Origin of the sequence: Arthrobacter cavernae (assembly GCF_017368795.1) — a bacterium.
Lineage (GTDB): Bacteria > Actinomycetota > Actinomycetes > Actinomycetales > Micrococcaceae > Arthrobacter > Arthrobacter cavernae.
This window is the reverse complement of sequence record NZ_JAFNLL010000031.1, coordinates 56,521-97,611: the sequence shown is the minus strand read 5'-3', so window position 1 is coordinate 97,611 and position 41,091 is coordinate 56,521. Positions and strand designations below refer to the sequence as shown.

The 41,091-nt window shown below is 66.5% G+C and carries 38 protein-coding genes (1 of these 38 only partly in view); 19 read left to right on the top strand and 19 right to left on the bottom strand.

Features of this window, described 5'->3' with window-relative positions; translation table 11 throughout:
• Positions 1 to 94: 94 nt before the first annotated feature.
• A complete protein-coding gene (locus J1902_RS13335; protein ID WP_207616797.1) occupies positions 95 to 847 on the bottom strand; it encodes a hypothetical protein in 753 nt (250 codons plus the stop codon).
• A gap of 971 nt (positions 848 to 1,818) precedes the next feature.
• Here J1902_RS13335 and J1902_RS13330 point away from each other — a divergent pair.
• From J1902_RS13330 to bcp, 7 genes are all read left to right on the top strand, one after another.
• Positions 1,819 to 2,619, top strand: a complete 801-nt coding sequence (locus tag J1902_RS13330; RefSeq protein ID WP_207616796.1) for a hydroxypyruvate isomerase family protein — start codon at positions 1,819 to 1,821, stop codon at positions 2,617 to 2,619.
• A gap of 56 nt (positions 2,620 to 2,675) precedes the next feature.
• Positions 2,676 to 3,554, top strand: a complete 879-nt coding sequence (locus tag J1902_RS13325) for a 2-hydroxy-3-oxopropionate reductase (protein ID WP_207616795.1) — start codon at positions 2,676 to 2,678, stop codon at positions 3,552 to 3,554.
• 153 nt (positions 3,555 to 3,707) lie between these two features.
• A complete protein-coding gene (gcl, locus tag J1902_RS13320) occupies positions 3,708 to 5,486 on the top strand; it encodes a glyoxylate carboligase (protein ID WP_207616794.1) in 1,779 nt (592 codons plus the stop codon).
• A 26-nt stretch (positions 5,487 to 5,512) separates the two neighbouring features.
• Entirely contained in the window at positions 5,513 to 6,712 is a 1,200-nt protein-coding gene (locus J1902_RS13315; RefSeq protein WP_207616793.1) for a glycerate kinase, read from the top strand.
• Complete coding sequence (gene allB, locus J1902_RS13310) at positions 6,705 to 8,054, top strand: allantoinase AllB (protein WP_207616792.1); 1,350 nt, start codon at positions 6,705 to 6,707, stop codon at positions 8,052 to 8,054. Before J1902_RS13315 ends, allB begins: the two co-directional genes overlap by 8 nt.
• Positions 8,055 to 8,065: 11 nt before the next feature.
• A complete protein-coding gene (locus J1902_RS13305; protein ID WP_207616791.1) occupies positions 8,066 to 8,764 on the top strand; it encodes a winged helix-turn-helix domain-containing protein in 699 nt (232 codons plus the stop codon).
• A gap of 83 nt (positions 8,765 to 8,847) precedes the next feature.
• Complete coding sequence (bcp, locus tag J1902_RS13300; protein ID WP_207616789.1) at positions 8,848 to 9,315, top strand: thioredoxin-dependent thiol peroxidase; 468 nt, start codon at positions 8,848 to 8,850, stop codon at positions 9,313 to 9,315.
• 231 nt (positions 9,316 to 9,546) lie between these two features.
• Here the strand turns inward: bcp and J1902_RS13295 are convergent, their stop codons facing one another.
• From J1902_RS13295 to J1902_RS13270, 6 genes are read right to left on the bottom strand one after another with little or no spacing between them, the layout of a single operon-like run.
• Positions 9,547 to 11,160 carry a zinc-binding metallopeptidase family protein gene (locus J1902_RS13295; RefSeq protein ID WP_242701983.1) on the bottom strand — a complete coding sequence of 538 codons (1,614 nt, stop codon included), beginning with the start codon at positions 11,158 to 11,160 and terminating at the stop codon, positions 9,547 to 9,549.
• A 17-nt stretch (positions 11,161 to 11,177) separates the two neighbouring features.
• Positions 11,178 to 12,554 carry an NAD-dependent succinate-semialdehyde dehydrogenase gene (locus J1902_RS13290; protein WP_207616787.1) on the bottom strand — a complete coding sequence of 459 codons (1,377 nt, stop codon included), beginning with the start codon at positions 12,552 to 12,554 and terminating at the stop codon, positions 11,178 to 11,180.
• Positions 12,554 to 14,149: a thiamine pyrophosphate-binding protein gene (locus J1902_RS13285; RefSeq protein ID WP_307794453.1), complete on the bottom strand. Its 1,596-nt coding sequence runs from the start codon at positions 14,147 to 14,149 to the stop codon at positions 12,554 to 12,556. Before J1902_RS13285 ends, J1902_RS13290 begins: the two co-directional genes overlap by 1 nt.
• A 31-nt stretch (positions 14,150 to 14,180) precedes the next feature.
• Positions 14,181 to 14,939 carry an amino acid ABC transporter ATP-binding protein gene (locus tag J1902_RS13280; protein WP_207616785.1) on the bottom strand — a complete coding sequence of 253 codons (759 nt, stop codon included), beginning with the start codon at positions 14,937 to 14,939 and terminating at the stop codon, positions 14,181 to 14,183.
• Positions 14,940 to 14,944: 5 nt separating this feature from the next.
• On the bottom strand, positions 14,945 to 15,841 hold the full coding sequence (locus J1902_RS13275) for an amino acid ABC transporter permease (RefSeq protein ID WP_207616783.1): 897 nt from the start codon (positions 15,839 to 15,841) through the stop codon (positions 14,945 to 14,947).
• Positions 15,838 to 16,773 (bottom strand): ABC transporter substrate-binding protein, encoded by a 936-nt coding sequence (locus J1902_RS13270; protein ID WP_207616781.1) that lies wholly within the window; start codon positions 16,771 to 16,773, stop codon positions 15,838 to 15,840. Before J1902_RS13270 ends, J1902_RS13275 begins: the two co-directional genes overlap by 4 nt.
• A gap of 194 nt (positions 16,774 to 16,967) precedes the next feature.
• Between J1902_RS13270 and J1902_RS13265 the strand changes: the two genes are divergently transcribed.
• From J1902_RS13265 to J1902_RS13250, 4 genes are all read left to right on the top strand, one after another.
• A complete protein-coding gene (locus J1902_RS13265) occupies positions 16,968 to 17,648 on the top strand; it encodes a TetR/AcrR family transcriptional regulator (protein ID WP_207616779.1) in 681 nt (226 codons plus the stop codon).
• Between the two features lie 13 nt (positions 17,649 to 17,661).
• Positions 17,662 to 18,975, top strand: coding sequence for a M20/M25/M40 family metallo-hydrolase (locus J1902_RS13260; protein WP_307794452.1), 1,314 nt, complete (start codon positions 17,662 to 17,664; stop codon positions 18,973 to 18,975).
• Between the two features lie 76 nt (positions 18,976 to 19,051).
• The gene (locus tag J1902_RS13255; RefSeq protein WP_207616777.1) at positions 19,052 to 20,263 is read left to right on the top strand and encodes an aminotransferase-like domain-containing protein; all 1,212 of its coding nucleotides are present in this window, start codon (positions 19,052 to 19,054) and stop codon (positions 20,261 to 20,263) included.
• Positions 20,264 to 20,379: 116 nt separating this feature from the next.
• Positions 20,380 to 21,321, top strand: coding sequence for an Ig domain-containing protein (locus tag J1902_RS13250; RefSeq protein ID WP_207616775.1), 942 nt, complete (start codon positions 20,380 to 20,382; stop codon positions 21,319 to 21,321).
• Positions 21,322 to 21,412: 91 nt separating this feature from the next.
• On the opposite strand, the gene J1902_RS13245 is transcribed toward J1902_RS13250, so the two are convergent.
• The 5 genes from J1902_RS13245 to J1902_RS13225 form a co-directional block, all read right to left on the bottom strand.
• Positions 21,413 to 23,077, bottom strand: coding sequence for an amidohydrolase (locus tag J1902_RS13245; protein WP_207616773.1), 1,665 nt, complete (start codon positions 23,075 to 23,077; stop codon positions 21,413 to 21,415).
• Between the two features lie 70 nt (positions 23,078 to 23,147).
• Positions 23,148 to 24,146, bottom strand: coding sequence for a C-terminal binding protein (locus tag J1902_RS13240; RefSeq protein ID WP_207616771.1), 999 nt, complete (start codon positions 24,144 to 24,146; stop codon positions 23,148 to 23,150).
• Entirely contained in the window at positions 24,136 to 24,942 is an 807-nt protein-coding gene (locus tag J1902_RS13235; RefSeq protein WP_242701982.1) for an amino acid ABC transporter ATP-binding protein, read from the bottom strand. The genes J1902_RS13240 and J1902_RS13235 overlap by 11 nt, the downstream gene beginning before the upstream one ends.
• Complete coding sequence (locus J1902_RS13230) at positions 24,939 to 25,673, bottom strand: amino acid ABC transporter permease (protein ID WP_207616769.1); 735 nt, start codon at positions 25,671 to 25,673, stop codon at positions 24,939 to 24,941. The genes J1902_RS13235 and J1902_RS13230 overlap by 4 nt, the downstream gene beginning before the upstream one ends.
• 58 nt (positions 25,674 to 25,731) lie before the next feature.
• Positions 25,732 to 26,586 carry a transporter substrate-binding domain-containing protein gene (locus J1902_RS13225; protein ID WP_207616767.1) on the bottom strand — a complete coding sequence of 285 codons (855 nt, stop codon included), beginning with the start codon at positions 26,584 to 26,586 and terminating at the stop codon, positions 25,732 to 25,734.
• 288 nt (positions 26,587 to 26,874) lie between these two features.
• Here J1902_RS13225 and J1902_RS13220 point away from each other — a divergent pair, with 288 nt between their 5' ends.
• Positions 26,875 to 27,807, top strand: a complete 933-nt coding sequence (locus J1902_RS13220) for an Lrp/AsnC family transcriptional regulator (RefSeq protein WP_242701991.1) — start codon at positions 26,875 to 26,877, stop codon at positions 27,805 to 27,807.
• Between the two features lie 125 nt (positions 27,808 to 27,932).
• Here the strand turns inward: J1902_RS13220 and J1902_RS13215 are convergent, their stop codons facing one another.
• From J1902_RS13215 to J1902_RS13200, 4 genes are all read right to left on the bottom strand, one after another.
• Entirely contained in the window at positions 27,933 to 28,766 is an 834-nt protein-coding gene (locus tag J1902_RS13215; protein ID WP_307794451.1) for an ABC transporter permease, read from the bottom strand.
• Between the two features lie 9 nt (positions 28,767 to 28,775).
• Positions 28,776 to 29,705 carry an ABC transporter permease gene (locus J1902_RS13210; RefSeq protein WP_207616763.1) on the bottom strand — a complete coding sequence of 310 codons (930 nt, stop codon included), beginning with the start codon at positions 29,703 to 29,705 and terminating at the stop codon, positions 28,776 to 28,778.
• Positions 29,706 to 29,800: 95 nt separating this feature from the next.
• Positions 29,801 to 30,982: an ABC transporter substrate-binding protein gene (locus J1902_RS13205; RefSeq protein ID WP_307794450.1), complete on the bottom strand. Its 1,182-nt coding sequence runs from the start codon at positions 30,980 to 30,982 to the stop codon at positions 29,801 to 29,803.
• A 58-nt stretch (positions 30,983 to 31,040) separates the two neighbouring features.
• Positions 31,041 to 32,108, bottom strand: coding sequence for an ABC transporter ATP-binding protein (locus J1902_RS13200; protein WP_207616761.1), 1,068 nt, complete (start codon positions 32,106 to 32,108; stop codon positions 31,041 to 31,043).
• Positions 32,109 to 32,290: 182 nt separating this feature from the next.
• On the opposite strand from J1902_RS13200, the gene J1902_RS13195 reads away from it, so the two are divergent.
• Positions 32,291 to 33,052 carry a FadR/GntR family transcriptional regulator gene (locus J1902_RS13195; protein ID WP_207616759.1) on the top strand — a complete coding sequence of 254 codons (762 nt, stop codon included), beginning with the start codon at positions 32,291 to 32,293 and terminating at the stop codon, positions 33,050 to 33,052.
• Between the two features lie 13 nt (positions 33,053 to 33,065).
• The gene (locus tag J1902_RS13190) at positions 33,066 to 33,785 is read left to right on the top strand and encodes a cache domain-containing protein (RefSeq protein WP_207616758.1); all 720 of its coding nucleotides are present in this window, start codon (positions 33,066 to 33,068) and stop codon (positions 33,783 to 33,785) included.
• A gap of 36 nt (positions 33,786 to 33,821) precedes the next feature.
• On the opposite strand, the gene J1902_RS13185 is transcribed toward J1902_RS13190, so the two are convergent.
• Positions 33,822 to 34,916 carry a pyridoxal-phosphate-dependent aminotransferase family protein gene (locus J1902_RS13185; RefSeq protein ID WP_207616756.1) on the bottom strand — a complete coding sequence of 365 codons (1,095 nt, stop codon included), beginning with the start codon at positions 34,914 to 34,916 and terminating at the stop codon, positions 33,822 to 33,824.
• A gap of 279 nt (positions 34,917 to 35,195) precedes the next feature.
• Here J1902_RS13185 and uraD point away from each other — a divergent pair, with 279 nt between their 5' ends.
• The 5 genes from uraD (at position 35,196) to purM (ending at position 39,486) form a co-directional block, all read left to right on the top strand.
• A complete protein-coding gene (uraD, locus tag J1902_RS13180) occupies positions 35,196 to 35,708 on the top strand; it encodes a 2-oxo-4-hydroxy-4-carboxy-5-ureidoimidazoline decarboxylase (protein WP_207616754.1) in 513 nt (170 codons plus the stop codon).
• Positions 35,705 to 36,046: a hydroxyisourate hydrolase gene (uraH, locus tag J1902_RS13175; protein ID WP_207616752.1), complete on the top strand. Its 342-nt coding sequence runs from the start codon at positions 35,705 to 35,707 to the stop codon at positions 36,044 to 36,046. The genes uraD and uraH overlap by 4 nt, the downstream gene beginning before the upstream one ends.
• A 104-nt stretch (positions 36,047 to 36,150) precedes the next feature.
• On the top strand, positions 36,151 to 36,525 hold the full coding sequence (locus J1902_RS13170; protein ID WP_242701981.1) for a hypothetical protein: 375 nt from the start codon (positions 36,151 to 36,153) through the stop codon (positions 36,523 to 36,525).
• Positions 36,526 to 36,682: 157 nt separating this feature from the next.
• On the top strand, positions 36,683 to 38,308 hold the full coding sequence (gene purF, locus J1902_RS13165; protein ID WP_207616750.1) for an amidophosphoribosyltransferase: 1,626 nt from the start codon (positions 36,683 to 36,685) through the stop codon (positions 38,306 to 38,308).
• On the top strand, positions 38,305 to 39,486 hold the full coding sequence (purM, locus tag J1902_RS13160; protein WP_207616748.1) for a phosphoribosylformylglycinamidine cyclo-ligase: 1,182 nt from the start codon (positions 38,305 to 38,307) through the stop codon (positions 39,484 to 39,486). Before purF ends, purM begins: the two co-directional genes overlap by 4 nt.
• 72 nt (positions 39,487 to 39,558) lie before the next feature.
• Here the strand turns inward: purM and J1902_RS13155 are convergent, their stop codons facing one another.
• The gene (locus J1902_RS13155; RefSeq protein WP_207616746.1) at positions 39,559 to 40,326 is read right to left on the bottom strand and encodes a VOC family protein; all 768 of its coding nucleotides are present in this window, start codon (positions 40,324 to 40,326) and stop codon (positions 39,559 to 39,561) included.
• A 45-nt stretch (positions 40,327 to 40,371) separates the two neighbouring features.
• Positions 40,372 to 41,091 carry the 3' portion of a TIGR03086 family metal-binding protein gene (locus J1902_RS13150; RefSeq protein ID WP_207616744.1) on the bottom strand. 261 nt of this gene lie beyond the right edge of the window, so only the last 720 of its 981 coding nucleotides appear in the window; its start codon lies beyond the right edge, outside the window; it ends in the stop codon at positions 40,372 to 40,374.

The following is a 41,091-nucleotide window of genomic DNA, read 5'->3' as shown; positions in this document are numbered from 1 at the left end:
AAAGTGGACGCCGCTGTCAAGCAGCTGGCGCATAGTTACGATGGGCATGCCGAGGCTCCTTCCGGCAGGTCATTCATGAAATCGAATGCAACCATCACACGAATCCACTCCCCTTCATCACTATCCAGTCGTCATCCCGGTAGTGACTAGACAACATCCCAGTCTTGGGAGGCGGGCCTGAGGACTCAAAACAGGCTGCGCTTACTGGCCGCCCCACTAGATCGATCACACGATCAATCCATACGGACACCTCAAGAGCGAATCTGTCAATATATTCCTTCTCGACAAAGTCGTATGTGGAATGAAATATCGAAGACATATCCGAATCCCGATCATCCAATTTCAATCCTCGCTTGACAAGGTTCACAATTTGATTACTCGATATCTGGATATCATAGTCACTCATTTGCCAATCAATTCCGGTTCGATACATGACGTCAAACATTCTTCGCAAAGGTCTCTGTTGACTCTCAGGCCACTGTAAAGAAATGCGTGACTCAATTGCATCGAGACATTCATCTTGCGGCGGCTCTCCATGGCTTTTTTGATATAGATTCTTGAGCTCCTGCCGATCGAACGGCATTTCCTTATGGGCTCCCGAGAAGAATCTGACGGAGCTTCCCTTAATACGAACGTCCGCGTCCGTCACACTCTGCCGATCTAGGGCGTCTGCGAGCATACTGAAAAATATCTCGTAGGTCGGAGGATCCATCCCCAAGGGACATTCCTTGACGACAACCAAACGCGCCGAATCGTGAGTTATTCCAAGGAACTCCAGGTCAATGTTGCGCACACGGTAGCCTGAATCATCCTGGATCGCCGGCTCAAACGCTGACATCAAATCCATCAACTCAGTCTCGCACGACGAGTTCAGCTGCACCAGAGCACAAGCCCGCTTGCCAACGCCCTTGGGTTCCGCCCCAGCGTACGTTTCGCAAGGCTGTCGGCCAGATATTCCTACTCGATGTACGGCTCAGCCCCGGTATCGGCTGCTAGCTTGGCATTGGGGGTGGCCGGAACATGCATTCGTTCGAAGGCGTTGAAATACCAGCCAACATTAGGGCATTCATAGCCCCCCGTCGAAGGCCGGTAGTCGGAAGGCCATTGACGCTCTGGCGTCCGATCTGATTGGCCGGTTGCAGGATGACGGGCTTGATATCCAGAGCCCGAATCTCCATAGGATGAATGAGCCTTATTTACTCACGGACGGGGCTGCGGCCTGCTCGACCCGCCGGGTCAATCCTTCAGTGCGCGAACAGATCCCTGCCCTAACTGGGGATAGCCAGCAGCTCTAAGGGTCAGCCGATAACCTCGCCGAAGGGCTCATCGCCCAATTTCATACGATTCGGCGCTCCGAGTGCTGCGGAGAAGGTTCTGCGGGCACTTGGTGGGCAGGCGTGACGGCGGAATCGACCGCGACCGCCCAATCCGCCCCCTACGGCGGTGGCGAACGTGGTCCCACTGGATCTCGCAGCGGCACCGACAAACGATGCACCCATGACACTGAGGTCGTCGCCGAGCGACCCCCTGAGGGACACGCCTTGAGCATCTGCGCGCCGCACCGCACCTTAGCTGACACGCCGTAGCGCGCAGAGTCCACGGAAGCTGCGCACGGACCCATCGACAATCCCTTTCCCCAAGGATGTCCACGCCGGCCGCCACCCGGACCTTTCCTTTGAGTCTCGTCTCCTCTTGACTCCAACCCCCTCCTTCCCTAAACTTTTCATAAAGCAGAATCTAAATTCCACAAAGCGGAAACTCGCGAAGAGCCAAGCGGAACGGAAGATAGATCCCAGCCCCTCCTCGGAAGGACCTACGATGACGTACACAGTGAACTGCTCCATCCTCTTGACGGAGCTTCCCCTGCTCGAGCGCCCCGCAGCCGCGAAGGCTGCCGGTTTTGACGCCGTCGAGTTCTGGTGGCCCTTCGAGATCTCCGTCCCCACCGACGCCCAGGTCACCGAGTTTGAAAACGCCATCAAGGATGCAGGCGTCCAGCTCACGGGCCTGAACTTCAACGCCGGCAACATGCCCGGCGGCGACCGCGGCCTGGTTTCCTGGCCCGCCCGCTCCGCCGAATTCCTGGACAACATCGACGTCGTCGCCGGCATCGGCGAGCGCCTCGGCTGCAAGGCCTTCAACGCCCTCTACGGCAACCGTATTGACGGCGAATCGGCCGAGAAGCAGGACGCCATCGGCGCCGAAAACCTCGCCGCGGCAGCAGCCGGCGTCGCGCGCATCGGCGGCACCGTCCTCCTCGAACCCGTCAGCGGCGCCCCCAAGTACCCGCTCCTCACGGCTGAAGACGCGCTCAAGGTCATCGCCCGCGTCAAGGCGGAGTCCGGCGCAACCAACGTCAAGCTCCTCGCCGACTTCTACCACCTGGCAGTCAACGGGGACGACGTCGAATCCGTCATCCAGAACCACGCCAAGGACTTCGGCCACATCCAGATTGCCGACAACCCCGGCCGCGGGGCTCCCGGAACCGGCGAGCTTCCTCTCGGCGAATGGATCGCCCGCAGCCGCGAACTCGGCTACGACGGCTACATCGGCCTCGAATACAAGGAACCGGCAGAAACCGCCTTCGCCTGGGCCATCCGCGAACGCGCCGCCCGCTAAGCCAGCCAAATAGCCCACCCGCGCTAAAACCACAGACTTTCAGTAAAGGAACCACAATGAGCAACGTTGCAGTCATCGGTCTCGGAATCATGGGCCTCCCCATGGCCATCAACCTGGTCAAGGCCGGCCACACCGTCACCGGCTTCAACCGCAGCCAGGACAAGATCGACAAGCTCGTCTCCGAGGGCGGCAAGGGCGCCACGAGCATCGCCGACGCCGTCAAGGACGCCGACGTCGTCATCACCATGGTGCCGGACTCCCCCGACGTCGAGGGTGTAGTCAGCGGCCCGGAGGGCGTCTTCGCCAACGCCAAGAAGGGCACCATCTGGATCGACGCGTCCAGCATCCGCCCGGACGTTGCCAAGCGCCTCTCCGAGGAAGCCACCGCAGCCGGCATCCGCCCCCTCGACGCCCCGGTCTCCGGTGGCGAACAGGGCGCCATCGACGCCGTTCTGTCCATCATGGTGGGCGGCGAGGCAGCCGACTTCGAGGCAGCACAGCCGGTCCTCACCGCCGTCGGCAAGACCATCGTCCACGTGGGCCCCGCCGGTTCCGGCCAGACCGTCAAGGCAGCCAACCAGCTGATCGTGGCCGTCAACATCCAGGTCCTGGGCGAGGCCATCGCCTTCCTTGAGGCCTATGGCGTGGACACCGACGCAGCCCTCAAGGTCCTCGGCGGCGGCCTGGCCGGCTCCAAGGTCCTCGACCAGAAGGGCCAGAAGATGCTCGACCGCAACTTCGACCCCGGCTTCCGCCTGGCCCTCCACCACAAGGACCTCGGCATCGTCACCTCCGCAGCCCGCGAAGCCAACGTCGCCGTCCCCCTCGGCGCCGTCGTCGCACAGCTCGTCGCCGCAACCGTCAACCAGGGCGACGGCGGCCTCGACCACTCCGGCCTCTTCAAGCAGGTTCTCCAGCTCAGCGGCCGAAAGTAAGCCGGGCCCCGCAAAGGGGCACTTCGACACGAAACACCGGGCCGGCGTCGTACATTTCGACGCCGGCTCCCCCAAACACACCCATTTCGGCCCTGTAAGGGCCACCAAGAGCCCGGAAACCCGGGCCACAATAAAGACTTCAAGGAGTACACCATGGCTAAGATGCGCACCGTAGACGCTGCCGTCGCGATCCTGGTAAAGGAAGGCGCCATCGAGGCGTTCGGCCTGCCAGGCGCAGCAATCAACCCGTTCTACTCGGCAATGCGGAACAACGGCGGCATCCGCCACACGCTGGCCCGCCACGTTGAAGGCGCCAGCCACATGGCGGACGGCTACAGCCGTGCCCAGGATGGCAACATCGGCATCTGCATCGGCACCTCGGGCCCCGCCGGCACGGACATGATCACCGGCCTGTACGCGGCGTGGGCGGATTCCATCCCCATGCTCTGCATCACCGGCCAGGCCCCCGTGGCCAAGCTGCACAAGGAAGACTTCCAGGCCGTGGACATCGAGTCCATCGCCAAGCCCGTCACCAAGATGGCCATGACCATCCTGGAGCCCGGCCAGGTTCCCGGCGCCTTCCAGAAGGCCTTCCAGCTGATGCGCTCCGGCCGCCCGGGCCCGGTCCTGCTGGACCTGCCGTTCGACGTGCAGATGGCCGAGATCGAATTCGACATCGACACCTACGAGCCCATCGCCGTCGAGAAGCCCAAGGCCAGCCGCAAGCAGCTGGAAAAGGCCCTGGACATGCTGACCGCAGCCGAGCGCCCGCTGATCGTTGCCGGTGGCGGCATCATCAACGCCGGCGCCTCGGCGCAGCTGGTTGAACTGGCCGAACTGCTGAACGTTCCGGTCATCCCCACCCTGATGGGCTGGGGCACCATCCCGGACGACCACGTGCTGATGGCCGGCATGGTGGGCCTGCAGACCAGCCACCGCTACGGCAACGAGACCATGCTGGCCTCCGACTTCGTCATCGGCATCGGCAACCGCTGGGCCAACCGCCACACCGGCGGCCTGGACACCTACACGGCCGGCCGCAAGTTCGTGCACATCGACATCGAACCCACCCAGATCGGCCGCGTGTTCTCGCCGGACCTGGGCATCGCCTCCGACGCCGGTGTGGCCCTGGACGGCCTAATCGAACTGGCACGCGAGCGCCAGGCGGCCAAGTCCCTGCCGGACTACTCCGGCTGGGTTGCCGAGTGCACCGCACGCAAGGGTTCCCTGCAGCGCAAGACCCACTTCGAGAACGTACCGATCAAGCCGCAGCGCGTGTACGAAGAGATGAACAAGGCGTTCGGCAAGGACACCACCTACGTGTCCACCATCGGCCTGTCGCAGATCGCCGGCGCACAGCTGCTGCACGTCTTCGGCCCGCGCAAGTGGATCAACGCCGGCCAGGCAGGCCCCCTGGGCTGGACCGCCCCGGCCGCCCTGGGCGTTGTCCGCGGCAAGCCGGACGAGACCGTTGTGGCCCTGTCCGGTGACTACGACTTCCAGTTCATGATCGAAGAACTGGCCGTGGGTGCGCAGTTCAACCTGCCGTACATTCACGTGGTGGTGAACAACTCCTACCTGGGCCTGATCCGCCAGTCGCAGCGCGGCTTCGAGATGGAACAGAACGTGTCCCTGGCGTTCGAGAACATCAACTCCCCGGAGACCAACGGCTACGGCGTGGACCATGTCAAGGTGACCGAAGGCCTGGGCTGCAAGGCCATCCGCGTGGAAAACCCTGCAGACCTGCCGGCCGCGTTCGACAAGGCCAAGGCACTCATGGGCGAATTCAAGGTTCCCGTGGTGGTTGAAGTGATCCTGGAAAAGGTCACCAACATCTCCATGGGCGTTGAAATCAACGGCGTGAACGAGTTCGAAGAGCTGGCCGAGCGCGGCGAGGACGCCCCCACCGCGATCATCGCCCTGCTGGACTAGTAGAGAAACTGAAAGGAGGTACCGGAATGCGTGTGGTCATCGCCCCGGACAAGTTCAAGGGCTCGCTGTCCGCGCCCGACGTCGCTAGGCACCTGGAAGCAGGCCTGCTGGCAGGCTTCGCCGCCAGCCGCCCTGGTGAAGCCTTTGAGGCCACCCGCATTCCGGTGGCCGACGGCGGCGAGGGCACCCTCGACGCCGCCGTCGGCTCCGGCTTCACCCGCCGGACCGCCACCGTCACCGGCCCCACGGGCCGGCCGGTCCAGGCCGACTTCGCGGTCCGCGACCGGGAGGCCGTGATCGAAATGGCCGCAGCCTCCGGGCTCGCGCTGCTTCCGGACGGCCCGCACTCGAAGACGTCCACCACCGCCACGAGCCTGGGCACCGGAGAGCTGATCCGCGCCGCCCTGGACCTGGGCTGCCGCAAGATCATCCTGGGTGTGGGCGGCAGCGCCAGCACCGACGGCGGCGCCGGGGTCCTGCAGGGCCTCGGGGCCGTGTTCCTGGACGCCGAGGGCAACGAGCTCCCCGGCGGCGGTGCCGCCCTGGCCCGCCTGGACCGGATCGACTTCTCCGGCTTGGACACCCGCCTGGAGGAAGCCCGCTTCACCCTGGCGTCCGACGTCGACAATCCCCTCCTCGGGACCAGCGGCGCCGCCGCGGTCTTCGGACCGCAGAAGGGCGCGACGCCGGAAGACGTCATCACCCTGGACCTCGCCCTGGCCACCTTCGTCACGGTCCTCGCCGGCGAACTGGGCACCCGTGCCGAGCACGCCGCCGTCGCACCCGGCGCAGGAGCCGCCGGCGGCGTGGGCTACATTGCCATCGCGGCACTGGCCGCGAACCGCAGGCCCGGCATCGACGTCGTGCTCGAATTCACCGGGCTCGAGGAACGGCTGGACAGTGCGGACCTGGTCATCACCGGCGAAGGCAGCCTGGACGAACAGAGCCTGCTCGGCAAGACGCCCATGGGCGTGGCAAGGGCAGCCCAGCGTGCCGGCGTCCCTGTCATCGCCGTATGCGGCCGCAGTACGCTGAGCGAAGAGCAACTCGTGGGGGCTGGTTTCCAGCAGGTCCACGCGTTGACGGACCTCGAATCCAACGTTGAAAAATGCATTGCTGAAGCAGGACCGCTGCTCGAAAAGCTGGGGAAGAGCATCGGCGCTCACCTGGCGGGGCTTCCCGCAAGCACCACGGCGACAGAAAACAAGGAGTACCTCAATGTCTGAAGAAATCGGCGCCTATGACCTCGTCATCCGCGGCCAGCGCATCCTGACCACCGCCGGCATCACCGCCCGCGAAGTAGGCATCCGCGACGGCGTGATCGTCGCCATCGAGCCGCTCGGCAACGGGCTGTCCGCCCGCGAAGTCATCGAACTCGCAGACGACGAGACCCTCATCCCCGGCCTCGTGGACACCCACGTCCACGTCAACGAGCCCGGCCGCACCGAGTGGGAAGGCTTCGCCTCCGCCACCCGTGCCGCCGCAGCTGGCGGTGTCACCACCATCATCGACATGCCGCTGAACTCCATCCCGCCCACCACCAGCGTGGACGCCCTGGAGCAGAAGCGCGTGGTCGCCAAGGACCAGGCGTTCGTGGACGTCGGATTCTGGGGCGGCGCCATCCCCGGCAACAAGGCGGACCTCCGCCCGCTGCACGACGAGGGCGTCTTCGGCTTCAAGTGCTTCCTGCTGCACTCCGGCGTGGATGAGTTCCCCCACCTGGACGCGGACGAGATGGAAGAGGACATGGCCGAGCTCAAGTCCTTCGACTCGCTCATGATCGTCCACGCCGAGGACTCCCACGCCATCGACCGCGCCCCGCACCCCGGCGGCGACCACTACGAAACCTTCCTGGCCTCCCGCCCCCGCGGCGCCGAGAACAAGGCGATCGCCGAGGTCATCGAACGTGCCCGCTGGACCGGCGCCCGCGCCCACATCCTGCACCTGTCCTCCTCCGACGCACTGCCCATGATCGCCAGTGCAAAGCGCGACGGCGTCCACCTCACCGTGGAGACCTGCCCGCACTACCTCACCCTCATGGCAGAGGAAATCCCCGACGGCGCCACGGCGTACAAGTGCTGCCCGCCCATCCGCGAGGCCTCCAACCGCGAGCTGCTCTGGAAGGGCCTGCAGGACGGCACCATCGACTGCATCGTCTCCGACCACTCCCCCTCCACCCTGGACCTCAAGGACCTGGAAAACGGCGACTTCGCCGTGGCCTGGGGCGGCGTATCCTCGCTGCAGCTGGGGCTCTCCCTGATCTGGTCCGAAGCCCGGCACCGCGGCATCACCCTGGAACAGGTGGTTTCCTGGATGGCCGAGAAGCCCGCCGCACTGGCCCGCCTGCACAACAAGGGCCAGCTGGCCCTCGGCTACGACGCGGACTTCTCCATCTTCGCGCCGGACGAGGCGTTCGTGGTGGACGTCACCAAGCTCAAGCACAAGAATCCGATCACGCCGTACGACGGAAAGGCGCTCTCCGGCGTCGTCCGCAAGACGTTCCTGCGCGGCACCGTGGTCGACGGCCAGAACCCCGGCGGCAAGCTGATCCGCCGCGGTGGCGTCTAAGGCCCACCACCATGGCCGTCAACGCCTATGGTCCGCCGCCGGGCCGCGATTCTGTGGCCCGGCGTCCCGGGCTGAGCGCCCGCGGGCTGGCCCTGTGGGTCCAGCCCGGCGAGGACCAGGACATCGATCCCGCAGTGTGGGCCCGGGCAGCTGAACTGGTGCTGGCCCGCGCCCTGAAACTTGCTCCGTCGGCGGAGGTCCGCATGTGGCCCGCCGACGGAGCGCCAAAGTCCGGCGTCGGCGCTGTCTCCTGGGGCGGCACTCCACAGGACACCGCCGACGCCGGTACACCCTCCGCTGCAACGCCCGCCTCTGCCTCGGCTGCGGCCGGTGAGGCACCCGCGGCCGGAAGCGCCGCCGTCGGGCCCGTCTCCCTGGCCGGGCGCCGCAGCCAGCTGGCCATCGACCTGGCCGCGGACACCGTCCTGCTGGACGGCGTCCCGGTCAGCTTCACGGGCATGGAATACAAGCTGCTGCGCTACCTCGTGGTGAACTGCTCCCGGGCGATCAGCCGCGAGGAACTGCAGCGTTTTCTGGAGTCATTTGACCTCCCCGGCGCGGCATTCCGGTCCATCGACGTATACGTTGGAAGGGTACGCCGGAAGCTGCACGCCGCCCGGCACGTGGTTTCCACGGTGCGCGGCGGCGGCTACCAGTTCGTACCAGGACCCCACGCAACAGTGCGTGGACCGGCGGAATACAGCATCTAACCCCGCTGTTTACAACAGTTAGACACCCCGCCGAAGATCGACCGTCGCTGGCAACACCAGTCGACTGAAACGTAAGGATCACCATGGCCCAGAAACTCCTCGTCGGCACGCAGGCACCCGATTTTGCGCTGCTCGACGCCGAAGGCACCAAGGTCTCGCTGTCCGACTACCTCGGACGCAACGTGATTGTGTACTTCTACCCGGAAGCCGCCACCCCCGGCTGCACCACGGAAGCCTGCGACTTCCGCGACAACCTGTCCAGCCTGCAGTCCTCCGGCTACGACGTCCTGGGTATCTCCCCGGACGCCCCGGAGAAGCTCGCAGCCTTCACCGGCGACTTCGCCCTGACCTTCCCCCTGCTCTCCGACGAGGACCACGCCGTGGCCCTCGCCTACGGCGCCTGGGGCGAGAAGCTGGTTGACGGCGAAATCGTCGAAGGCCTGGTCCGCTCCACCGTGGTGCTCGACCGCGAAGGCAAGGTCAAGCTCACCCAGTACCAGATCAAGGCCCAGGGCCACGTGGCCGCGCTGAAGGAAGAGCTGGGCGTCTAACGCCCTCGTTCTTCCCGGCCGCCCGTCCCACAAACGCTCTCTCACTTTTGGGGCATTTTGGGGCGACCCTCTCTCACTTTTGAGACCAAATCCCGGAACCCTCCTGCAGATCATCTGCAGGAGGGTTCCTTGTTTTCCGGCCAAAGGTGAGAGAGGGTTCCTTGTTTTCCGGTCAAAGGTGAGAGAGCGTTCCTCATTTTCCGGCCAAAGGTGAGAGAGCGTCCGGACTGGCTACCCGGCCGTGTTCCAGGCTTCCTCGGACACGGGGATCCACCAGTCGCGGGCCTTGCCTTCGCCGATGTATTCGGGCCAGCGGAAGTCCGTCGGCGCGCTGAATTCGACGGGGAGCAGCGGGGCCACGGAGCCGCGCCGGACCTTCTCGGCCTCGAACTCAGCCCTGGCTTCGGCCAACACCTCAGGGGAGGTGAGCAGGTCCAGCACCATGCCGGCGATCATCTTGCCCGTGGCGGTAATCGTGGGGTCGATCGTCTCCGGAATCCCACCAAGAGCCGTCATCGCCCAGCCCGGGTACGGCGTCCCGGCGGGGTCCGGAGCCAGGGTCGGCCGGGCGGTGTAGAAGCGGATGGTGGGCGCGTACCAGGTCATCTCCACGTAGTCGTCGCTGGTCCAGTTCTGCTGCGTTGCCGGAAGATGGCGGCGCAGCTCCGCCTCCGCCTCGGCAGGGCTGATCAGCTCCGCCGTCGCCGGGTGGAACGGGTTCTCCATGTGCTCCACGCCGCACGAGGCCTGGATTTCGCGCCCGATCTCGCGGGCCCGCTCGTCCAGCACCGGCGCACCCACAAGAGCGATGTTCTCCCACGCCAACTGCGCCACCGTGTGGTTGGCGATGCCCGGGCGGTTGCGCGCCACCCAGCGCGAGCTGACGGTGCAGTGCGAGGCAGCCGCGGCCAGTTCGGCGTTGCGGTCCAGCACGGCGAGCACCGAGTCGGCCTCGGCCAGGCTGGGGCAGCGCCAGGAGTACTGGATCTGGGCCAGGCCCGCCGGCTGGTTGTCCGCCGTCGCCTGCCCGGCAGTGAGGATCGCCTCGGACAACGACCAGCCGCCGGCCTGCGGCAGCATGGAATCCTGCGTGGTCTTGGTCAGCGAGAACATCGTGAACAACGCGGCGTCCGCTCCGGGTGCCCGGGCGGCGGAGTGCGAGGACGGGATGGGGCTGTCGCCGTAGGTGTTGTTCCAGCCCTCCGGGTTGTCGCAGGTGAAGGTGTAGATCTTGCTGTAGTACGAGCCGCAGTGGGTGTCCCAACGCGCGGTGTTGCACAGCGGCATCATGTAGAACGGGTGGTACGAAATGATGGCGTCCAGGTTGTCGTAGTAGCCGCGCAGGCCGTGGACCACCTTGGATCCCTGGACCTTCTCGGCGGGCTCGCCCGTGTAGACCAGGGTGCCGGGGATGTTATGCCGTTCCATGGCGTCCTTCGCCGCGAGGAAGCCGGCGAGGGTCGAGATGCCCAGGGCGGAGTGCGGGTCCGTATGCCCCGGCGCGAAGCGGGACATCCCGGGGCGCGGCTCGCGCTTGGTGGACGCCGCCTGGCAGTTGCCGGGGATCGCGTCGTATTCGGCGTAGCCCAGGATCCGGGCGCCGGGGCCCGCCGGGCTGGTCCATTCCGCGGCGAAGGCGGTGGGCATGCCGCCGCTGCCTTCCTCCACGGTGAAGCCGTGCTCGCGCAGGGTCTTCACATACCAGGCGCACGACTCGTACTCGCGCCAGGCCGGTTCGGCCAGCTCCCAGATGTTCGTGTGCCAGGCCGAGAGCTGCTCCTTCTGCCCCTCAACCCAGCCCCACGCGGTGGTCTTCAAATCTGCGTTCTTGAGCGTTCCGCTCATGGCATTCCCTCCAAAATTTAGCGAACTACAAGTTTTCGGTTCACGAACTCGTCCATGCCCAGCGGCCCCAGTTCACGCCCGACGCCGCTGTTCTTGACCCCGCCAAAGGGCAAAGCAGCCGACGACGGCGCCAGCCGGTTTACGCTGACCATGCCGACTTCCAGCCGCTCGGCGATGCGGTCTGCCCGGCCAGCGTCGGCGGTGAAGACCGAGGCCCCCAGGCCGTACGGCGAATCATTGGCCAGCCGGACGGCGTCGTCCTCATCCTCCGCCCGGTAGACAACGGCCACCGGGCCGAACAGTTCCTCGCGGTAGGCGCGCGTGCCGGGCCGCACGTCGGTCAGCAGTGCCGGAGCTACGAAGGCAGTACCGGTCAGGGTGCCGCCGCGGTGCAGCGTGGCCCCTGCGGCGACGGCCGCATTCACCTGTGCGATCAGCGTCCGCGCCGCCCCGTTCGAGGACATCGGAGCCAGTTTGGTGGCCGGGTCCAGGGGATCGCCCGGAACGTAGTCGGCCAGCCTGGCCGCCAGCCCGGCGACGAAGTCCTCATACAGCGCGGCGGCCACGACGAAGCGCTTGGGCGAAGTGCAGGCCTGTCCGGCGTTCTCCATCCGCGCCGCCGCGGCCAGGTCCATCACGGCGTCCAGGTCCTCGGTGTCGAGCACGATGAAGGCATCCGAGCCGCCCAGTTCCAGCACGGACTTCTTCAGCCCGGCCCCCGCGAGCGCGCCGACGGCAACGCCGGCCCGTTCGCTTCCGGTGAGGGAAACGCCCTGGATGCGCGGATCACTCACCAGAGCGGCCGTCTGTTCCACCCCGGCCAGCACGGTCCGGTAGGCTCCTGCCGGCAGGCCGGCATCGAGCAGCAGTTCCTCTAGGGCCAGCGCCGAGCGCGGGCAGGCCGGTGCCGGCTTGATGAGCAGGGTGTTGCCCAGCATCAGATTGGGCGCCGCGAAACGGGCGATCTGGTAGTACGGGTAGTTCCACGGCATGATGCCCAGCAGCACACCCAGGGGCCGCCGCTGCAGCACCGCCCCGGGATGGTCCAGCGGCTCGTCGGCCAGGAAGCCCGGCCCGTGCTCGGCGTAGTACCCGAAGATCTCGGCACAGAGCTCCACCTCGGCGATGGCCTCGGAAAGCAGCTTGCCCATTTCCTCGGTGGCGAGCCCGGCCAGCTGCTCCTTGCGTTCGAGCAGCAGCCCGGCGGCGGTCCGCAGCACCGCGGCACGCCGTTCCGCCGTCGTCGGGCCGGCGGCAGGGCCCCATCCGGCAAAGGCGCGGCGCGCCGCCACGACAGCCTCGTCAACCTCGGCGGCCGTGGCCTCGGCGTACTCCGCCTGGACCTCTCCCGTGGCCGGGTTGAGCACCCGGAACGCGGCCTCCAGGACCGGCATCAGATGCTCACGTGGATGAGGCTGGGGCCCTTGACGGCGAGCGCCTGGGTGACGATCCCGGCCAGCTCGTCGAGGGTCTCCACGTTGAACGCCGTGAGGCCGAAGCCCTCGGCCATGCGGACCCAGTCCGGCTGCACCAGGTTCACGCCCACGGGGGCCAGGTCGCGGTCCGCCATGTTCTGCCGGATTTCGCCGTAGCCGCCGTTGTTGATGCAGATGATGGGCAGGTCCACTCCCTGTTCCACGGCGGTGATGAATTCCTGGACGGCGAACATGAGCGCGCCGTCGCCGATCAGGCCCACCACGGGACGGTCCGGATCGGCCACCTTGGCGCCGATCGCGGCCGGCAGCCCGTAGCCCAGCGTGGCGTAGGCCGGCGTGTACAGGAGCTGGTGCGGCTGCTGCATGGGGAAGAAGGACGTGGTGCCGAAGTAGGTGACCTGCGAGGAATCCCCGGCGATGACGGTGTCCGCGGGCAGCGTGACGGCGAGGATCTCGTTGATTTGTGCCAGCACAGGTGCCATGGAGCGGGCTTCGGCCTGCAGCTCGGCGCGCAGCGGGGCCAGATCCGGCGCCGCTGCCGGCACGTGCCCGGCGAGTGCCGCGAGCAGCTGGGGGACCACGGCGGCGGCGTTGCCCAGGAGTTCCAGTTCCGGGCTGAGGTTGCCGTGCAGCTGGGCGGCGTCGATGTCGATCCGGATGCAGCCGCCCTGCGGGAGGATCTTTCCGCCCCACATTTCGGACTCGCCCAGCTTGCTGCCGATCACCAGCAGCGCGTCGGAGGAGTTGCACAGGTCCTGGGCGGCGGCCAGCCGGATCTCCGAGCCGAGGGACAGCGGGTGTCCCTCCGGGATGGCTGCCTTGCCGTTGATGGTGGTGACCACGGGCGCCTGCAGGAGCTCGGCGAGTTCGAGCAGGGCAGCGCCGGTTCCCAGCGAGCCGCCGCCGGCCAGGATCACCGGATTGGACGCGTTCCGCAGCATGGCAGCGGCGGCTGCGACGGCGTCGTCGTCGGCCTTCTGCGGGGCGCCCAGCGGGCGGGCCTCCAGCGCGGAGGGCTCGACGTCGGACGCGGACTCGAGCAGGTCCAGCGGGATTTCGAGGTGGACCGGGCGCGGACGTCCGTGGGCGAAGGACGCGAACGCCTGGTGGATCAGTTCCACGGCCTCGCTGCCGCTGGAGACGCGGGTGCTGCGCCCGATCAGGGCCCGGACGGCACCGGTGGGGTCCTTGGTTTCATGCAGCAGCCCGATGTCCGAGAATTCGCTGCCGCGCGGGGCGCCCGGGGACAGGATGATCATGGGCCGGGACTCGCAGTAGGAGGTGGCGGCGGCGGACATCGCGTTCAGGAGGCCCGGGCCGGAGGTGGTGATCACGACGCCGGGAAGCCCCTTGAGCTGGCTCCAGCCGTCGGAGCCGTACCCGGCGCCCTGCTCGTGGCGGGTGGTGACCGGGCGGATGCCGAGCGGCTTCAGGTGCCGGTAGAACTCCAGGTTGTGGGTGCCGGGGATCCCGAAGACGGCGTCGATCCCGTAGTTCCGCAGCGTGGTCATGACGGCGAGGCCGACGTTGTTGGTTGGGATGGTGCTGGTCACGGTTGAGTCCTTTGAAGGTTGTTGGGGGGGCCTAGAGCACTTTGGAGAGGAACGCCTTGGTGCGCTCGTGCTGGGGACGGGTGATGATCTCGTTGGGATCGCCGGCTTCGACAATGACGCCGCCGTCCATGAACGCCACCACGTCCGCCACTTCGCGGGCGAAGCCCATCTCGTGGGTCACCACGATCATCGTCATGCCGTCGCGGGCCAGGGCCTTCATGACGTCCAGGACTTCGCCCACCAGTTCGGGGTCCAGCGCGGAGGTGGGCTCGTCGAAGAGCATGAGTTCGGGCTTCATGGACAGCGCCCGGGCAATGGCCACGCGCTGCTGCTGGCCGCCGGAGAGCTGGGCGGGGTAGTGGCCGGTGCGGTCCGCCAGGCCCACCTTGGCCAAGAGCTCGCGGGCTTCCGCCTCTGCCTGGGCCTTGGGGACCTTGAGGAGTTTGACGGGCCCCATCATCACGTTCTCCAGGGCCGTCATGTGGCCGAAGAGGTTGAAGGACTGGAACACCATGCCGATCCGGGAGCGGCGCTTGTTGATGTCCTTCTGGTGTGCCTCGATCAGCCGGTCGCCGTGGACCTCGTAGCCGATCATGCGCCCGCCCACCAGGATGGTCCCGGAGCTGGTGGTTTCGAGGTGGTTGACGCAGCGCAGCAGGGTGGACTTGCCGGAACCGGAAGGCCCGATCAGGCAGGCCACCTGCCCGGCTTCAACGGTGAAGTTGATGCCCTTGAGGACCTCCATGCCGGAGAAGTCCTTGTGGACATTGAGGAACTGTACTTCAGACATTGCCGTTACGCCTTTCGTGCCTGGAGCACGTTGCCGCGGGAGTACCGCTTCTCAATGCGGGCCTGGATGAGCGAGAGGATGGTGGTGAGCAGGATGTACCAGAGGCTTGCGACGATCAGCAGCGGAATCTGCTGGAGGTTCCGGGCGTAGATCTGCTGGGTGTTGTACAGCAGGTCCCCGACGCCGATCACGATCACCAGCGAGGTGGTCTTGAGCATGGAGATCGTCTCGTTGCCCACGGGCGGAAGGATGATCTTCATGGCCTGCGGGATGACCACGTGGCGCAGGGTTTCCATCCGGCTGAAGCCCATGGCATGGGACGCCTCGGACTGCCCGGCGGGGACCCCCATGAGGCCCGCGCGCACGATTTCCGCCATGTAGGCGCCCTCGTTCAGGCCCAGCCCCAGGATGCCGGCCACGAACAGCGGCAGCACATCGTTGGTGTTCCACTCCACCAGCATGGGACCGCCGGGGATGCCGATGCCGATCGTGGGGAACAGCACGGCGGCAAAGCCCCAGAAGAGCATCTGGACCAGCAGCGGAGTGCCGCGGAAGAACCAGATGTAGGCCCCGGCCACGCCGCGGAGGAGGGAGTTGTCAGACATCCTCATGACCGCGATCACCAGGCCGATCACGAAGCCGAGGATCATGGCGATGACGGTGAGCTCGATGGTGGTCAACAGCCCGTTGAGGATGCGGATATCGAACAGGTACTTGGCCACGGTGGGCCAGCCGAAGCCCGGGTTGGTGACGATCACGTAGCCGCCCATGACTGCGAACAGTCCCACCACCACCATGGCGATCAGCTGCCCGGGCCGCTTCCGCCTGAGCACCGGCCGCGACGCCAAATCCGCGAAATCATGCCGCTTTTCGGCGACAACAGATTGTTCGGACACCGTCATGACCCCACCATCGGGTTGATCTCGGACGTGGTGAGGATGCCGGACTTCAGGTTCCAGGCCTCCATGATCTTGGCGTAGGTCCCATCATCCATGAGGGACTGGATGGCTGCCTGGAAGGCCTTCGACAAGCCGCCGTCGTCCTTGGGGCTGACCACGCCGGACAGGGACGGTTCCACCAGGATGGAGTCCACGGAGGTGAAGGCGTCCGGCTGAAGCTGGGCGTAGTAGCCGGTCAGGGCATTGTCTGCCACCAGGGCCTGGGCGCGGCCCGCCGCCACTGACTGGTTGACGTTGTCCTGTTGGGGCAGCAGAAGGGAAACGGGCTTGTCCTTGCCCGCGTCCGCGCACTTCTTTTCGAAGGCCGGGAGCACGTTCAGGGCCTGGGTGGTGCCGGTTTGGGCGGCCACCGTCTTGCCACAAAGGTCCATTTCGGACTGGATGCCCAGTGGGTTGCCCTTGCGGACCATGACGGAGGTCCCGCCCCGCATGTAGCTGACCATGTTGACCTTGTCCTTGCGTTCCTCCGTGATGGAGAAGGCGGCCCACGAGGCGTCGTAACGGCGGGCCTCAATGCCCGCCAGAATGCCGTTGAAGTCGGCCTTCTCAATGGCGATGGTGAGGCCCATCTTCTTGGCCACGGCCAGGGCCATGTCCGGCTCCAGCCCAACGATCTTGCCCTGCTCGTCGGTGAAATCGATCGGGGCGTAGGTGGGGTCGGTGACCAATGTCAGCGAGCCCTTGCCCTTGATGGCGGCCGGGACGAGTTCCTGGACCCTCGCATCCGGCTGCACTGCCTGTGCAAGTTCCTGCCCGCTCTTGCCGCTGCTGGCTTCATTGCCTGATGCGGTGGGGGGCGCGCCCTCGGAGTTGGTGCAAGCCGTTGTCAACGCCAGGAAGCTGATGGCAGCCACAGCCACGAGTGACCTTTTCACGCCTTTGAGCATCATTTGTGGAACTCCAGTTCGGATTGGGTTGAAATAACAATATGTTCAACTTATTGTGAGATGAGCAACAGTGCGTGTCAAGGGATCATGGCAACATCATGGATAGATGACAGACACCGCCCACAAGGCGCCACCTGGACATATTTGGACCAGCGCGGGCAGACAAACTAAGGAGCAACGGCATGAGCGAGGCAACCCCGGGCCGCCGCACGCGAAGCGTCACCCCGGAAGCGATGGCCGAACGCCGGCAGAGCATTCTGCAGTTTGCCTCGCAGGTGATCGCACACCACGGCGTCGAGGGCTGTTCCTTTGGGACGCTGTCCGAGGCCTCGGGCTTCAGCGTCGGGATGATCCAGCACTACTTCCGGCACCGCGAGCGCCTTATCAGCGCCGCCGTCGAATACCGCACCGAGGAGTCGCTGAGGGAGTGGCAACGCATCTACGAGCGCGGCGACAACGCCCTCGAACGGCTCCACGACCTGCTGACCTTCTCCATCCAGGGCGACACCCCCTTCGAAGAAGCCTGGGGCTTCTGGCTGCAGATCTACGCGGCGGCCCACAAGAACGCCGAAATCCGCGAAAGCGTCGCGTCCGTGTGGAGTTCGTGGCGCGGCCTGTTCGTCAGGGCCCTCGAAGAGGCCTCGGAAGAGAAACTCCTCCAGCCCTCCCTCGACGTCAACGAGCTGGCCACGCTGCTGGTGGCCACCATCGACGGGCTCGCCATCCAGTCGCTGAACGGGGTCCACAACTTCACCCCGGACGAACTGGTCGAAACCCTGCACCGCTTTGCGGCCCGCGAGTTCGGGATCGATGCCGAGGAATTCATTCTCAAGAAGCGCTCCAAACTCGTGGACGCAAGCTAGGAAAGGACCACCCGTGGGGGAACAGCATGAAGCCATGGCCGCAGAGGCCGTGGAGTTTTGCCGCCAACTGATCCGGATCGACTCCACCAACACCGGCGATCCGGCCACCACCGGAGACGGTGAATCGCGCTGCGCCTCGTACATCCAGTCGCTCCTCGCGGAAACCGGCCTCGAAGGCCAGTGGCACGAAAAGCTCCCCGGCCGCGGCAACCTTGTGGTCCGGATGGAAGGCAGCGACCCGGAAGCCCCGGCCCTCCTGGTCCACGGGCACACCGACGTCGTCCCCGCGGACCTGGCGGACTGGACCGTGGACCCGTTCTCCGGCGAGGTCAGGGACGGCTTCATCTGGGGGCGCGGTGCGGTGGACATGAAGGACATGGTTGCCATGACCGTGGCCGCCGTCCGCCAGCTGCGCCGGGAGGGCTTCGTTCCCCAACGTGACATTGTCTTCGTGGCCGATGAGGAAATCGCTGGGGAGTATGGTGCCAGGTTCCTGGTGGACGAACATCCGGAACTGTTCCGCGGTGTCACCGAGGCGATCGGGGAAATCGGCGGCTTTTCCCTGCAGCTGCGTGAGGACCTGCGGGTCTACCTTCTGGGCGTCGCGGAAAAGGGCGTCGCCTGGGCAACGCTGACGGCCCGGGGAACCACGGGCCACGGTTCGATCGTGCCCAACGACGCCAACGCCGTTGCACGGCTTTCGGCCGCCCTGGCCCGCATTTCCTCGCACGAATGGCCCCTCGTCCTGGGCCCGTCGGTCTCCGCCCTGGTGGAGCAGCTGGGCGAAGCCCTGGGCCGTCCCCTGGATATCAACAGGCTCGACGACGAACTCGACTCCCTGGGGCCGCTCGCCGCGATGCTCCGCCCCGGACTGCGCACCAGCACCGCCCCCACCCAGTTCCACGCCGGCTACAAGACCAACGTGGTCCCCGGCACAGCCACCGCCACGGTGGACTGCCGCATCGCCCCCGGCACCGATGACGAGTTCAAGGAACAGTTCATGGAGCTCCTGGGGCCGGGCATCGAGGTGGCCTGGGAGGAGGGCCGCTCCCTCGAAGCACCGGCCAGTGGCGCCCTCCTGGACGCCATGAAAGCGGCGATCACCGCCGTCGACCCCGCCGGACGGGGAGTCCCATTCGTCATGTCCGGGGCCACGGATGCCAAGGCCTTCTCGCGGCTGGGCATCAACTGCTACGGCTTCTCGCCCTTGCGGCTTCCCGAAAACTTCGACTTCGCCGGCATGTTCCATGGCATCGACGAACGCGTCCCTGTCACGGCGCTCCAGGCCGGAACCCGAATCCTGCACCGTTTCCTTTCCACCCAGTAAGCGGCCCAGCAACCACCACCCGGGCGCATTGCCGCGCCCCAAGACAAACACCAAAGCCAACCACCAAAGGACCACCATGACCACCACCACAGCGCTGTCCCATGTAGACCGGATGGCCAAGCGCGCGGCCGGTTTCCAGCCTTCGCCCGTGCGCGCTGTCTTCGATATCTCGATGCAGCCGGGCATGATCTCCCTTGCCGGCGGCAATCCGTACCTGCCCGTGCTGCCGATGGACCGGATCGCCACCATGGCCGGCGAGGTGCTTGCGCGCCGCGGGCTGGAGGCCCTGCAGTACGGCTCCGGCGCCGGAACCGAGGAGCTGCAGGCCCTGATCTGCCAGGTCATGGAGCTCGAAGGCATCAAGACGGCCCCGGAAAACGTGCAGATCACCGCAGGCTCCCAGATGGCACTGGAGCTGGTCACCAAGCTGTTCTGCGATCCGGGGGACGTGGTCATTGCCGAAGGCCCCACCTATGTGGGCGCCCTGGGCGTGTTCGAAGGGTTCCAGGCCGAGGTGGCCCACGTCGCCATGGACAACGACGGCGTGGATCCCGACCGCCTGCAGGAAGTCATTTCCGGGCTCAAGGCGGCCGGCAAGACCATCAAGTTCTTCTACACCATCCCCAACTTCAACAACCCCTCCGGCATCAGCCTGTCCCTGGAGCGGCGGCAGCGCGTGGTGGACATCTGCCGGGCCGAAGGCGTGCTGATCGTCGAGGACAACCCCTACGGGCTGCTGGCCTTCGACGGCGAAGCCAAGCCCGCGCTGCACACCCTGGACCCGGACAACGTGTTCTACCTGGGCTCGTTCTCCAAGATCTTCGCCCCCGGGCTACGCGTGGGCTGGGTGGTGGCCCCGCAGGACGTGCGCGGGCGCCTCCAGATCGCCTCCGAAGCCACCACCATCTGCCCCTCCGTGCTGAGCCAGCTCGTCGTGGAACAGTATGTTTCCGGCTTTGATTGGCGAGGCCAGATCGCCGCGTACAGCGCCGTCTATGCCGCACGCTGCCAGGCCACCCTGGACGCACTCGCGTCCCACATGCCCGAAGGCACCCTCTGGACCACGCCCAGCGGCGGCTTCTTCACCTGGGTCACCCTGCCCGAGGGCATCGACACCGAACGCGTCCTCGCAGCGGCCATCGAGGCCGGCGTCGTGTTCGTGCCCGGCAGCGCGTTCCACGCCGACGGCGGCGGCACCAACCAGCTCCGCATCGCCTTCTCGTACGCCCAGGAAGAGCAGCTCACCGAAGGCGTGAAGCGCCTGGGTGAGGCGATCCGGAGCGTGTAGCTCCCGGCAACGCCGGAATCGCCGGAACGGCACCCGTAGACGGTTCCGGGCCTGCACGTGTATATCTAGGTGAGGCTGCCATAAGGCAGCACCGGCACGGCTGGCGGGAGAACGTAATGAACAAGGTCATGCATTGGGGCGGGCAACGTCCACGGTCACTGTCGGGGCCCCGGGGGCTCCTGCAGGCGGCTTTCGTTCTTGCAGCGGCAATGCTGCTGATGCTGCTCGCCCCCGGCGTTGCGCATGCCGCGGTCAGCGTCTCGCGTGCCGAAGTCAGTGGCGGGAACCTGCGTATCGAGGGCACCTCAGCGCCGAACGCGACGATCACCGTCGACGGCGTGGCGATGGGCACGAGCGACGGGGGCGGCCGGTTCAGGATAGAGCGGGCTGGCTTCACCGCTCCCGCCGACTGCACCGTCGACGTCAATGACGGCTCGGCCACGGCGGTCACCGCGACCCTGTCCGGGTGCACCGTCGGCTCGCCCCCGCCGCCGCCCCCCAGCACCTGCACGATCGTTCCGCAGGCCTTCGGGGACGGCAACGTCGGGACGCTGAACACTTGGTACTTCGGGACCTCCGGCTGCCAGACCTCGCAGAGTCCGGTCAAGTTCAATGTCGTCGCCGGCCAGATCCCCCCAGGAACCACCCTGTTCACCCAAGGCGTGGGCTCGGGCGGCATCACGGGCCGGCCAACGACCGAGGGATTGTTCGCGTTTACGATCCGGGTTCAGGACTTCACCGGTGCCACGGACACGGAGTCGTTCTCGATCCGGATCGGGGCGCCCCTTCCGCTGGTGATCACCAACCAGAGCGATGTGCTCTCGCCGGGGGCCGTTGGCCAGTTCTACTGCTGCGGGAACCTGTTCGCCAGCGGTGGGGTCCTCGACTACACGTGGTCGCTGCAATCGGGTGCCTTGCCTCCCGGCCTGGCCCTGACCACGAGCCCCGGCCGGATCACCGGCACGCCCTCCACGGCGGGTACGTATTCGTTCCTCATGCGGGTCACAGACTCCAGAGGGGTGTTCGCCGAGCGCACCTTCTCCATCACGATCAGCTGATCAACAGCCACACCCCGACGGCGGCACTCACCCGAGTGCCGCCGTCGGGGTTTAACTGTGGCCGGACGCCGAAATCGCACAGCAACGGGCCTCAGGCTACGTACACCCGCGCGCCGTTGACCCAGGTCTCCACGACGTCGATGCCGCTGATGTCGCCCTCGGGCGCCGCCAGCGGATCGGCGGCCAGAATCACGAAGTCGGCGAGCTTCTGCGGTTCCAGGGAGCCCAGGTCCTTCTCGCGCCCCATGGCCCGTGCGCCGTTGATGGTGTGGGCGCGGAGGGCGGCGACGGCGTCGATCTTCAGTTCGTCCGTGCCCAGCTGCACGCCGGAGCGGGTCTTGCGGGTCACGGCGGTCTGGATGGCCTCGAGGGGGCGGGGGTCGGCCACGGGGGCGTCCGAACTCATGGTCACGGGCACGGCCGCGGCCACGAACTCGCCCAGCGGGTTGAAGCGCTCCCCCGGGCTGCCGATCGCGTCCAGCACGCCCGGACCCCAGTTGTAGTAGTGCTGGGGCTGGTTGACGGGGAGGATGCCCAGTTCGGCCATCTCCGTGATCTGCTCCGGCGTGGGCAGGCCGCAGTGCTCGATCCGGTGGCGGTGGTCCGCGCGCGGCGAGACGGCCGTGGCCTCCTTCACGGCGTCGATCACCAGCTGGATGGCCGTGGGCGACTGCGCGTGGGTGGCCGTCTGGAGCCCGGCACTGTGGGCCCGGACCACCAGCTCGCGGTAGTCGGCGGGCTCGTGGTACAGCGAACCGGTGCGGCAGGGATCGTCGCGGTAGCCCTCCGGGAAGTAGGCCGTCCAGCCGCCCAGGGTGCCGTCCGCGTAGAGCTTGATGCCGGCAAAGGACAGGAGCGAGTCGCCGAAACGGTCCACCAGACCCAGCTGCAGGACCTCGTCCAGGAGGCTGGAGAGGAAGTAGGCGTTGATGCGCGTGACCAGTTCGCCGCGCTCCACCAGGTCCAGGTAGGCGGCGAACTCGCGCTTGGTGACTTGGCAATCGCCGATCGAGGTGACGCCGTGGCTGAGGAACTCGCGCTGGGCGTGGAGCAGCTGGCCTCGGTGCTGTTCCTTGCTGTCCGCGAGGTGGAAGTTGGGGCCGTGGTGGCCCAGCTTCACGCCGTCCTCGCCCGTGAGGATGTCGCAGGCGGCGTCGGACAGTTCGCCGGTCAGCGAGCCCTCGGCGTCGCGGAAGAAGGTGCCGCCGGCCGGGTTGGGGGTGTCCGGACCGATGCCGGCATTGTCCAGGATAAAGGAGTTCACCACACCGCCGTGGCCGCTGGCGTTCATGACGTAGACCTCGCGGGTGGTGGAGACCGTGTCCAGTTCCTGCCGGCTGGGGTGGCGCTGTTCGGCCAGGTTGCGGTGCTCGTAGCCGTAGCCGCGGATGGGGCCGTCGCCGGGGTTGTCCGCGGCGGCCTTGGCCAGGCGTTCCAGCATAGTGGGGATGTCCGGGGCGGCTTCCGGCCCGCAGTCCACCCAGGACAGCAGCTGCCCGTACATGAGCGGGTGGGCGTGCGGGTCCACGAAGCCGGGAACCAGGGTGCGGCCCTGGAGGTCCACGATCTCCGGGACCGAGGTGGTGAGCTCGAGGGCCGCGGCGCGGCATTCCCCGGGGGTCCCGACGGCGGCGATGCGGTTGCCGATCACCAGCATCGCCTCCGCGACGGAATCCTCGGCGTCGACCGTCCGGATGGGGCCGCCGAAGAACAGGGTGGCCGGAGGGGCTGCGGGGGATGTTTCATGGAATGACATAGGGATGACCTTTGCGTGTAGAAGTGGTGCGGTGCCGCTGCGAGCCAGCCGGCACTCAGCCTGCGGGCACTTAGCATGCAGGTTCCAGCGCGAACAGCGGGGTGTCCGGGGCGCCGGTGCGGGCCTGCGAAATGACGTTCTGGGCCTGGATCCGGACGTACTCGGCCAGGGTGTGGTCGGAGAGGAAACCGACGTGTGGTGTCACCAGGATCCGGGGGTGGCCCATGAGCGGGTGGTCCGCCGGTGCGGGCTCGACGTCGAGCACGTCCAGGGCCGCCGCGCGGATATGTCCCGAGTCGACCGCAGCGCGGAGGGCGGCGTCGTCGATCAACTGGCCCCGGCTCACGTTCACCAGGTAGCTGCCCGGCCGCATGGCCGCGAGGCTTCCGGCGTCGATGATGTGTTGCGTTTCCTCCGTGAGCGGCACGTGCAAGGACACGACGGCGGACTCTGCCAGCACCTCGTCCAGTCCGGTCCGGCGGATGCCCGCCTTGGCCAGCATCGCCCGGGTGTCCGGGGTGTCCGGGAGGTAGGGGTCGTAGCCGATGACTTCGCCGAAGACACCGGAGGCCAACTCCCCGAAACGGCTGCCGATCCTGCCGAGGCCGATCAGCCCCAGCCGCTCCTGGCTGAGCCGGAGCACCGTGGTGTCCGGGCGGCTGTTCCAATCGCCCTCGGCCACACGGCCCTGGAAGAACGGGATCTCGCGGGTGACCGCCAGGGCCAGGGCCAGCGCATGGGAGGCCACTTCCTCCGTGGCCACGCCGGGCAGGTTGCTGACCCAGATGCCCCGCTCCTTGGCGGCGTCCAGGTCCACGTTGTCGTAGCCCATGGAGAGCAGGGCGATGATCTTCAGGCCCGGGATGGCGTCCATGACCTCGGCTGTGACGGAGGCATAGCCCACCAGCAGGGCCTCGGCGTCCTTGGCCTGTTCCATGATGACGGCGGGGTCCTGGCTGCCCAGGTACCGGACCTCGTAGCCGTGCTCCTCCAGCAGGGCGACGCCCGCGGAGTGGTCGATGTCGTCCATGTCCGTGTAGACGGCCACGGGGCGGGTGTTAGTGGACATGGCTGAGGAACTTTCTGGTGCGCTGGTGCTGGGGGTTGTCGAAGAACTCGTCCGGGGAAGCCTGCTCCACGATCACGCCGCTGTCGAACAAGGTGACCTGGTCCGCCACGCGGCGGGCGAACCGGACCTCATGGGTGACCACGATCATCGTCATGCCGTCGTTGGCCAGGCCCTCCATCACGTCCAGCACCTCGCCTACCAGCTCCGGGTCCAGGGCCGACGTCGGCTCGTCAAAGAGCAGCACGGACGGGTTCATGACCAGGGCACGGGCGATCGCCACGCGCTGCTGCTGGCCGCCGGAGAGCTCCGAGGGGTAGTGCCCGGCGCGGTGGGAGAGCCCGACGCGTTCGAGCATGGCCATGGCGCGTTCCTCGGCTTCCTTGGCGGGGATGTTCTGGACCGAGGTCAGGCCGAGCATTACGTTCCGGCAGGCGGACAGGTGGGGGAACAGGTTGAACTTCTGGAAGACCATGCCGATGTCCCGGCGTTCCTTGGCGAGCTCCCGCTCGGGCAGCGGCACGGTGGTGGTGCCGCGCTGGCGGACGCCCAGGCGCTGGCCGCGCAGGAGGATTTCGCCGTCGTTGGCCGGTTCCAGCAGTGCCATGAGGCGCAGCATGGTGGACTTGCCCGAGCCCGAGGGGCCGAGCACGGCCTTCACCTGGCCCTGGTGGATGTCGAATTCGACGCCGCGGAGGACGTGCTGGTCCTGGTAGCTCTTGTGCAGGTTCCGCACCTGCAGCACGGGGTCGGCGGGCGTCCACACCTTGGCCTCCGTTGGCTGTGGTTCGTGGCTCATGCGTGCACTCCTTGGCCGATGGGTTCCAGCGTGGATGGCTTCTTGGGTTTTGACCGTGAGGTCCATAGGAATTTCTTCTCAACGTAGTTCTGGAGCAGGGTCAGCAGGCTCACGATGATCAGGTAGTAGATGATGGCGGCCGCGTAGTACTCGGCGTAGCGGAAGGTGATGTTGACGCCCACCTGGGCCGTGGTCAGCAGTTCCTGCAGGGAGATGACGGAGGCCAGGGAGGAGAATTTCACCAGGCCGATGAACTCGTTGCCCGTGGGCGGAAGGGCGATGCGGATGGCCTGCGGCAGGACCACCTTGACCATGACCTTCGCCGGCGACATGCCCAGGGCGCGGCCGGCCAGGTTCTGTCCTTCGTCGATGCTCAGCAGGGCGGAGCGGATGATTTCCGCCATGAAGGCTGCTTCCACGATGCCCAGGCCGATGAACGCGGCGATGAACGGGGAGAACCATTCCTGGCGCAGCACCGGGAACAGCTGCGGCAGCGCGTTCCAGATGATGAGCAGGACCAGCAGCGCCGGGATGGCGCGGAAGAACCAGGTGTAGAACCCCGCGGCACCCTGTGCGATGCGGCTCTGGGACGTGCGCCCCAGGGCCACGGCGAACCCGACGGCGGTGGCCAGTACCAGCGCCAGCACGGCTACCGCCACGGACAGGAAGGCGCCGTAGAGGTAGCTCGGGTTCACGAGTTGTTGGACGAAGATGCCGATATCGAATTCCATCGGGCCTCTCCTTTCGGGTGGGGCCGGGACCACGGATTCCGTGGTCCCGGCGCGCTAACTAGTGAACGTCGACGATGGCCGGATCGAGCTTGTTGTCCTTGGCGATCTGGGCCAGGGTGCCGTCCTTGTGGAGGGCCTTCAGGGCCTCGGCGAGAACCGGGGAGATCGGATCGTTCTTGCGGGTGAAGACGCCGAACGTGGTGTCCGTTTCAAAGACGCCCGGGGCCACGGCCAGCTTGCCCTCGTTCTGGGCTGCCATGTAGGAAGCGGCGACGTTGGTCTCGATCAGGGCCTCGGACTTGCCGTTCATGACGGCGAGCACGGTTTCCGCCGTCTTCGGGTATTCGGTGAGCTTGGGCTCGTCCTTGCCCGCGGCCTTGCACTCGTCCTTGAGCGTGTTGATGCGCGCGGCATTGGACGACGCCGACTGCGCGGCGACGCTGCGGCCACAGAGGTCCAGGGGCTGCTTGAACTGACCCGCCAGCGCGGGGCCGGCCAGAATGGACGGGCCGGCGCTCATGACGGGAGCGGCGTCGGCCACGGCCAGGCGTGCCTCGCTCATGTACAGGCCGCCGAAGATGGCGTCGCAGCGGCGGGTCTGGAGCCCGGGCATCAGTCCGTCGAAGGTGGTGACCTCGAACTTGGCCTCAAGCCCCCAGTGCTTGGCAAGGGCCCGGGCGGCATCGGCGTCGAAGCCGATGATGGTGCCGCTTGAACCGTTGGCGTAGTACTCCAGCGGTGCGTATTCGGGGTCGATGCAGAGCGTGAGCTTGCCGGCCGTGGTGAGGCCCTTGGGGGCCTCGGCGGCAGCCGGCGCCTTCCCTTCGGAACTCGGTGATGCGGCGGCGGAACAGCCACTCAAGAGCAGTGCCAGGGCGGCCGCAGCCACGGCGGCCTTTGTGAACTTGGGCATGTGCAGATCTCCAATGAACATCTGATTCGCGGTTGGGGTGCGAAAAGCGGGTGAGCCAATGTGGCGCTGGTCACGATGCTAGCCAACTTCCACGCAAAAGCAAGCGAATCCATTGTCGCAAGTGGTTTAAACGCAGTATTTGCGGAATTATGACTCAAAATCTCTGCAAATCCACCGCTCGGGTGTGATGTCATGGAAGTATTGAAACGAGGGAGGGCCTGCCGCGCCGGCGGGCCCTCACGTCACACCTGCTGTGCCCACCGACAAGAGGCGTTTATTGTGAAGACCATGCATGATCTGGACGACCGGCTGATCCGGCTGCTGCAGGCCGACGGCCGCGCCTCGTTCAGCGATCTGTCCAAGCAGCTGGGCGTGACCCGCTCCGTTGCAACGGCCAAGGTCAACGAGCTCATCTCGTCCGGGGAGCTGCGCATCGTGGCGGCCATCCACCCGCGGTTGCTGGGCCTGACCGCCGTCGCGCATGTTTCCATCCAGCTCAATGGCTCGGCGCAGGCGGCGCTGGACAAGCTGGGCCAGCTGGATGGCGCCGTTTTCGCGTCCCTGACCACGGGCAAATACGGCATCATCGCCGAGCTGCGCCTGCCCACGGTGGAGCGGCTCTACGAGGACGTGGAGGCCATCCGCCTCTGCGAGGGCGTGGCCGCCGTGGACGTCCTGATGTACAAGGAAGTGGTCCGCAGCCTCTTCCTCGGCAAGGAGCCGCCGGATCCCGGACTGGAGCTCGACCACACGGATCTGCTCATCCTGGGCGAACTGCAGGTGGACGGCCGGCTGGGCTTCGAGGCGCTCGGGGAACGGATCGGGCTCTCGGCCAGCGCCGCCAGGATCCGGGTCCTGCGCCTGCTGGAGGCCCGCGTCATGCAGATCGGCCCCGTGCGCAGCCGCTCTGGATCCTCCAGCTCCATGGCCTTTGGCTTTGGCATCTCGACGTCGGGAGGGACGGCGGAGGCCATCGAGTACTTCTCCGCCACCTCGGGCGTGGAGTTCATCGCCAGCTGCTTCGGGCGGTACGACCTCGTGGCCACCGTGGGCGTCAGTTCCCTGGACGAAATGCACGAGGTCCTGGACAAGGTCCGCGCCATGGACTCCGTGGCCAGCGCCGAGTGCTGGCTGCACCTGCGGATCATCCAGGAGCGCTACGCCAAGCCCTTGGACAAGATCCTGGCAACAAGGGCCCAGGCCAACGGACACCTGAACTGACGCTCTCTCACTTTTGAGGCCCTTTCGCCCAACCCTCCCTCACCTTTGGGGCCAAATCACGGAACCCTCCGGCAGATCATCTGCGAGAGGGTTCCGTATTTTTCAGTCAAAGGTGAGAGAGCGTCCTACTTCACCGCAGCCCTTGCCCGGGCGCGCCCGGCACTGATTCCCACGGAGTCGGCGGACAGCCGCTGTGCCAGCCAGATCGGGACAATCGAAACCACGATCAGGACCACGGCCACCACGTTGACCACGGGGGCCTGGTTGGGACGGAACAGGTTCTGCAGGATCCAGATGGGCAGCGTGGTGTCGCCGGCGCCGATGGTGAACGTGGTGACGATGATTTCGTCAAAGCTCAACGCGAACGCCAGCAATCCGCCTGCCAGCAGGGCCGAACGCAGCTGCGGGAAGGTGACCAGCCGGAACGTCGTGAACACGCCGGCACCCAGGTCTGCCGAGGCTTCCTCGAGCCGGCCGTTCATGCGCCGCAGCCGGGCAATCACATTGTTGAACACTGTCACCATGCAGAAGGTGGCGTGCGCAATGATCACCGTCCACATGCTCAGGGACACGCCCAGGATGGTAGTGAACATGTTGTTCAGCGCGATGCCGGTGACGATGCCGGGCAGGGCGATGGGCAGGATCACCAGCAGGTTCACCACGTCACGGCCGAAGAACTTGTACCGCTGCAGGGCCATGGCCAGCATGGTCCCCAGGATCAGCGAAATGACGGTTGACACCACGGCCACCCAGAGCGAGTTCACCAGGGCCTCGCGCACGCCCTCGGAGTCAAACGCCCGCCCCCACCATTCCAGCGTGAATCCCTTCGGGGGCCAGCCGAACGTCCTGTCCGCGTTGAACGAGTTCACCACCACCAGCAGCAGCGGCGCATAGATGAATAGCAGGACCAGTGCGGTCATGATGCCGAGGATGGTCTTGGCGCTGCGGGACAATCTCACAACAGGCTCCTAGAGGTTGTTCAGGGCGCCGGTGCGGCGGACCACGAAGAGGTAGATCATGATGATCACGATCGGAATAAGGGACACGGCAGAGGCAAACGGCAGGTTGTTGGCCGCGCCCACGTTGGCGTAGACCACGGTTCCGAGCATCTGCGTGGTGCCGCCGACAATCTGGGCCGTGATGTAGTCGCCCAGGGACAGCGAGAACGTAAAGATCGTGCCCGCAATGATGGACGGAACCAGGATGGGCAGCATGACCAGGCGCATGGTGTTCCACGGCTTCGCACCAAGGTCACTGGAGGCCTCCAGAAGGGAGTCCGGTACCTTCTCGAATCCGGCGTGGATCGGCAGGATCATGTACGGCAGCCAAATGTAGGCCAGGGTCAGGATCACGGCCGATTCCGAATAGCCCGGGCTGTTCAGCCCCACCGGCGTGCCCAGCCATTCGAGCAGGCCGCCCTCCGCCAGCACGTTGCGCCATGCGTACGCCTTCACCAGGTAGCTGGCCCAGAGCGGCATGAGGACCGCCACCACCAGCAGTTTCTGCCATCTTGCCGTGGCCACCTTGGCGATGAAGAAGGAGATCGGAATGGCGATCACCACGTCGATCAGCGTCACGGCCAGGGCGATCCAGATGGTGCGCAGTGTGATGGTCTGGTACACCGGATCCGTCACCACCTGCAGGATATTGTCCACCGTCCAGGTCTGGGACACCTTGCCGGTGAAGGTGTCCACGGTCCAGAGCGCCGTGATGAGCAGGGCGGCGAGCGCGGCGATGCACACCAGGACCAGCCATCCGGCCGGGGCAGCCAGCAGTCCCGCGAGGCGGATGTTCGGTGAGCGGTTGAGCAGTGCGGAGAACGAGTTCCTCTTGGCCCGGGGTACGGGTGCGTTGCCCGGGCCCGGATCTGCTCCGGGCTGGCTGATCTGTAGTGCCATGGATTCTTACCTTTTGGTCCTTGGTTGTTGGGCGGGACGCCGGGCTGCGGGGGTGGCCGGCCGGGGCAGCCGGCCACCCCCCTATGGCTGGGAGATCAGCCCTTGATTTCGGTCCAGGCCTTGGTCCACTCCGAATAGTCGGTGCACTTGGCGTCCTTGCGGCCGTCCAGGCAGTTCGCCACCGGCGTGGTCCAGTACCAGATCTGCTTGGCGTAGGACTCGTCACCGGAGTGGAACGTCTCGCAGTGCTGCTTGTCCGCGGTCAGGGCACAGGCCTTGGGGTTGGCCGGGGATTCGCCGAAGTACTCGGCCACCTGCGCGTTGGCTTCCGGGCTGGCGATGTAGTCGAGCCACTTGTACGAGCAATTCGGGTTCTTGGTCTTGGAGCCGATCATCCAGGTATCGGACCATCCCGTGGCGCCTTCCTCCGGCAGCAGGGTCTGCACCTGGGCGCCGTCGGCCACGGCAATGTTCGCGCCCACCTGCCAGGTGGTGCCGATGACGGAGCTGCCGGTGGTGAAGGACTGCACTTCCTTGACCACGTCACTCCAGTACTCGCCTACGTGCTTGCGCTGTTCCTTGAGCAGGCTCACGGCGGCGGCCAGCTGGGTGGAATCGAGCGCGTACGGGTTCTTGATGTTCAGATCCGGCTGGTGCTTCATCAGGTACAAGGCGGCGTCGGCGATGTAGATGGGTGAGTCATAGGCCGTCACCTTGCCGCTGTACGTGGCGGCATCACCGAATACCGATCCCCAGGAGGTGGGGGCCGGCACTACTTTGTCCGTTCGGTACATCAGTAGGTTGGCGCCCCAGCCGTGCGGCATGCCGTAGTTCTTCCCGTCCACCGTGTTCCATGCCTTGTCCTTCAGGAACGGATAGACGTCCGGGTAATTCTTCAGCAGGCCCGTGTTGACGGCCTGGACGTCGCCGCCGGCAATCAGGCGGAGGGAAGCGTCACCGGAGGCGGAGATGACGTCGTACTGACCGGTCCGCATGAGGGTGACGGCCTCGTCCGACGTGCCGAACGGCTTGAAATCAACCTGGCATCCCGTGTCCTTTTCGAACTTCGTCACCCAGTCAACCTTGGGGTCGTTGGTGCCGTCCTCAACGTAACCGGGCCAGCCCAGGATGGACACCTGGCCTTCACCCGCGCCGATCTCGGTCTTGGCGGTGGCGCCGGGGTTGTTGTTGCCGGAAGTGGTTCCACAGGATGCCAGGGCGAGCGTTGCCGCGGCCAGTGCCCCCATGAGCTGGAGGGATTTGTTCTTGATTGCCACTGTTCTTACCTTTCGGGGTACGGGTACTTGGGTGAAGGACTGATGGAACTGCCGGCCTTTAGGCCTCGCCGGGGAGCCACACGGCATCACGGTGGGCCCAACTGACGGTGACATCCCGGCCGAGCAGCTGCTCGCCTTCAGGAAGTTCGGTGCCCACCAGGACCACGACGGCGGGGCCGTCCTCCAGTGCCACGTTCACCTGGGTGGCGTGCCCGACGTAGACGATCGAGGTGACCTTGCCGGGCAAGGAGGCGACGCCGTCGTGCATTGCCGCACTCCGGTCCCAGGAGAGGCTGAGCCGCTCGGGACGGACCACAAACTGCTCCTGGCGGCCGTAGAGCCTGCCGGCGACGACGGGATCGAAGAGGTTGGAGGTGCCCACGAAGTTCGCCACGAAGGGGCCGGCGGGGCGCTGGTAGATTTCGTGCGCGGTGCCGATCTGTGCGATCTTGCCGTTGTTGAACACGCCGATGCGGTCACTCATGGTGAGTGCTTCTTCCTGGTCGTGGGTGACGAAGATGAAGGTGATTCCCAGGGAACGCTGGAGTTCCTTGAGCTCGATCTGCATTTGCTGGCGCAGCTTCAGGTCGAGGGCACCCAGGGGTTCGTCCAGCAGCAACACCTTGGGCTCCACCACCAGAGCACGGGCCAGGGCCACGCGCTGGCGCTGGCCGCCGGAGAGCTGGGACGGGCGCCGACTCACGAACTTTCCAAGCTGGACCCGCCCCAGGGCCTCGGCGGCACGTTCACGGCGTTCCGTTCGGCCCATGCCGCGCACCCGGAGCCCGTACGCGACGTTGTCCACCAAGGACATGTGCGGGAACAGCGCATAGTCCTGGAACACGGTGTTGACGTCGCGCTCGAACGGGGCCTTGCCGCTGACATCCTGGCCCTCGAGCTCGATGGTTCCGGATGTGGGCAGCTCGAATCCGGCGATCAGGCGCAGCACCGTGGTCTTGCCGGAGCCGGACGGGCCCAGCATGGAGAAGAACTCCCCTTGTCGGATGTCCAGGTCCACCCCGTCCACCGCGTTGGTCTCACCAAAGGACTTCGTCAACCGGCGAAGTCTGATGGCGGGGACCTCTGCGGTGGGTTTCTGCACCGCAGCCAGTGCTGTCTCGCTCATGGGTCTGCCTTTCAATTCCTGTGGTCCGGGACGGAGCTCCAGGGTGTGATGTGGAGCACGTTGTCGCGGCTTTCGAGAAAGACTAATACATAAGAGGATTTATGTATAGATCTGTTACGTGCCCTGGGGCTACGATTGCGGTGAACACATTTCGAGTCGCAATCATGAGGGAGGCCGGGCACATGTCGCTTTCCCCCTTGGGCGCGTCACGGAGCCTGGCCGCCGTTTTCACCCCCATCAAGTCCGGCGGCCTGGTCGATGAAGTGTGCCGGCGCATCGAACTTGCCGTGGAAACAGGGCTCCTCGTCAGCGGTCAACGGCTGCCCAATGAAGTCGAACTTGCCGGCGCCCTGGGCGTATCGGCAGTGACCACGCGCGAGGCACTGTCCCAGCTGCGCGGGCAGGGCCTGATCCGCACCGCGCGCGGGCGCAGCGGCGGCAGCTTCATTGCCGATGACGCGCTCCCTTCGCCCGACCACGCCCGGATCCGGCTGCTCGCCTTGACTCGGCTGCAGATCAGCGACCTTGGCCTGCACTACCAGGCCATTGCGGCCACCTGCGCCGGCGTCGCCGCGAAACGATCCAACGACGGCGATGTCGAGGCGCTGCGGACCTACATCCGTCCGCGCGCCGAGAACGGCACGCCGGCGACGGCCCTGGAATGGCGCCTGGCGTCGTCGGAATTCCTGCTCGAAATCGCAGCAGTGGCGCGATCAGCACGGCTGGCCCGTGAACTCCTGCGGCTGCAGGCGGACATGGGCACACTGACGTTGTTGCCCTTCGGCGACACGGACTTCTGCAACCGGACGGCCGAACTGAGCGAGGCCGTGACGGCTGCCATCGCCCGGCATGATCAAGCCAGCGCAGAAGCGCGCACCAAGGACCTGATCCACATGACAACCACCTGGCTGCTGGAAGAACACTCAAGCGGGCAGTCACACTAGCGAAGGCAGAAACATGGACGGCAACGGCGCCGAACTGAAGGCACCGATTTCCCCTGCGCTCCGGGGCGTGGAGGAGATCAACGCCCTGGTGACCGGGGTGGAGCGGCAACTGGATCAGTGGGCTGCGGCCACCACGGCCTGGATCACGGACAGCGGCAAACTGACGGGCACAGCCGTAGACAAGTTCATCCGGCCCGCAGTGCAGTCCATGCTGCAGGCCCCGGACTCGAAGGTGGTGGGGGCGGGCTTCATCGCCACCCCGGGGCTCCTTGGACCGGACCGCAGCTACATTGCGTGGTGGCAGGGCGACGACATGGAACGAGTGGACGCCCTGGCCAACTTCAGCCCCCAGTCCTTGAGCCGTTACGTCAAGTCCGAGTGGTTCCGGATTCCCGTGGAGACCGGCAAGCCACACGTCACGGGGCCCTTCATCGACCTACTCTGCACCGACGAGTACGTCCTGACGTTCTCCCATCCCGTCTTCAACGGCGGCACCATTGCAGGGATCGTGGGGCTGGACGTCACCGCACAAACACTGGAACGGCTGGGGCTGCCCCTGCTGCGGCGCATCGGCGAGCGGGCCGCCCTCGTCAACGACGGCGGACGCACCGTCATTTGCGCCGCATCCGACATTGACGCCGGGGATATCGTCACAGCGGCCGAGGGCGCCGAGAGCCATGCCGTGGGCCGGCAGTTCCGCATCCTCTCGGCGGTCGGTCCCGCAGGAGCGTAAGGGGACGCTCCCCGCCAGCCCGCCACAGCGCGCGGCTCAGGCGTGCGCGAGGGCCTCCTTGAGCGCACCCAGCACCAGAGTCACCGAGGCCGGGGCGGCGTTCGGGCCCATCATGCCGATGCGCCACACCGTGTCCGTGAACTCGCGCACCCCGCTGCCGATCTCCATGCTGAAGTGCTCCAAAAGGTAGCTGCGCACGGCAGCCGAGTCGACGCCGTCGGGCACTCTCACGGTGGTGAGGCTCGGCAGGCGGGCGCCTTCGGCGGCAAACAGCTCCAGGCCCATCTCCTGCAGGCCCGCTTGCAGGGCGGTTCCGGCGGCGCGGTGCCGGGCCTGCACGGCGCCCAGGCCCTCGGCAAGGATGCGGTCCAGGGCGGCTTCGAGGCCCGCGATCATGGTGACGGGAGCCGTGTGGTGGTAGGTGCGGGCGCCGCTGGCCGCGCCGACATAGCCGCCGAGCAGGCCGATGTCGAGGTACCAGGAGCGCGGATCCTTGATGCGGCGCTCGAACGCGCGCTCGGACACGGTGAACGGGGACAGCCCCGGCGGCACGCCCAGGCATTTCTGCGTCCCGGCATAGCCGACGTCGATGCCCCACTCGTCTGCGAGCAGTTCCAGCCCGCCGATCGAGGTCACGGCGTCGGCGATCAGCAGGGCATCGCCCTTGCCGGCACCGAGCGCGGCAATGTCCGAGAGCACACCAACGGAGGTTTCGGCGTGGACGGCGGCAATGACCTTGGGGTTGGGGTGGGCGGCCAGGACCCTTTCCGCATCCACGGGCTGGCCCCATTCGTGGTCCACGCGCACCACGGTGGCCCCGCAGCGCCTGGCGACCTCGCACATCCGCTCCCCGAAGAGGCCGTTGACGGCGACAACGGCCACGTCGCCGTTGGACACCGTGTTTACAAAGGCGGCTTCCATGCCGCCGGATCCCGTGGCGCTCAAGGGTAGGGTGCGGGCGTTCGCGGTCCCCCACACCGTCCGGAGCCCGGCGCACGTCCGGTCCAGGCGCTCGATGAAAACCGGGTCCAGGTGCCCGATCACCGGGTAGGCCAGGGCGGCCGTGGCCTCCGGGTAGCAATTGCTGGGGCCCGGACCGAACAGGAACCGGGAGGTCAGGATGGCTGGCATGGCGGAAACCCTTCACCGTTGTTGGGGACATTCTCCTCCCAAAGGTGAGGGAGCGTCGGGCCAAAACACCACAAAGGTGAGAGAGCGTCGGAGTCGGCGCAGGGGAGTGTTGCGGTATTCTCTTGACACCGGCCCCGGCCGTCGACTTGACTATTACGTATGCTGAAATAACAGTTCCATGATGCGGAAGATTGAAGTCAGTTTCAGCCGGCCTTCGCGGCCGGAATTCCGCATAGCCGTCACCATGGATGCCAGCATTTGCACGAGGAATGAACAAGCATGCAGCTTGCAGTATTCAACAGTGTTGACCGCGCGGACGTCATCGGCGTCCTCCGCCCCTGCCTGGACATCCAGCGCTGGGTGGAGCAGATCGCGGACGCCCGCCCTTTCAATGGCATGGACTCCCTTCTTGGCTTTGCCAGGGAAACGGCCGAGCCCTTCACCCCCGCGGAGGTGGCGGCGGCCCTCGCCCACCACCCCCGGATCGGCGAACGGCCCCAGGCCCAGACCACCGAGGCGGCCATGTCCCGTTCCGAACAGGCCGGAGTGGATCCCGGCGACGACGGCGTTGCGGCCGCCCTCGCCGAGGGCAACCGGAGCTACGAGGAGAAGTTCGGACGGGTCTTCCTGATCCGCGCCGCCGGGCGCAGCGCCACCGAGATCCTGGCCTCGCTCCAGGAACGCCTGGCGCACACTCCGGAAGAAGAAGACAACATTGTGGCCGGCCAGTTGCGCGAAATTGCCCTGCTGCGCCTTGCCAACGTGATCAGTGAAGAAGAGGTCAGCGCATGAGCGTTTCCCGGGTAACCACCCACATCCTGGACACCGGCTCCGGGCGGCCGGCGGCCGGCGTCGCGGTCGGCCTGTACGTGCGCGACGGCGGGAACTGGACGCTCGTGGCGGACGGCACCACCGATGCGGATGGCCGGATCAAGGACCTCGGCCCCGAACAGCTCGACGCCGGCGCCTACCGCCTGAACTTCGCCACCGGCGCCTACTACGCGGGCCTCGGCACGGAGACGTTCTTCCCCGAGGTGGACCTGAACTTCACGGTGTCCGACGCCGGCGAGCACTACCACGTGCCGCTGCTGCTGAGCCCGTTCGCGTTCTCCACATACCGCGGCAGCTGACCCCCGAGTTTATGTACAGCCGAGTTTATGTACAGATAACGCCCTAAAGCCCCGTCTTTAGGGTCGTTATCTGTACATAAACTCGGAACGGTAGGCTGGACGGCATGGCTTCTGAGGACACCAACACCACCGGCGCAGGCCCGGACTCCGGCAACAACACCGGAGGCGGCGCCCCCGCCCGCCGCGGCATCACCGTCCGCCGGGCGCCCAAATTCGTGCCGTTCATGGTGCTCGGCGCCGTGGTCGGCATCATCATCGCGGCCTTCGTCGCGTACGGCCTCCCGGTCAATCCGAGCTTCGACGCCGGGACTGTCTTCGGTTTCTTCCTGGTGGCCTTCGCCGCCGGCGGCGTGATCCTGGGCGCCCTCGTCGCGCTCATCCTTGACCGCCTGAGCATCCGGCGGGCCCAGCACGCCGTCGTCGAGGCCGTTCCGGACTCGGTTCCGGACACCGACGGCGAGGACGACGGCGGCCGCTGACCTGCCGCCGTCGGGCGCCGGGCCGCACTGCCGGACGGCAGTCCGTGGCGGGTCACACAGCGGACCCGATGTGAGACGCGCCGCATTTTCGCCGCACGGGCGGTCTTAAAGCCGCAGCGGGGAAGTTACCACGCCCGGGACGTGAGACAATCGACCAGTGGCACGTGGCGACGGAAAACTTTCTCATGATCTTCTCCCCGGCGAAAAAGGCCCCCAGGACGCTTGTGGCGTCTTCGGGGTCTGGGCTCCCGGTGAAGAAGTAGCAAAACTCACCTATTACGGGCTGTATGCGTTGCAGCACCGCGGACAAGAATCGGCTGGTATTGCTACCAGTGACGGCAAACGCATCAATGTCTACAAGGACATGGGCCTCGTGTCTCAGGTCTTCGATGAGACGACCCTGAACACCCTTACCGGGCACCTGGCCGTTGGCCACTGCCGGTACTCCACCACCGGTGCCAGCCACTGGGCCAATGCGCAGCCGACCCTCGGTGCGACCGCCACCGGCACGGTGGCCCTGGCCCACAACGGCAACCTGACCAACACCGCTGAACTCCGGGACATGATCCTTGAGCGCAACAACGGCCAGCTGACCGGTGAAATGAAGCAGGGCAACACCTCGGACACCGCCATGGTCACCGCTCTCCTTGAAGGCGAAGAGGGCAAGACCCTGGAGCAGACCGCGCTGGAACTGCTCCCCAAGATCAAGGGCGGCTTCTGCTTCGTCTTCATGGACGAAGGCACCCTCTACGCAGCCCGCGACACCTACGGCATCCGCCCGCTGTGCCTGGGCCGCCTGGAACGCGGCTGGGTTGTTGCTTCCGAGCAGTCCGCCCTGGCAACCGTGGGCGCGAGCTTCATCCGCGAGATCGAGCCCGGCGAATTCATCGCCATCGACGAGGACGGCGTCCGCTCCCAGCGCTTCGCCGACGCCACGCCTGCCGGCTGCGTCTTCGAATACGTCTACCTGGCCCGCCCGGATGCAGCCATCGCCGGCCGCTCCGTGTACGAGGCCCGCGTGGAAATGGGCCGCCAGCTGGCCCGCGAAAACTCCCACGCGGCAGACATCGTCATCCCGGTCCCGGAATCCGGCACCCCCGCAGCCGTGGGCTACGCCGAACAGTCCGGCATCCCCTTCGCGCACGGCTTCGTCAAGAACGCCTACGTGGGCCGCACCTTCATCCAGCCCTCGCAGACCCTGCGCCAGCTGGGCATCCGCCTCAAGCTCAACGCCCTGGAATCCGTGATCCGCGGCAAGCGCGTTGTGGTGGTGGATGACTCGATCGTCCGCGGCAACACGCAGCGCGCCATTGTGCGGATGCTGCGCGAGGCCGGCGCCGCGGAGGTCCACATCAAGATCTCCTCCCCGCCCGTGCAGTGGCCCTGCTTCTACGGCATCGACTTCGCCTCCCGCGCGGAACTGATCGCCAACGGCGCCACCATCGACGAGATCTCCCAGGCCATCGGCGCCGACTCGCTGGCCTACATCTCCGAGGACGGCATGATCGAGGCCACCCAGCAGCCGCGCGAACGCCTCTGCACCGCGTGCTTCACGGGCAAGTACCCCATCGAACTGCCGGCTGCCGACAAGCTGGGCAAGAACCTGCTCGAGCGCACCGACCTCGGCGGGCTGCCGTCGTCGGACGCTTCCGCCGCGGACTCCGAGGATCCGGCGTCCAAGGCCGGCGCCACGGGCTGCGACCCGGGACCCGACTCCGAGTTCGAGAACCTGCTCACCGACGCTGATCGCCTGATCGAGGCCAAGACGAAAGGGTCCGTATGACCTCCGCAACCCCCGCCGCTGGAAACACCGGGACCCCGGGAAACACTGCCGCCATCACTTACGCCTCCGCCGGCGTCGACGTCGAAGCGGGCGACCGCGCCGTCGAACTCATGAAGGACGCCGTCAAGGCGACTCACAACGCCTCGGTGCTCGGCGGCGTCGGCGGTTTCGCCGGCCTGTATGACGTCTCCCGGCTCCTGACGTACAAGAAGCCGCTCCTGGCGACCTCCACGGACGGCGTGGGCACCAAGGTTGCCATCGCGCAGGCCATGGACATCCACGACACCATCGGTTTCGACCTGGTGGGCATGGTGGTGGACGACATCGTGGTGGTGGGCGCCGAGCCGCTCTTCATGACCGACTACATCGCCTGCGGCAAGGTTGTTCCGGAGCGCATCGCGGACATCGTCCGCGGCATCGCGGCCGCCTGCTCCGTGGCCGGCACCGCCCTGGTGGGCGGCGAAACCGCCGAGCACCCGGGCCTGCTGGGTGAGCACGAATACGACGTCGCCGGTGCCGCCACCGGTGTTGTCGAGGCCGACGCCCTGCTGGGCCCGGACCGCGTCCGTGCCGGCGACGTGGTGATCGGCATGGCCTCCTCCGGCCTGCACTCCAACGGCTACTCCCTGGTCCGCCGCGTCATCAACCACGCCGGCTGGTCCCTGGACCGCCACATCTCCGAACTCGGCCGCACCCTGGGCGAGGAGCTCTTGGAGCCCACCCGCGTCTACGCCGCCGACTGCCTGGACCTCGCCCGCACCTTCCCGGTGACCGGCGCCGGTTCGCTGGCCGGTGCCGCCGTGCACGGCTTCAGCCACGTCACCGGCGGCGGCCTGGCCGCCAACCTGGCCCGCGTCCTGCCGCAGGGCCTCGTGGCCACGGTTGACCGTGCCACCTGGGAACTGCCGGCCATCTTCAAGCTGGTCTCCGAGCTGGGTAACGTGCCGCTGGCGGACCTGGAGCGCACCCTGAACCTCGGTGTTGGCATGGTTGCCATCGTTTCCCCGGAAGCCGCCGACGCAGCCGTGGCCCGCCTCAACGAGCGCGGCCTGCCGTCCTGGGTCATGGGTACCGTTTCCGCGGACTCCGACTCGATCGACAAGAGCGGCCCGGACTACGTCCAGGGCGCCAAGGGCGTCGACGGCGGCGCCGTCCGCCTGGTGAACGCATACGCTTAGGGTCCTTAAGCATCGAGTGCTCCGTATCTGCCGTTATGAACCTTCTAAACGGCAGATACGGAGCACTCGGCGTTAAATCTGGATGAGGCTGAGCACCCCGCCCTGCGGGTCCATGATTGTTGCCAGGGTTCCGGCGTCGACGTCTTCGTCCGGTTCCACCAGCACCTCACCGCCTGCCGACACCGCGGCGGCCACGGCTTCGGCGACATCGGCCACGCCGAAGTAGATCTGCCAGCCTTCTTCGCCCTCGGCCGCGGGGACGATGCCGGCCACCTCCTCACCGTCCACCACCAGCGTGCTGTAGCTCCCGCCGTCGTCCTGCGGGTATTCGGTCACCTCATGGCCGAACAGCTGTTGGAAGAACCCGACGGCGGCTGCTGGCTCAGACGTCAGGAGCTCGGCCCAGGCCAACGCGCCGGGCTCGTTGAACCGGGCTGCCCCGTAGTGGGTCCCGGGCTGCCAGAAGCCCGTGGTTCCGCCCGCGGGCACCTCCACGAACAGCATGACGCCCGTGTCCTCCACGGCCTCGGGCCCGAACAGCACCCGCGCGCCGGCATGGACGGTGTCCTCAGCCACCGCTCTGGCGTCCGCCGCTGCGAAATAGATGTTCCACTGCGCCTGGGCCCCCGCGGTTTCCTGCTGGGTGTTGTACGGCGCGATCACGCTGACAAGGTCCCCGTCCACAAAGGCCTTCGCGTAGCTGCGGCCGTCCGGGGTGGGCAGATCCTCGAAGGTCCAGCCGAACACCTGGCCGTAGAAGGCATTGGCCGCCTCCACATCCCTGGTCTGCAGGTCCGCCCAGCAGGGCGTCCCTTGCTTGTAGCTGCCTACCTGCGGCATGATTGGCCCTTTCTTTCTTGCAACGCGGGGGTCTCCCTGCCTACGCTACGCGTGCACGGCACGTCCGGTGAAGGCCACCAGCCGCTCCAGGCCGGACGCCGTCTCGGCTACCTCGGTGGCCGGGGCGAAGCTGCCGCCTGCACGGACCTGCTCGCTGATGGTGTTCTGCGCCAGCACCTCCACGTAGTCCGTGAGTTCATCGGCCACGTGCAGTTCCAGGCCCAGGGCCTTGGCGAAGTCCCAGGCGTGGACCAGGAACTCGATATTCAGGATGGAGGCCACCATGGTGGCAGGCAGTTCGGCGAAGCCCATGTCCACGGTGCCCTCCAGGCCACGGCGGTAGAAGGCCTCCAGTGCCGGCTGCGCAAGGTCGGCGATGCGCACCTCAGGCGACTTGCCGGCGTCGTCGGAGACCTCGGCGCCCAGGGCCTTGGCAATGCCGGCTATGGAACCGGCGAGGTGGTCAAGCAGCTGCGCCACATTGAAGTCCAAGCAGGGCGTCTGCTTCTGGGCGTCCTCCGCCGTGACGGACGCAAGGACGCGCTGGACCACGGCAAGCGTGGCGTCCGCTGCGGTCAGTTCGTTGAGGTCCTGGGGAGAAGCTGCCCACTCGTCAGCACCGGCGTCGCCCGTGGAGGCTTGGGCGAGCAGACGGTCAAGGTAGTGGTTCCAGCCCTCGGCATGCGCGGCGACGGCCTCCGGCGTCGGGAGGCCCTGGTGCACCAGCCGCACGGACGTGCCGGCCTCGGCGGGCTCAAGGGTGAT

Excerpts from the sequence above, each read along its gene's own strand:
- J1902_RS13315 (WP_207616793.1), top strand. The coding sequence starts at position 5,513 with ATGCGTGTGGTCATCGCCCCGGACAAGTTCAAGGGCTCGCTGTCCGCG.
- bcp (WP_207616789.1), top strand. The coding sequence starts at position 8,848 with ATGGCCCAGAAACTCCTCGTCGGCACGCAGGCACCCGATTTTGCGCTG.
- J1902_RS13265 (WP_207616779.1), top strand. The coding sequence starts at position 16,968 with ATGAGCGAGGCAACCCCGGGCCGCCGCACGCGAAGCGTCACCCCGGAA.
- uraD (WP_207616754.1), top strand. The coding sequence starts at position 35,196 with ATGCAGCTTGCAGTATTCAACAGTGTTGACCGCGCGGACGTCATCGGC.
- J1902_RS13305 (WP_207616791.1), top strand. The coding sequence starts at position 8,066 with ATGGCCGTCAACGCCTATGGTCCGCCGCCGGGCCGCGATTCTGTGGCC.
- J1902_RS13295 (WP_242701983.1), bottom strand. The coding sequence starts at position 11,160 with ATGAGCGGAACGCTCAAGAACGCAGATTTGAAGACCACCGCGTGGGGC.
- J1902_RS13195 (WP_207616759.1), top strand. The coding sequence starts at position 32,291 with ATGTCGCTTTCCCCCTTGGGCGCGTCACGGAGCCTGGCCGCCGTTTTC.
- J1902_RS13200 (WP_207616761.1), bottom strand. The coding sequence starts at position 32,108 with ATGAGCGAGACAGCACTGGCTGCGGTGCAGAAACCCACCGCAGAGGTC.
- J1902_RS13240 (WP_207616771.1), bottom strand. The coding sequence starts at position 24,146 with ATGTCCACTAACACCCGCCCCGTGGCCGTCTACACGGACATGGACGAC.
- uraH (WP_207616752.1), top strand. The coding sequence starts at position 35,705 with ATGAGCGTTTCCCGGGTAACCACCCACATCCTGGACACCGGCTCCGGG.
- J1902_RS13325 (WP_207616795.1), top strand. The coding sequence starts at position 2,676 with ATGAGCAACGTTGCAGTCATCGGTCTCGGAATCATGGGCCTCCCCATG.
- J1902_RS13275 (WP_207616783.1), bottom strand. The coding sequence starts at position 15,841 with ATGACGGTGTCCGAACAATCTGTTGTCGCCGAAAAGCGGCATGATTTC.
- J1902_RS13235 (WP_242701982.1), bottom strand. The coding sequence starts at position 24,942 with ATGAGCCACGAACCACAGCCAACGGAGGCCAAGGTGTGGACGCCCGCC.
- purM (WP_207616748.1), top strand. The coding sequence starts at position 38,305 with ATGACCTCCGCAACCCCCGCCGCTGGAAACACCGGGACCCCGGGAAAC.
- J1902_RS13280 (WP_207616785.1), bottom strand. The coding sequence starts at position 14,939 with ATGTCTGAAGTACAGTTCCTCAATGTCCACAAGGACTTCTCCGGCATG.
- J1902_RS13230 (WP_207616769.1), bottom strand. The coding sequence starts at position 25,673 with ATGGAATTCGATATCGGCATCTTCGTCCAACAACTCGTGAACCCGAGC.
- J1902_RS13290 (WP_207616787.1), bottom strand. The coding sequence starts at position 12,554 with ATGCCGGTCCTGGAGGCCGCGTTCCGGGTGCTCAACCCGGCCACGGGA.
- gcl (WP_207616794.1), top strand. The coding sequence starts at position 3,708 with ATGGCTAAGATGCGCACCGTAGACGCTGCCGTCGCGATCCTGGTAAAG.
- J1902_RS13210 (WP_207616763.1), bottom strand. The coding sequence starts at position 29,705 with ATGGCACTACAGATCAGCCAGCCCGGAGCAGATCCGGGCCCGGGCAAC.
- J1902_RS13155 (WP_207616746.1), bottom strand. The coding sequence starts at position 40,326 with ATGCCGCAGGTAGGCAGCTACAAGCAAGGGACGCCCTGCTGGGCGGAC.
- J1902_RS13225 (WP_207616767.1), bottom strand. The coding sequence starts at position 26,586 with ATGCCCAAGTTCACAAAGGCCGCCGTGGCTGCGGCCGCCCTGGCACTG.
- J1902_RS13185 (WP_207616756.1), bottom strand. The coding sequence starts at position 34,916 with ATGCCAGCCATCCTGACCTCCCGGTTCCTGTTCGGTCCGGGCCCCAGC.
- J1902_RS13220 (WP_242701991.1), top strand. The coding sequence starts at position 26,875 with ATGCATGATCTGGACGACCGGCTGATCCGGCTGCTGCAGGCCGACGGC.
- J1902_RS13330 (WP_207616796.1), top strand. The coding sequence starts at position 1,819 with ATGACGTACACAGTGAACTGCTCCATCCTCTTGACGGAGCTTCCCCTG.
- allB (WP_207616792.1), top strand. The coding sequence starts at position 6,705 with ATGTCTGAAGAAATCGGCGCCTATGACCTCGTCATCCGCGGCCAGCGC.
- J1902_RS13255 (WP_207616777.1), top strand. The coding sequence starts at position 19,052 with ATGACCACCACCACAGCGCTGTCCCATGTAGACCGGATGGCCAAGCGC.
- J1902_RS13245 (WP_207616773.1), bottom strand. The coding sequence starts at position 23,077 with ATGTCATTCCATGAAACATCCCCCGCAGCCCCTCCGGCCACCCTGTTC.
- J1902_RS13190 (WP_207616758.1), top strand. The coding sequence starts at position 33,066 with ATGGACGGCAACGGCGCCGAACTGAAGGCACCGATTTCCCCTGCGCTC.
- J1902_RS13250 (WP_207616775.1), top strand. The coding sequence starts at position 20,380 with ATGAACAAGGTCATGCATTGGGGCGGGCAACGTCCACGGTCACTGTCG.
- J1902_RS13335 (WP_207616797.1), bottom strand. The coding sequence starts at position 847 with ATGGATTTGATGTCAGCGTTTGAGCCGGCGATCCAGGATGATTCAGGC.
- J1902_RS13170 (WP_242701981.1), top strand. The coding sequence starts at position 36,151 with ATGGCTTCTGAGGACACCAACACCACCGGCGCAGGCCCGGACTCCGGC.